44 protein-coding genes and 1 pseudogene are annotated in these 49,826 nt (G+C 63.4%); 34 read left to right on the top strand and 11 right to left on the bottom strand.

What is annotated here, in order from left to right; translation table 11 throughout:
* Window positions 1-1,704 (bottom strand): annotated as a pseudogene (locus HY019_RS00225) (hypothetical protein); the annotation flags it as partial.
* A 593-nt stretch (window positions 1,705-2,297) separates the two neighbouring features.
* On the opposite strand from HY019_RS00225, the gene gspG reads away from it, so the two are divergent.
* From gspG to HY019_RS00170, 11 genes are all read left to right on the top strand, one after another.
* A complete protein-coding gene (gene gspG / locus HY019_RS00220) occupies window positions 2,298-2,744 on the top strand; it encodes a type II secretion system major pseudopilin GspG (RefSeq protein ID WP_290687392.1) in 447 nt (148 codons plus the stop codon).
* Between the two features lie 9 nt (window positions 2,745-2,753).
* On the top strand, window positions 2,754-3,962 hold the full coding sequence (locus tag HY019_RS00215; RefSeq protein ID WP_290687391.1) for a type II secretion system F family protein: 1,209 nt from the start codon (window positions 2,754-2,756) through the stop codon (window positions 3,960-3,962).
* A gap of 167 nt (window positions 3,963-4,129) precedes the next feature.
* On the top strand, window positions 4,130-5,533 hold the full coding sequence (locus tag HY019_RS00210; RefSeq protein ID WP_290687395.1) for a GspE/PulE family protein: 1,404 nt from the start codon (window positions 4,130-4,132) through the stop codon (window positions 5,531-5,533).
* Complete coding sequence (locus HY019_RS00205) at window positions 5,520-6,365, top strand: hypothetical protein (protein ID WP_290687390.1); 846 nt, start codon at window positions 5,520-5,522, stop codon at window positions 6,363-6,365. Before HY019_RS00210 ends, HY019_RS00205 begins: the two co-directional genes overlap by 14 nt.
* A 5-nt stretch (window positions 6,366-6,370) precedes the next feature.
* Window positions 6,371-6,898 carry a hypothetical protein gene (locus tag HY019_RS00200; protein ID WP_290687389.1) on the top strand — a complete coding sequence of 176 codons (528 nt, stop codon included), beginning with the start codon at window positions 6,371-6,373 and terminating at the stop codon, window positions 6,896-6,898.
* Between the two features lie 53 nt (window positions 6,899-6,951).
* Entirely contained in the window at window positions 6,952-7,506 is a 555-nt protein-coding gene (locus HY019_RS00195; protein WP_290687388.1) for a hypothetical protein, read from the top strand.
* Entirely contained in the window at window positions 7,503-8,072 is a 570-nt protein-coding gene (locus HY019_RS00190; protein WP_290687387.1) for a hypothetical protein, read from the top strand. The genes HY019_RS00195 and HY019_RS00190 overlap by 4 nt, the downstream gene beginning before the upstream one ends.
* Window positions 8,073-8,133: 61 nt before the next feature.
* Window positions 8,134-10,134 (top strand): secretin and TonB N-terminal domain-containing protein, encoded by a 2,001-nt coding sequence (locus tag HY019_RS00185; protein ID WP_290687386.1) that lies wholly within the window; start codon window positions 8,134-8,136, stop codon window positions 10,132-10,134.
* 10 nt (window positions 10,135-10,144) lie between these two features.
* On the top strand, window positions 10,145-10,660 hold the full coding sequence (locus HY019_RS00180) for a type II secretion system protein (protein WP_290687385.1): 516 nt from the start codon (window positions 10,145-10,147) through the stop codon (window positions 10,658-10,660).
* Window positions 10,654-11,058: a prepilin-type N-terminal cleavage/methylation domain-containing protein gene (locus HY019_RS00175; protein ID WP_290687384.1), complete on the top strand. Its 405-nt coding sequence runs from the start codon at window positions 10,654-10,656 to the stop codon at window positions 11,056-11,058. Before HY019_RS00180 ends, HY019_RS00175 begins: the two co-directional genes overlap by 7 nt.
* Window positions 10,997-11,509 (top strand): type II secretion system protein, encoded by a 513-nt coding sequence (locus HY019_RS00170; RefSeq protein ID WP_290687383.1) that lies wholly within the window; start codon window positions 10,997-10,999, stop codon window positions 11,507-11,509. The genes HY019_RS00175 and HY019_RS00170 overlap by 62 nt, the downstream gene beginning before the upstream one ends.
* An 11-nt stretch (window positions 11,510-11,520) precedes the next feature.
* Here the strand turns inward: HY019_RS00170 and HY019_RS00165 are convergent, their stop codons facing one another.
* Window positions 11,521-12,198, bottom strand: coding sequence for a TetR/AcrR family transcriptional regulator (locus tag HY019_RS00165; protein WP_290687382.1), 678 nt, complete (start codon window positions 12,196-12,198; stop codon window positions 11,521-11,523).
* Window positions 12,199-12,384: 186 nt separating this feature from the next.
* Between HY019_RS00165 and HY019_RS00160 the strand changes: the two genes are divergently transcribed.
* Window positions 12,385-13,944, top strand: coding sequence for a methyl-accepting chemotaxis protein (locus HY019_RS00160; RefSeq protein ID WP_363301988.1), 1,560 nt, complete (start codon window positions 12,385-12,387; stop codon window positions 13,942-13,944).
* A gap of 71 nt (window positions 13,945-14,015) precedes the next feature.
* Window positions 14,016-15,959, top strand: coding sequence for a bifunctional diguanylate cyclase/phosphodiesterase (locus tag HY019_RS00155; RefSeq protein WP_290687381.1), 1,944 nt, complete (start codon window positions 14,016-14,018; stop codon window positions 15,957-15,959).
* Between the two features lie 765 nt (window positions 15,960-16,724).
* Here HY019_RS00155 and HY019_RS00150 read toward each other — a convergent pair.
* Window positions 16,725-17,762 (bottom strand): sensor domain-containing diguanylate cyclase, encoded by a 1,038-nt coding sequence (locus HY019_RS00150; RefSeq protein WP_290687380.1) that lies wholly within the window; start codon window positions 17,760-17,762, stop codon window positions 16,725-16,727.
* Window positions 17,763-18,057: 295 nt separating this feature from the next.
* Here HY019_RS00150 and HY019_RS00145 point away from each other — a divergent pair, with 295 nt between their 5' ends.
* The 5 genes from HY019_RS00145 to HY019_RS00125 all read left to right on the top strand — a co-directional run bounded on the left by HY019_RS00145 (window position 18,058) and on the right by HY019_RS00125 (window position 21,966).
* A complete protein-coding gene (locus HY019_RS00145) occupies window positions 18,058-18,201 on the top strand; it encodes a hypothetical protein (RefSeq protein WP_290687379.1) in 144 nt (47 codons plus the stop codon).
* Between the two features lie 66 nt (window positions 18,202-18,267).
* Complete coding sequence (locus tag HY019_RS00140; RefSeq protein WP_290687378.1) at window positions 18,268-19,530, top strand: DEAD/DEAH box helicase; 1,263 nt, start codon at window positions 18,268-18,270, stop codon at window positions 19,528-19,530.
* A 120-nt stretch (window positions 19,531-19,650) separates the two neighbouring features.
* The gene (locus HY019_RS00135; protein WP_290687377.1) at window positions 19,651-20,574 is read left to right on the top strand and encodes a DUF4394 domain-containing protein; all 924 of its coding nucleotides are present in this window, start codon (window positions 19,651-19,653) and stop codon (window positions 20,572-20,574) included.
* A 49-nt stretch (window positions 20,575-20,623) separates the two neighbouring features.
* On the top strand, window positions 20,624-21,229 hold the full coding sequence (locus HY019_RS00130) for a sigma-70 family RNA polymerase sigma factor (RefSeq protein ID WP_363301985.1): 606 nt from the start codon (window positions 20,624-20,626) through the stop codon (window positions 21,227-21,229).
* Window positions 21,226-21,966 (top strand): anti-sigma factor, encoded by a 741-nt coding sequence (locus HY019_RS00125; protein WP_290687376.1) that lies wholly within the window; start codon window positions 21,226-21,228, stop codon window positions 21,964-21,966. Before HY019_RS00130 ends, HY019_RS00125 begins: the two co-directional genes overlap by 4 nt.
* 39 nt (window positions 21,967-22,005) lie before the next feature.
* On the opposite strand, the gene HY019_RS00120 is transcribed toward HY019_RS00125, so the two are convergent.
* The 4 genes from HY019_RS00120 to HY019_RS00105 form a co-directional block, all read right to left on the bottom strand.
* Window positions 22,006-22,425 carry a BLUF domain-containing protein gene (locus tag HY019_RS00120; protein ID WP_290687375.1) on the bottom strand — a complete coding sequence of 140 codons (420 nt, stop codon included), beginning with the start codon at window positions 22,423-22,425 and terminating at the stop codon, window positions 22,006-22,008.
* A 3-nt stretch (window positions 22,426-22,428) separates the two neighbouring features.
* Window positions 22,429-23,193, bottom strand: coding sequence for a methyltransferase domain-containing protein (locus tag HY019_RS00115; protein ID WP_290687374.1), 765 nt, complete (start codon window positions 23,191-23,193; stop codon window positions 22,429-22,431).
* Window positions 23,194-23,410: 217 nt separating this feature from the next.
* Entirely contained in the window at window positions 23,411-24,499 is a 1,089-nt protein-coding gene (locus HY019_RS00110) for an acyltransferase (protein WP_290687373.1), read from the bottom strand.
* 9 nt (window positions 24,500-24,508) lie between these two features.
* Window positions 24,509-25,150 (bottom strand): TetR/AcrR family transcriptional regulator, encoded by a 642-nt coding sequence (locus tag HY019_RS00105; RefSeq protein WP_290687372.1) that lies wholly within the window; start codon window positions 25,148-25,150, stop codon window positions 24,509-24,511.
* 306 nt (window positions 25,151-25,456) lie between these two features.
* Between HY019_RS00105 and HY019_RS00100 the strand changes: the two genes are divergently transcribed.
* From HY019_RS00100 to HY019_RS00085, 4 genes are all read left to right on the top strand, one after another.
* Window positions 25,457-26,617, top strand: coding sequence for an acyl-CoA dehydrogenase family protein (locus HY019_RS00100; RefSeq protein WP_290687371.1), 1,161 nt, complete (start codon window positions 25,457-25,459; stop codon window positions 26,615-26,617).
* A gap of 163 nt (window positions 26,618-26,780) precedes the next feature.
* Window positions 26,781-27,986, top strand: coding sequence for an acetyl-CoA C-acetyltransferase (locus HY019_RS00095; RefSeq protein WP_290687370.1), 1,206 nt, complete (start codon window positions 26,781-26,783; stop codon window positions 27,984-27,986).
* 17 nt (window positions 27,987-28,003) lie between these two features.
* Window positions 28,004-30,151: a 3-hydroxyacyl-CoA dehydrogenase NAD-binding domain-containing protein gene (locus HY019_RS00090; protein ID WP_290687369.1), complete on the top strand. Its 2,148-nt coding sequence runs from the start codon at window positions 28,004-28,006 to the stop codon at window positions 30,149-30,151.
* Complete coding sequence (locus HY019_RS00085) at window positions 30,148-31,191, top strand: CaiB/BaiF CoA-transferase family protein (protein WP_290687368.1); 1,044 nt, start codon at window positions 30,148-30,150, stop codon at window positions 31,189-31,191. The genes HY019_RS00090 and HY019_RS00085 overlap by 4 nt, the downstream gene beginning before the upstream one ends.
* 867 nt (window positions 31,192-32,058) lie before the next feature.
* Here the strand turns inward: HY019_RS00085 and HY019_RS00080 are convergent.
* A complete protein-coding gene (locus HY019_RS00080; protein ID WP_290687367.1) occupies window positions 32,059-32,940 on the bottom strand; it encodes a ferritin-like domain-containing protein in 882 nt (293 codons plus the stop codon).
* A gap of 232 nt (window positions 32,941-33,172) precedes the next feature.
* Between HY019_RS00080 and HY019_RS00075 the strand changes: the two genes are divergently transcribed.
* The 11 genes from HY019_RS00075 to HY019_RS00025 all read left to right on the top strand — a co-directional run bounded on the left by HY019_RS00075 (window position 33,173) and on the right by HY019_RS00025 (window position 45,069).
* Window positions 33,173-33,817: a glutathione peroxidase gene (locus tag HY019_RS00075; protein ID WP_290687366.1), complete on the top strand. Its 645-nt coding sequence runs from the start codon at window positions 33,173-33,175 to the stop codon at window positions 33,815-33,817.
* 132 nt (window positions 33,818-33,949) lie between these two features.
* Window positions 33,950-35,359, top strand: a complete 1,410-nt coding sequence (locus HY019_RS00070) for an FAD-dependent oxidoreductase (RefSeq protein ID WP_290687364.1) — start codon at window positions 33,950-33,952, stop codon at window positions 35,357-35,359.
* Window positions 35,356-36,138 (top strand): DUF1365 domain-containing protein, encoded by a 783-nt coding sequence (locus tag HY019_RS00065; RefSeq protein WP_290687362.1) that lies wholly within the window; start codon window positions 35,356-35,358, stop codon window positions 36,136-36,138. Before HY019_RS00070 ends, HY019_RS00065 begins: the two co-directional genes overlap by 4 nt.
* 5 nt (window positions 36,139-36,143) lie before the next feature.
* A complete protein-coding gene (locus HY019_RS00060; protein WP_290687360.1) occupies window positions 36,144-37,394 on the top strand; it encodes a cyclopropane-fatty-acyl-phospholipid synthase family protein in 1,251 nt (416 codons plus the stop codon).
* A gap of 23 nt (window positions 37,395-37,417) precedes the next feature.
* Complete coding sequence (locus tag HY019_RS00055) at window positions 37,418-38,680, top strand: MFS transporter (protein ID WP_290687358.1); 1,263 nt, start codon at window positions 37,418-37,420, stop codon at window positions 38,678-38,680.
* A gap of 13 nt (window positions 38,681-38,693) precedes the next feature.
* On the top strand, window positions 38,694-39,239 hold the full coding sequence (locus HY019_RS00050; protein WP_290687356.1) for a DUF3833 domain-containing protein: 546 nt from the start codon (window positions 38,694-38,696) through the stop codon (window positions 39,237-39,239).
* Between the two features lie 21 nt (window positions 39,240-39,260).
* Window positions 39,261-40,040 carry an SDR family NAD(P)-dependent oxidoreductase gene (locus tag HY019_RS00045; protein ID WP_290687354.1) on the top strand — a complete coding sequence of 260 codons (780 nt, stop codon included), beginning with the start codon at window positions 39,261-39,263 and terminating at the stop codon, window positions 40,038-40,040.
* Between the two features lie 16 nt (window positions 40,041-40,056).
* The gene (locus tag HY019_RS00040) at window positions 40,057-40,518 is read left to right on the top strand and encodes a nuclear transport factor 2 family protein (protein WP_290687353.1); all 462 of its coding nucleotides are present in this window, start codon (window positions 40,057-40,059) and stop codon (window positions 40,516-40,518) included.
* Between the two features lie 428 nt (window positions 40,519-40,946).
* A complete protein-coding gene (locus HY019_RS00035) occupies window positions 40,947-41,228 on the top strand; it encodes a DUF3567 domain-containing protein (RefSeq protein WP_290687351.1) in 282 nt (93 codons plus the stop codon).
* A gap of 137 nt (window positions 41,229-41,365) precedes the next feature.
* On the top strand, window positions 41,366-43,531 hold the full coding sequence (locus HY019_RS00030) for an EAL domain-containing protein (RefSeq protein ID WP_290687350.1): 2,166 nt from the start codon (window positions 41,366-41,368) through the stop codon (window positions 43,529-43,531).
* Window positions 43,528-45,069 carry a bifunctional diguanylate cyclase/phosphodiesterase gene (locus HY019_RS00025; RefSeq protein ID WP_290687348.1) on the top strand — a complete coding sequence of 514 codons (1,542 nt, stop codon included), beginning with the start codon at window positions 43,528-43,530 and terminating at the stop codon, window positions 45,067-45,069. The genes HY019_RS00030 and HY019_RS00025 overlap by 4 nt, the downstream gene beginning before the upstream one ends.
* On the opposite strand, the gene HY019_RS00020 is transcribed toward HY019_RS00025, so the two are convergent.
* On the bottom strand, window positions 45,042-46,778 hold the full coding sequence (locus HY019_RS00020) for a cation:proton antiporter (RefSeq protein ID WP_290687347.1): 1,737 nt from the start codon (window positions 46,776-46,778) through the stop codon (window positions 45,042-45,044). The two genes, HY019_RS00025 and HY019_RS00020, sit on opposite strands and share 28 nt — an antisense overlap.
* A gap of 4 nt (window positions 46,779-46,782) precedes the next feature.
* Complete coding sequence (locus HY019_RS00015) at window positions 46,783-47,646, bottom strand: ion transporter (RefSeq protein WP_290687346.1); 864 nt, start codon at window positions 47,644-47,646, stop codon at window positions 46,783-46,785.
* 54 nt (window positions 47,647-47,700) lie between these two features.
* Here HY019_RS00015 and HY019_RS00010 point away from each other — a divergent pair, with 54 nt between their 5' ends.
* Window positions 47,701-48,786 (top strand): homocysteine S-methyltransferase family protein, encoded by a 1,086-nt coding sequence (locus HY019_RS00010; protein WP_290687345.1) that lies wholly within the window; start codon window positions 47,701-47,703, stop codon window positions 48,784-48,786.
* A gap of 33 nt (window positions 48,787-48,819) precedes the next feature.
* Here the strand turns inward: HY019_RS00010 and HY019_RS00005 are convergent.
* Window positions 48,820-49,826 (bottom strand): methyl-accepting chemotaxis protein (locus HY019_RS00005; protein ID WP_290687344.1); only part of this gene is annotated, 1,007 nt, incomplete at its 5' end.

Here is a 49,826-nt window from a genome sequence, read left to right as displayed (position 1 = left end):
GAGGGCCCATTGGGGGTGCCACTGCGTGCTGATCTTGCGGCTTTGCGTGCCGTTGGTGAGCGGCAGGCTGACACCATTGGTCAGCACGCCTGAGCACGTGGCCGTGTTGGGCAGGCCTTCTACTCGGGTGATCTCCAGGTTGCCCACGCTGGTGGCGCTGGCCGTGCTGTATGCATAGCACGTGCGGTGCCCGTTGAAGTCATCTTTGCTGAGCACGTTGCCATTAGCCTTGTCATAAAGCGTGTTACTACTCGATGCAAGACACCCGGCCCCTTCGGGTTGAGACTCGGCGCTTGGGTAATTGGCTCCTAGAAAAGGAGTTAAGGTGATAGTGCGCTTCGTATTCAATGGGTCGGTCACTGTCACGAAGCCATCAGTTGAGCCCATTTGCAAGGCAAAGCTATACCTATCCAGCCCATTTGCACGTTCCGTCTGAATGGCCTTGCCGCTACTGTCATAGGTATACGTACCAACCCGAACTGTCTTGCCGGCGGTAGTGCCTTCGTTCGGCCAAATCTCGTTGATACCCGTAAGTGCGCCTACAAGATTAGCACCGCTCGTGTATGCAGGTTCGTTGAACAAATATTGACGAGCAAAGCCGTCAGGGTAGATTACCTTAGTCAGCCGATCGCACAGGCCGGAGGCGCAGCTTGAGTCCGATGCGTCGTGTTCGTAAACATACTTTCTGCCTTCCGGATCGGTTAATGCCCCTAACCGACCGTGCTCGTTGTATTCAAAACTTAGCGTGCGACCAAATTGATCCGACTGTCCTGATGTCTCCCCAAAAATGAATGGATATGGTCCATCCACGATGGTTTCCACCCGTGCGAATTTTGTAGCTCGCCCATCAGGTAGAGTGATAGACGATAATCCACCGGATAGAGAGTATTCTTCCAGATGCATATTATTACGGTACACCCACCAGCGGGTGCCTGCACCATTTTGTACTACTCGATCCAAACCGTTTGCATCTGGAGTGAATGAGCTAGGCGAAGTTGATCGAAATGCCGAAATCTTGCCATTCGGCCCCACAAGTACCGCTCGCCCGCTCCAGTTGGCTGTATCAAAGATCGGTCCGCGCGTGGGTGAAACAAAACTGCCTAGGTCGCTTCTGTAACGACGTTCAAAGCGAATGAGACCATCCGCAGAGATGTAGTCCAATTCATTTTGTACTTTTAAGCCTGAATCAGGGTAGACAGGGTTGCCGTTTGGGCAGCTCCCATTTTGCGGGGGTTCGGAAATATTAATATAGTTGTAGCATGTGGCAGAAAAGATCCCGCTGCCATAGAACCGATTGGATAAGGACCAGTCGCCACAATATGCATTATAAGTGGTTTGAAATCCCACGCCGACTGTTGTTGTGGTGCTGCTTGGGCTTTTGCACACCTCAGTCATGTCGTAAACAAAAGTTGAAGGCTGCCCATTCAGATATGTGCCATTTCCACGAAAATTGGAGTTGTATCTGACGCAGTTGGCATTCGGCGTCTTTGCTTGCTCGTTCATGTAGTAATCGTTCCAAGCTGAAAATAGTGTGCCTGGTTTCGAGACGCACCTGTTCGTTCCGTCATAATTCTTGCACCACGTGATGACTGGGTCACGTGTGACCATGAATTGAGCGGCATACGCTTCTCCGGTGGTCAGCCAAATTAGCATCGCGCCCCAAAAACGCTTGTGTATACTTGTTGAAAAAAGCAAGTCGGTCATGTTTTGCTCGAATTTTAAAAGAGTTAATGTTTGCTCAGGCCGAAATAGCGTTTAATAGAGAAAACGGATTTTTGGTTTGCCTATTCCTCTTGAATACAAATGCTTTGTTCGCTTTTGAGCTCCATTTGATTGGAGGCAAGGGACTCCGGTCAACAAGTAACAACGGCACTCGGTTTGAGTTCGGGCAAAGTTGCCGGAGCATGGCAAGTTGACAAAATTGCATGGTCGGCAGAGGCGGCCTAGCATATGAAGATCCCCGAATAACATAATTAAAATGTTGCCGCGACAGGCTTTTGAGCCTGTGCTTACTTAATGGACCTTAGCGCAGATGTCTCAATGCCTAGCGTTCTCTCGTCCCCCTCATTCATGGGGTGCATCGATGCATGAGAGCGTTGCCGTCGTCGTGCCAAACTAGCTGTCACATCGCGATTTGCGTCGTGCGACGCGCGCTCGTTGAAGTGCAGGCCCGTCTGGGTGGCAAGTGAGCGCAATGATCAAGCTTCTGGGGCTTATCGCGTTCGCGCTGATTGGTGGTAAAGACGCCTCCAACCGTCAACAACAAACGAAGTCAAGTTAAAGGGACTTTCAGACTCATGGAATCACGGGGGAGTAACCAAAGAAGCGTTGGTAGCGGCTTCACATTGCTAGAACTCTTGGTGGTCATGGTGATCATCGGCCTGCTTGCGAGCTATGTTGGCCCGCGTTTCTTCGAACAGGTCGGCAAGAGCGAAACCAAAACCGCGCGCGCGCAGATTGATGCCTTTGGTAAGGCGCTGGACACGTACCGCCTGGACGTCGGGCACTATCCCTCCACGGAACAAGGCCTGCAAGCCTTGATCGATAAGCCGGCTAGCGAGCCCAAGTGGGGCGGCCCCTATCTTCAAAAGAGCGTTCCCCCTGACCCCTGGGGGCAGCCATATCAGTACAAGTCACCCGGTGACAACAACCGCGACTACGACATCGTCTCATTGGGCAAAGATGGCCAACGGGGAGGCGAGGGCGATGCCGCTGACGTCCACTCGTGGGACACCGGGCGCTGAGGCGCGGCCATGCGAGTTCGCCTGGATGTGGTGCAGGGGCGTGGCGCCCCACAAACCTTGACGGTCGAGGCCGCCAACGTGAACGAAGCTAAATTGCATGTGACGCAGCAGGGCTACAGCGTGCTTTCAGCGGAGCCACTGCGCAGTGGCTCCGCATTTGGTTGGGCACCTCGGGTTCCCAGCGCAGGGCTCCGGCGCCTCGGCAACCGCGAACTGACCATCTTTGTAGAGCAACTGCATGCTTTGCTCCAGGCGGGTTTGAGCGTGATTGAAGCGCTGGAAACCCTGCACAAGGGCTCACGCGGCCAATGGGGGGGCGTCTTGGCCGCGATCGCGACGCAATTGCGCCAAGGCCAAACCTTGTCCAATGCCGTTGAGCACCAGAGGCTGTTCCCTCCCTTGTTGATCGCCATGGTGCGCTCAGCAGAAGTGACATCAGATCTACCTCAAGCGTTGGCACGTTTCCTGGCGCATCAGCACCGCACCGAGCAGGTACGCCACCAACTGAGCTCGGTGGCGCTATACCCATTGCTGCTGATGTCGGTTGGGGGTTGCGTGATCCTGTTTCTGTTGCTCTACGTGATGCCCCGCTTTGCAAGAGTCTTCGAAAGCATGAACAACCTGCCATGGTCGGCTCAGCTCATGGTGAGCTGGTCACACCTGCTCAAGTCCCATGGTCTGGAGATGGTGATCGGCGTGGCGCTTTTGGCCGCCATGTTGATCAGCATGCTGGCTGTGCCGGCCTACCGTGCCCGCATGTTGAGCCGTGTGATGGGTATGCAGCCCCTGGCCCGTTATCTGCGCACCTACTTTCTGGCGCGTTGGTACCGCACCAGTGGCATGTTGGTTGAAGGGGGGATACCGCTGCCGGAGTCATTGAGCCTGGCCAATCAGGTCCTTCCAGGTGCGCTTCAACCTGGCGGGCAGGCTGTGGTTCACGCCATGCGCCAAGGGCTGGCGCCTTCTCTGGCCTATATCCAGGCACAGATGGCCACACCGGTGGCCGAGCAGTTGCTCAGGGCCGGCGAGCGCTCGGGTGACGTGGGCCTGATGCTTCGGCGTGCGGCAGAGTTCCATGAAACGGAAGTCGCAAAAACCTTGGAAAAGGCCATGCGCATCATCGAGCCCTTGGTCATGACCTTCATCGGCGTGGGTGTTGGGGTCGTCGTGATCATGATGTACCTTCCCATTTTTGAGCTGGCGTCGGCCATCCAGTGAACATGAGCAGTGAGCCATTAGCAACGCTGGGAGCCAGCCTGGGCATGCCCTCCGTTCACATGGGGGACTTGGTTCGGGGTGTGCCCCGCTTTGATCTCTTGTCGTTTGTAGACAGCTCACGCATGCGCTGTGCCCTTGTGCAAGTGGGCGAGACGGCGTTGCAGTTGGTGCTGACCGACCCTTTCGATACTGACAGGCTGGCGTGGGCGCACACGGTCGTAGGGCCACACCTTGCTGTGTTGGCCAGCGAGGAAACGCTGGATGCGTGGTTATCGCACTGCGAAGCGCACCTCAGTGCCTTGGGTACCATGGCCTTGAACCAGGGGCATACCTCGGCCCAAGGGGGAGCACACACCGAAGAGCTCAGCTTGCTGCAAATTGGCGCCGATGAAAGCCCTGCGGTTCGCTTCGTCAACTCCACGTTGTTTGACGCGCTGCGAACCGGGGCATCTGACATCCACTTGGAATGTGACCCCAGTGGCCTGAGCGTCAAGTTCCGGATTGACGGTGTGCTGAACTTGCAGCGTCATATCGATAGCATTGACGTGGCCACGCAGTCCATCAGCCGCATCAAAGTGATGGCGCAGTTGGACATCGCAGAGCGGCGCATCCCGCAAGATGGCCGTCTGCAGATCAGTTTTGAGGGGCGCAACATTGACGTGCGCGTCTCCATCATGCCCAGCATTCACGGCGAAGATGCGGTGCTGCGTGTGCTGGATCGGCAGCATCTCGCCAAGAGCCTGGAGGGCTTGACGCTGTCCAAGTTGGGCTTTAACGGTGAGGCCATCGAGGCTGTGCAGTATTGGAGCCGTAAGTCGCACGGCATGATGCTGGTCACGGGCCCAACGGGTTCCGGAAAGACCACCACCTTGTACGCGGCGATTGCCGAGACGCACAACCCGCGCGACAAGATCATCACGATTGAAGACCCGGTGGAATACCAATTACCAGGGGTGCTGCAAATTCCGGTCAATGAGCGCAAGGGCTTGACCTTTGCGCGAGGCTTGCGTTCGATCTTGCGGCATGATCCGGACAAAATCCTGGTCGGGGAAATTCGAGACGCGGAGACTGCTCAAATTGCCATCCAATCCGCCTTGACTGGGCACCTGGTGTTCACCACGGTTCATGCCAACAACGTGTTTGACGTGGTTGGGCGCTTTACCCAATTCGATATTGACGCCTATACCTTTGCTTCCGCCATCAATGGCATCGTGGCCCAGCGCCTGCTGCGCAAGGTGTGCCCACATTGCGCCGGCCCAGCCACGTCGCCGGTTGACTTGCCGACTCAACAGGATCAGGTGCAATTGGCCACGCCCGTCGGGGCGCAGCATTGGCTTAAGGCCCAGGGGTGCGAGCATTGTCGAGGTTCTGGCTATTCTGGGCGCTTTGCCTTGGGGGAGGTCCTGGAGATGACGCCCAGCATCAAGAGCCTGATTGCGGCCCGGGCACCATTGGTTCAACTGCAAGCCGAGGCCCAAGTTACCGGCTGGGTGGCCCTGCGAACTTTGGCCCTGCGGGCTGCGGCACAAGGGTTTACCACCATTGAGGAGGTCAACCGTGTGGCGTCCTGAACAAGGGGGCAAGCCCTGGCGCGACTGGTTACCGCCAGCGCGCACTTCTCGCTATGTATTGCGGCTTGGGCAGGCTCAATTCCAGCTGTGGCAAGTGGCAGGGCGGCGCCTGATATTGCAAGCCAGCCGATCTGTTGAGCACATTGGTTATAACCAATTTCAAGCCATCGCTAATGAGGTGATCACGCTTGCTCAAGCTCTGCCAGCAGGCAGCGGTGTGCAATTGCTGATTGATTCCAAATGGATGCCGCTGAGTCTGCTCACCACGGGGCGTGCACCCCTCTCAAATGCCCAAGTTCAAGCGCTGGCTTTGCATCGATTTGGCCAAACCTATGGCGAAAACGCACGAGGCTGGCAAGTTCAAACCAATTACGTCAAGGGTGATGCGCACGCTTTGGCCTTTGCTTGTTCGGCTCAATTGCTGAGCAGCTTACGCCAAGCGCTTGGCCTGGATATGCCAAGCCCGTCAAGGCGGACGCGGTTGACGGGTATGCAGCCAACGTTTGGCTGGGCTTGGGATCAGGTGCAAGGTCGTGAGGCGAGGAGTGGCGATGATTGGCTGATGTTTGCCGAGCAAGATCGCAGCATCATGGCCAGGATCGCGAAAGGGCGAGTTCTGGCCTTGCAACCAGCGGGGCCTATCTTGCGAACCCCTGCTCAACTGGCATCTGCACTTCCATCACAAGCGAGGCGCTGCGGCCTCATCGAAGAGGGGCCTTATCAGGCCTTGGGCGTGTCACTTGAGCCCTATCCCAACAGATTGCTGGACACGACGGTTGCCGAAGTCCGCTGGCATGTCATCGGCACGAACGAGAGCGAGACGCCCTTGTGAGAGTCATGCACATTGACTTTGTCCGAGCCGCACCGTTACCTCGTGTGGGCTGGGTGCTCTTGATCGCAGGTTTTGCATTGACAGGTGTGGCGGCTGATCAGGCCATGCGTTTTCGTCAACAGCAAGATGCTTGGAACCAAGCGCAAGATAAAGCGGCCCAACAAGTGGCGGAAAATGAACGCCAACGGCTGGCTGCCCTGCCGCTGCCTATGCCTTCTTACGAGGACGATAAACGCTGGAGACGTGCCGCCACTGAACTCGCCTTGCCCTGGCTGGGTACGTTGCGAGCCATAGAGCACGCAACTAAGCCGCCAGTGTTTCTGGTTGGCTTCAAGGCTGAACCCGTGAGTGGCCGGTTGCAACTGGAGGCCGAATCACCAGACCTGGATGCGGCTTTGGCTTATGTTGCAACGCTTCAAGCTGAGTCCCAACTGGCCAACACCCAATTGGTTAGTCATCAACAGGTATCGGATTCGCAGGGGCAAATGCAGTTGCGCATCTCTTTGCAAACGCAATGGGTGAGCGAGCGATGAGCGCGAACAGTATGCTGGTTCAAAACGAGCCTGTGCGGTTGTCTGGGGCACAAATGGCCCACATTGCCGTCGCCCGACTTTACGCCCGTGTTGGTTGGCCTGGATGTATAGGCTGCCTGATGCTGCTTGTCTCGGCGTTTGCTTTGATCTGGTTGCGTCAAGAAGGCCTTCACGTACTAAAGCAGCATAGACAGGCAATGCAAAGTGCAACGGTAGCATCGTCTCCATCGGTGAGTGAGCCTGCTCCAGCCAGTTTGCGCACATTGCCTCCTACTTTGCCTCGCGGTATTGATTCAGTTGCGCTCTTAAAGCGCATCAAGTCCACGGTCCAAGCGGGCGGTCTCACCTGGCCTCAAGCCGACTATCGATTGACGCCGCTGAGCGATGAGCGCCTGGCCACACTGGAGATTCGAACCACACTCAAGGGCCCTTACCCGAAGTTGCGTCAACTGATCAGCACCTTGCTGGACAAGGAGCCTGCGCTGGCGTTGCAGGAGTTGAGCCTGACTCGGCCGAATGGGGATACCCTTGATGTGGAGGCCAAAGTTCGCTGGGTGGTCTTTTTGGCCGACGGTTGGGCGCAGGCCGAGGCAGGGGGCTCGCGATGAAGCAAGGCCGATTGTCGCTGTGGTTGAGCCTGTTGATTTTGGTGTTGGCCGTGCGATGGTTGGATCCGTTGGGGCACGCCACTGCTGTGCTGGTTGTGTCCGAACCAGTTGAGCGATCGGCCAAGATGGCGATCGCCGCGGGCCCATCGACCACGCAAGCCAAGAACAACACGTGGCCGGTTCGCGCAGTCACAACAGAAAACCAGGTTGGCAACGCATTCTTGACCCGTACGGAGGTCGCCCTGCAAGTTGCCAAGCGCCAGCCTGCACCACCTCCGCCACCGCCTTATGTCCCTCCGCCCCCGCCCCCACCTCCGCCACCAGTTGAGCCGCCGCCCCCGCTCCAGGTGATTGGCACCTGGGGGGGAGACCAAGATCTGGCCGTGTTTTTTGCCGGGCCTCAAGGCACGTTGCTGGCGCGATCAGGGGATGTCTTGCTGGCCCGGTATCGTGTACAAAACATCACCAAACAGCAGGTGACGCTGCTGCAAGACAGCAATCAACGCCTGTGGAACCTCGCCGTCCCTGCAGCTCCAGCCAATCTGCAAACATGGTCAGGCCGATGACCTCGCATATGGACCTTGCTCGCATCATGCAAACCTATTTTGTTTTCTCTACCAGGCAGCCATGAGCGCACTCACCTCAATGAGACATGCCGGCAGGCACTTCAGCTCGCAGGCCAAGTTTGTGTTGGCGGGCACCCTTGTGTTGTTGCTGGTTGGCTGTGCGAGCTATAGAACTTTTCGCGAAGGGCAATCGGACATCGCGGAAGGGCGTTTGGCCGACGGCGTGATCAAGCTCAAGCAGGCAACCGAGTTGGCGCCAGACAATGACGAGTACCGCCGCACCTATCTGAGGCAGCGCGAGTCGGCCTTCAATCGATTGAGCCGCCAGGCTGAACTGGATGTTGCCAGTGGCAATTTCGATCACGCCCGCGATATCTACAGCGACATGCTGCGCATGCAGCCTGATGACGCTCGCGCCCAAACGGGTTTGAATGCGGTCGAGGCGGCCAGACGTCAGGGTCGCATGTTGGATGAAGCCTCTGCCATGGCCGAGCGTGACGACGTCGATGCTGCACTCGCTAGAACCCAACAGGTCTTATCTGAGAACCCGCTGAACCGCAGGGCTTCGGCCATGCTCAAGCGCTTGATGCGCAACCAGGCCGATGCAACGGGTAAAGAGTTGGGCATCTACCCTAAGCTCAAGACAACTTATCGGACCCCCGTGTCTTTGAGCTTCACCGGCGCAAGCTTGCGTCAGGTATTCGAGGCCTTGAAGCTGGCTTCGGGGCTGAACTATCTCTTTGACAAGGACGTTCAAGCCGATGCTCGTGTGACCATGTCGTTTACAGACAAGCCCGTCGAAGATGTTTTGCGCCTCATCTTGGCTACCAACCAGTTGAGCTATCGCATTCTGGATGGCGATACGTTGTTGATCTATCCAAATACGTCGGCCAAGTCTGCTGACTACCGTGAGTTGGTGATCCGGTCCTTTTATTTGAGCAACGCCGATGTTGCCAAGACAGCGGCCCTGATCAAAGGTATTGCCAAGGCCAAGGACGTCTATGTGGATGAGCGTCTCAATTTGATTGTTGTGCGAGATTCTGCCGAGGTTGTGCGCCTTGCAGAAAAACTCGTGGCTTCAGCTGACATGGTCGAGTCAGAAGTGATGCTGGAGTTGGAGGTCATGGAGGTCAACGTCAATCGCCTGCAGCAAATCGGAATTCAGTGGCCTAGCGCAGTGTCTGCCACTGTCAAAGGCCGGTCGGGCTCAGCCGGACAGGTGGGGCTCAACGAGTTCCCTTTGAACAAAGGCATGGTGACCCTCAATCTGGGTGACCCCTTGATCTCGGCGCAACTGCGTGCGCAAAACGGAGACTCGAATGTGTTGGCAAATCCGCGGGTTCGGGTGCGCAACAGGCAAACAGCCAAGATCATGATTGGCGACAAAGTGCCTGTCATCACGGTGACCAATACAGCCAACGTAGGTACGGCAGAATCTGTGAGCTATCTGGATGTTGGGTTGAAGCTTGATATTGAGCCCACGATTTCACTCGATGACGACGTATCCATGAAGCTGAGCCTGGAAGTTTCCAACATCATCGATACGATCACCCGTGCTTCGGGGACGCAGACTTACCGGCTCGGTACGCGCAACACGTCCACGGTGCTTCGCGTGCGCGACGGGGAAACCAGCGTTTTAGCCGGGCTGATTCAAAAGGCAGACAGCCGATCCAACACAGGTATCCCGGTACTTAACGAGTTGCCGCTGATCAGCAAGCTGTTTGGTAATTCTCAGGACTCCAATTCGAAAACTGAGATCATCTTGCTGATTACGCCGCACATCATCCGCAACCTGGACCTGCCCGGCGTTGGTTTGCAGGAGTACACGTCCGGCACGGAGAACGCAGTGGGTGCTGCACCCATTCAATTGGGCTCGGTCAGAACCAAAGTCGAGAACAAGGTTGCGCCTGTCACGCCGAACGCGCAGGCCGTAACGCCGCCTCCAGCGCCTGACCAGGCCCGCACCGACATGATTGACAACGCGCCACCCGGCCCCCGATCTAGGCGCAACGCTCTGCCCGGGGATATGTCGCCGCAACAGCCGTCCGTGCGACAACAGTAAGCCGTCTCGCATGACCCAGGCAATGTCATTTACGACCACGGCAGCCCCTAGAAGGCTTCACGCGGGTGGCTTCAGTTTGATCGAGTTGCTGGTGGTGGTTTCGATCATCTCCGTCCTGGCGATGATCGGTTTGCCTTTGTCCGAGTTGGCGCATAAGCGAACGCAAGAAGAAGAGTTGCGACAGTCTTTGAGGGAGCTTCGCTCGGCGTTGGATGCATACAAGAAGGCTGTGGACATGGGGCACATTGCCCGCGCCGTGGGGGCCAGTGGCTACCCGCCCAATTTGGACGCATTGGTCGATGGTGTGCCTGATGTTCAATCCCCTAGAAGCGACAAGCTGTTTTTCCTTAGACGTTTGCCCCGTGATCCGTTTGCACCCAGTGACATAGCGAGCGCGGCGGACACATGGGGCCTGCGCAGCTATGACAGTAGTGCGCAGGCCCCAAAGGAAGGCAAGGATGTGTACGATGTTTATTCCAAATCCAGTGAGGTTGGCATGAATGGCGTGCCCTACAGGCAATGGTGAACGCAGCTTGTTCCGGTCGGCCCTCATTGCGGCCACGCGGATTCACCTTGATTGAACTGTTGGTGGTGCTGGCCATCATGGCCACGCTCATGTCCATCGTGGCACCTAGATACTTTGATTCGGTTGACCGAGCAAGAGAGACCGCCCTCAAGGCCGACTTGCGATTGCTGAGGGAGGTGATTGATAAGTTCAAGGCGGACACGGGGCACTACCCCAGCCTGCTAAACGACTTGGTGGCCGCTCGCTACATTCAGGCTGTACCTATTGACCCCATCACGGAGCGGGCGGATACATGGTTGGTAACCCCACCGCCATCTGGGGCGACGGATGGGGTCTATGACATTCACAGTGGGGCTCAAGGGGCTGGACGTGATGGCACACCATTCAAGCAGTGGTAGATGGCCCACCTGTTTACAAGCGGGCTTCACCTACTTGGGCTTACTCATTGCGATAGCCATCTTGGGTATTGGCTTGTCCGTCGTGTCTGAAGTCTGGACGAGAGCGGCCGATCATCAAAAACGCATCCAACTAGAGTGGGTTGGGCAGCAGTACATTCAAGCAATTCAAAGCTACTACTACGCCAATACAGGGGCTGTTCATCTTTACCCCAAAACGTTGGAAGACTTGCTGGAGGACAAGAGATTCATCTTCATTAAGCGGCACATCAGAACGCTCTACCCCGATCCATTTACGGGAACGGTGCAGTGGAAGCTTTTATCTGCCCCTCAGGGCGGAATACAGGGTGTGGCCATTGAGGGGGAAAGTGGTGGCAGGGCCTTTACCAGGCAGTTCATTTTTTTGCCACAGGCTGACCTCAGTCCATCGCAGTCAAGTGCGCCGCGCTATTGAGCCGCCCCGGTTCATCCCCGATCCAGCAAGCAGTTCTCCGCCGCCGTGGCGATCTGCTCGATGGCCTGCACCCGCAGCGCGGCCAGGTCCACCCAGGGGTAGCGAATGTTGATCAGGCGCGCATGCAGATAGCCCGTGCTCAAGGCCATGCGCAAGTCGCTGGCCAGGCGTGTGCGTTCAGGGGCGCCGCCTATTTCCAGCGCCACATCCCGCGTCAGGGCGTGGGCGGTCTGAAGCACCTCGCGGTAGATGGGCGCCTCGTTCCACCTGGATTCAACCGATTCAAGGTAGGTCTGTTCGGTCATGAAGATCAGGCGGTAGTAGTCGGGCCGCGTCTCGTAATAGCCCAGGAAGGCGTCGATGGCGGCACGCAGGCGCTGGCGAGCCGAGAGGCCCGGGCGGGCAATGGCCGCATTGATGACGCCATGCAACTCGGTGATGGCGAACTCCCACAGCCCGCGCAACAGCCCCGCCTTGTTGGGGAAGTAGCGATACAGCGCCATGGCAGACACGCCCACCTCGGTGGCCACGGCCCGCATGGTCACGCCGGCCAGGCCGTGCGCCTGGAACAAGCGCATGGCCGCGTCCAGCGCCGACTGCCTCAGGGCTTGCTGATCTTGCACATTGCCGCGTCGAACCCGGGTGGGAGGGGCGGCGCTGGTGCGCTGATTTATGCGTTTGGCGGCCATATACCTTCATCATAAATCTTACGCGTACGCTTAGGTGTATGTTTACAAGTAAACTAAGCGTGAAAATGCCCGCAATGTTGGCGTTCACCCGCGTCCGGGAATCCCGATACTGGGTGCGTCACGGACATCGCGGCTCCCGAGTCGACGGTCTGGTTCGTGTGTTGTGGTTTCACGAAAGGGCTCGATATGAAGATGGCGTTCCTGAGGCAGTTCTCCGTGCGGGGCAAACTTGCCATGGCTTTTTCCGTGGTGCTGGTGCTGATGGCCTCCCTGGCGCTCAGCGCGGCCATGGGGAGTGCCAGCATCCATGCCAAGACCCGGACCTTGATCGACATCCGCCTGGCCGGCGTGCGCGACAGCCTCTTGATGGCCGAGTCCGCCACCCGCATGCGCACCCGCGATTACCGCGTGGCCATCACCATGCCCGACGAGTTGCCAGCCGCCATCGCCCGCTTGCAAAAGAGCAAGGACGAGTTCGAGAAATACCGCAAGAGCTACGCGGACTCGATCGCCGACGACAAGGAGCGCGCCCTGTACGAGCAGGCCATGAAGGACTGGGCCGACTACGTGAAGGTGTCCGACGAGGGCGTGGCCATTGCGCAGACGGGCAGCATGGCCAAGACCCAGGCCTGGGTCAGCACGCAAGGGCTCAAGACCTTTGACCGCGTGGCGGCTTCGCTCAAGGCCCTGGCCAGCTACAACGACGAAATGGCCAAGGCCGATGGGGCCGATGTGGGCGCGCTGTACCGCCGCGGCACGTGGACTTCGGGCCTCTTGCTGGCGGGTGCCATGGGCCTGGCCGGCTTGCTGTGCTGGACGATCACGCGGGCCATCGTGTCGCCGCTGCAGCATGCGGTGGAGGTGGCCAGCCAGGTTGCGCGCGGCAACCTGACCGTGCAGATCAGCAGCGAGGGTCAGGACGAGGTCTCGCGCCTGCAGCAGGCCCTGGGCGAGATGGTGGCGCAGTTGCGCCAGGTGGTCAGCGAGGTGCGCACGGGTGTGGAGTCCGTCAGCACGGCCTCGTCGCAGATCGCCATGGGCAACGCCGACCTCAGCCAGCGCACCGAAGAGCAGGCCTCGAACCTGCAGCAGACGGCGGCCTCCATGGAACAGCTCACCTCCATCGTGGCGCAGAACGCCTCGGCGGCCACCAAGGCCAACGACCTGGTGGCCCGCACCGCCGCGGTGGCGCGCCAGGGCGGCAAGGCCGTGGGTGATGTGGTGCTCACCATGAACGACATCACCAGCAGCTCGCGCAAGATCTACGACATCATCGGTGTGATCGACAGCATCGCCTTCCAGACCAACATCCTGGCCTTGAACGCCGCGGTGGAAGCGGCCCGTGCAGGCGAGCAGGGGCGTGGATTCGCGGTCGTGGCCGGGGAGGTGCGCACGCTGGCGCAACGCAGCGGCCAGGCGGCCAAGGAAATCAAGCAACTGATCGGCTGCAGCGTGGACAAGGTCGAGCAGGGCTCCAGCCTGGTCACGCAAGCAGGCAAGACCATGGACGACATCGTGGCCGAGGTCAAACGCGTCGAGGAGTTGATGGCGCAGATCAGCATGGCCAGCCACGAGCAGTCCACCGGCATCTCGCAGGTGGGGCAGGCGGTGGCGCAGCTTGACCAGGTCACGCAGCAAAACGCCGCGCTGGTCGAGGAGGCGGCGGCGGCGGCCGACAGCATGAAACACCAGGCGGCCAGGCTGGCCCAGGCTGTCAGCGTGTTCCAGGTGGAGGCGTTGGTGTGACAAACATCACGCGCACGGCTTAGGGAACGGGCCCCCTTAATCTCTGCCAGGGACCTGCCGATAAGGTTCGTATGGCATCCGTTCCCAACACTACTCAGGCATCGGTCAAGGGCGAGGTACAAGCTGGCGGCGCATGGCTGACGCCGGCTCGCGTCGTGCTGGCGGCCGTGCTGTTGTTGTGCGCGCTGCAGTTGTTCTTTCGGGTAAGCGACGCCCGCGCGCATGGCGAGGTGGAAGGCGCTGCCGCCCTGGCCATGATCGAGCAGCAACCTGCGGCATCCATCACGCCCACGGGCCAGGTTCCCGCTGCCTTGCAGGCCTCGCTGGCCACGGTTTTCACGCCGCGCAATGGGGTCTTGTCGCTGGCGCTGTGCCAGGGGGCGCAGTGCAGCAGTGTCTTTGCGCGCCCGGGGGCCTTGCCTTGCGAGTCCGGGCTGTCGTGGCCGGCCTTGTGCGTGGCGGTGCCTTCGCACGTGAACATTGGCGACACCCTCAAGGTCGGGTATGACCTGCAACCCTATTTGTGGTCGGCCCTGCTGGATCTGGGCGTGACCATCGTGCTGGGCGCTGGCGTGCTGCTGGTGTGGCGTGGCAAACAGGCGGCACCCCAGGCGGTCGCGGGCAAGGCGGGGTCTCCTGCCGCGGCCCCGGCTGCTGGCTCGGACCGTGACCCGCTCACCGGCTTGCTCAACCGCGTGGCCTTCGAGGCCGCTGTCAAGCGCCACAACGAGACCAGCACGCCATCGGCCACGGGCGAGACCGATGGTTGCCTGATGTATTTCGACCTGGACCGCTTCAAGGCCATCAACGACACGCACGGCCACATCGCCGGCGACCTCGTGCTCAAGGCCGTGGCCGGCCGCCTGCGCTACACCCTGGGCAATGGCGCCGTGATCGGCCGCCTGGGGGGTGACGAATTTGCCGCCTTGTTGATCGACGTGTCCACGCAGACCACCATCCAGCAGATGGGGCGCGTGCTGATCGAGCAGGTGTCCAAGCCGATCCAGATGGGTGGGCTGACCGATTCGGTCGGCCTGAGCATCGGGGCGTTCATGCTCAAGCGTGGCGAGCTGGCCGTGGGCGACATCCTGCACCGTGCCGACCTGGCCATGTACGAGGCCAAGCGGGGCGGGCGTGGCCGGATGATGTTCTTCGAAGAGGCCATGGACGCGGCCTCGCGCAGCCGAGCCCAGGTTCAGATCGACCTGAGCAAGGCCATTCAGGACCGCGAGATGTTCATGGTCTACCAACCGCAGGTGGACGCGTTCGACAGCATCCGGGGCGTGGAGTCGCTGGTGCGTTGGCGCCATCCCACGCGCGGCTTGGTCTCGCCTGATGAGTTCATTTCGATTGCTGAGCAGACCGGCCTGATCGTGCCGCTGGGCAAGATGATCATCGAGCTGGTGTGCGCCGACCTCGTAGCCTTGCGGGCCCAGCGTCTGGCCCTGCCTTATGTGAGTGTGAACCTGTCGCTGCGCCAGTTGGCCGACCCGGCTTTTGTGGACGAGGTGCAGGAGGCGCTCAAGCGCCATGGGCTGAACCCCACGGACCTGGAGTTCGAGATCACCGAAAGCACGGCCATGGTGGGGCAGGCGGCCAAAGAGACCGCCACGCTCAAGCGCCTGGCCGAGATGGGCTTCCGCCTGGCGATCGACGACTTCGGTACGGGCTATTCATCGCTGGGGCGCTTGCTGGATCTGAAGGTGGACAAGCTCAAGATCGACCGCGTGTTCGTGGCGGCCATCACCAAGCCCAACTTTGATCCGGCCTTGCTGGAGCTGATGATCTCCCTGGCCAAGCGCATGGGCATCAAGAGCGTGGCCGAAGGCGTGGAGAACGTGGACCAGGTGGTCTGGCTGCGCCAGGCGGGCTGCCAGATGATGCAGGGCGACCTGTACTCCAGGCCCATGAACCATTCACAGCTGATCAGCTGGCTGCGCCTGCAGGAAGGCGACAACGACTTCGATGAAGGTGTGTGGTCGCCGACCATGACGATGGAAGAGAGTGAAGTCTGAGGGTTGTTTGGGTTGCGTGGTTTGTTCGCTTTGGCTTGAGAGCGCGGGGCGCGGCTGAGGTGGCATGCGGCGGGGCTTCATGTTGACGGTCCTGCCGCAGGCAGGACTGCCCTCGGTGCTCGTGACGAGGTGGGGCCCTCCAACTCACGGCGCGGCTGTGCCGCTTCGTTCAAACAAATCGGGCCAGTCAGATGGACGACGCACGCTGCGCGTGCCCACCTCGCCCCTGCGCGTCTCGGCGTCACCAAGGCGCCCCGCCGCACACCACCTCAGCCTTTGATCGCCCCGCTTGTGTGTCGCCACGGTTGCTGGCGCCGTGCAGCGAACGGTGCGCAAACAGGCAGACATTGCCGCAAGGGCGTGGGAATCGATAGCGACGATCGGGACAACAACTGCAACTGCAGCAGCTTTATTGCATCGAAACCTGAATCTCCCCCTGCGCCAGGACATGGACCTGTGCATGCCACGAGCGAGGCGGAAAAGGGTTGAGCCGGCATCTGGCCGGGCGCCTTGTTGGTGCTGAGAAGCGCAGGGGCGAGGTGGGCGCGCGCAGCGCGCTTCGTGATCTGACTCGCGGGGGTTGTTCGAGCGAAGCAGACAAGGTCTGCGCAGCGAGTTCCCCCGCGCCACCTTGACACGAGCATCGCAAGGCAGCCCCGCTGCGCGGGGCCACCAACATGAAGCCTGGACGGATGCCGGCTCGGCCCCCGCCTCGCGCTCCCCCGCCAAAGCGCCCCGTGAATGAAGCGCCTGCGGAGTCAGCAATCAGCGAATGCCCACAAACATCTTCCAGCGCTTCTCGTTCTGCTTCTTGGCCTGATACAGCGCTTGATCGGCCTGTGCCAGCAACTTGCGCACCGACTCGACCTCATCCGAATAAGCCGCCATGCCCACCGAGATGCCCACGCCAATCTCATCGCCCGTGGACAAGGTGATCGGCGCCGACACCGCTCGCACGATGCGCTTGGCCAGCACCTGCGCCGAATCCTTGGCGCCATGGCGCATCACCACGCCAAACTCATCGCCACCAAAACGCGCCAGCACATCACCCACACGCACCTGCTGCGCCAGACGCCGCGACACCTCGCACAGCACCTCATCGCCCGCCGCGTGCCCAAAACCATCGTTGACTTCCTTGAAGCCATCCAGGTCCATGCACAGCACCGTGAACGGCTCGCCATTGCGCATGGCATGGGCCATCTCGGCCTCCAGCGCCCGGTCGAACTGGGCGCGGTTGCTCAAACCCGTCAGGTGGTCCGTCATGGCCATGTGGGCCAGTTGCAGCGCGCGCTTGCGGCTGTCCAACGCGGTCATGACCAGCGTGGACAGATCCTGCAAGGCCAGTTGCTGGTCAACGCCGAACTCGCGAGGCTGGGTGTCCAGCACCGCCATGGTGCCCAGCACCAGGCCGCGTGCGTCCACGATGGGCGCACCCGCGTAAAAGCGCAGGTTCGGCGCTTGGCGCACCAGCACATGCTCCACAAAGCGCGGGTCCTGCTTCAGATCGGGCATCACCAACACCGCTTCGGGGTGAACGATGGTGTGCGAACAAAAGGCAACCTGGCGATCCAGCTGGGGCACATCCAGGCCAATGCGGGATTTGAACCAGAGCCGGTCCGTGTCCATCAAGGCCACGACCGCCATGGGCATGTTGAACGTGTGAGCCGCGATGCGGGTCAGGGCATCGAACTCCACCTCGGGCGGTGTGTCGAGGATTTCGTAAGCGCGCACGGACTGCAGGCGCTGTTCCTCGTTGATGGGCATGGGGATGGGTACTGGGCAGGATTTTTCGCTGTTTGACATGACTTCACCAAGAGCGTTTGCATCGTTATCGGCGGGCTTGGCGCAAAAAAAAGCCCATGCTCAGGAGGGATGCTGCGGTGCATTGCACGGCCCCCTGGCCAACCGAGGGAGACCCCCATGCCAGGACATACCGCCCCCCGTGATCAAGGGGCCCATCAAACGTGATCTGCCTCACGTCCAGCGGCTTTGGCCCTCCACGCACCGGGATTGCCCTGCACACGCCACTTGCACCCGGCGGCAACATGAATGCACCTGATGTTCAGGTCAGTTCGTTCCGCTTCCAAGGAGTCCGCACATGAACCCATCTCAATGCACCCAACCCGACCAACTCTTTGGCGCCTGCATGCATGCTGGCGGCTGGCCCAAGCTGGGCTGGGCCGCGCAAGATACCGTGGAAGAAGAGCTGACCTGCTACGACGAGCACAACATCTGGTTCTGACAGCCCAATAAGCCCAATATCGCGCCGGTGTGAGGCCTGCAGGCCCAGTCCCCTTACACTGCGCCGATGTCATTTGCTGCTTTGGGCCTGACGGCCAGCCTGGTTCGCGTTGCCGCCGATCGGGGTTTCGATACGCCCACGCCCATTCAGGAAGCGGCCATCCCCGCCATCCTGCAGGGCCACGATGTGCTGGGCCTGGCCCAGACCGGCTCGGGCAAGACCGCGGCTTTCGCCCTGCCCGTGTTGCACCACCTGCTCAGCGAGCGCCAGGGGCCCAGCCACCGCTTGCGCGTGCTGGTGCTGGTGCCCACGCGTGAGTTGGCCGTGCAGGTTGGCGAAGTGGTGCGTGACCTGGCGCACGATCTGCCCGGCGGCATCAAGACCGTGGTGGCCTTTGGTGGCGTGTCCATCAACCCGCAGATGATGAGCCTGCGTGGTGGCGCCGACATCGTCGTGGCCACGCCAGGCCGTTTGCTGGACCTCATCGACCACAACGCGCTGAGCCTGTCCAGCGTGGGCGCCCTCGTGCTGGACGAGGCCGATCGCCTGCTGGACATGGGCTTTGCCGACGAGCTCTCTCAGATCCTGGAGATGCTGCCCGCGCAGCGCCAGAACCTGTTCTTCTCGGCCACCTTCCCCGAGGACGTGCAGGAGCTGGCGCATGCGCTGCTGCACGACCCCGTGCTCATCGAGATGCCCGATGCGCCCGAGCACGCGCCCGACATCACGCAGCGCGCCATCGAGGTCGATGCCGACAAGCGGGCGCAATTGCTCAAGACCCTGATCAAGCAAGAGCAGTGGACGCGCGTGCTGGTGTTTGCCGCCACCAAATACGGCACCGAGCTGGTGGCGCACAAGCTGCACCGCGCCGGCATCCACTCGGCGGCGTTCCATGGCGACCTCAGCCAGGGCGCACGCAAGCAGGTGCTCGATGCCTTCAAGGCCAGCGAGCTGCAGGTGGTCGTGGCCACCGACGTGGCCGCGCGTGGCATCCACATCGCCGATCTGCCCGTGGTGGTCAACTTCGACCTGCCCCGCGCCCCGGCCGACTACATCCACCGCATCGGCCGCACGGGCCGGGCAGGGGCCAGCGGCCTGGCGGTGAGCTTCGTCACACCACAGACCGAAAGCCATTTCCGCCTGATCGAAAATCGCCAGGGCCAGCGCGTGCCGCGTGAGCAGATCCCTGGTTTCGAGCCCACCGACACGGCGCCCGTGGACGAGCAGGGCGAACCCACCGGCCCCAAGGGGCTGGACCCCAACGGCGGCATCAAGGGCAAGCGCAAGAGCAAGAAGGACAAGCTGCGCGAAGCGGCGGCGCAAAAATAAGTTGAACTGACTGCATCTTTTCAAAAGGTTCGTGAGTAGTGCATGACGAGCCCGCCTTGAACCTGGCCTGCAAGCCAGAGGCGGTGCTGTCACGCTCAACCCACACCTTAAGGAGCAGCCATGTCGCTTCGCCATTCTCTTGCCCTGGCCGCCAGCTTGCTGGTACTGACCCCCGCCGCTCAAGCAGCCCAAGCTGACGAGCATCGCCTGTCGTGTGCCAGCGGCATGCCGGACACCGCCAGTTCACCCATCGCGCCCTTCAAGAAGCACGCCGATGCCGATGCGCTCAATGTGGTGGGCCTGACCACCGATGGCCGCCTGGTGTGCTTCAACGAACGCCGCCCTTCGCGCCTTCAGCTCATCGGCGCGGTGAGCGGCCTGCAGGTGGACACTCGCCTGGTCGGCATCGATTTTCGCGTGCAGGACGGCCAGCTCTATGGCGTGGGTGACGCCGGTGGTGTCTACATGCTGGACACCGGCCACGCCCAGGCCACGCTGGTCAACCGCCTGAGCATGGCCTTGTCGGGCAACACCTTCGGCGTGGACTTCAACCCCGTGGCCGACCGTCTGCGCATCGTCAGCGACACCGGCCAGAACCTGCGCCACAACGTCAATGCCGGTGGGGTGACCTTGCTGGACGGCGCCCTGAACTACACCGCCGGCACGAGCGCCCTGGGCGTGGCCGGCGCGGCCTACACCAACAACGACCTGAGCCCGGCCACGCCAGCCACAACGGGCACCACCTTGTTCGTGCTGGACGCCGCACTCGACCAGGTCGCCCTGCAATCGCCGCCCAACAACGGCTCGCTGGTGCCCACCGGCAAGCTCACCGTGGACGGCGCCACCCTCACAGGCTTTGACATCTACAGCGTCGTGCGTGGTGGCGTCACCGTGCGCAACCGCGCCCTGGCCACGCTCTCTGCTGCCGATGGCAGCGTGGGGCTCTACGACATCAACCTGCTGACGGGCAAGGCCACAGCGCGCGGCACCTTGCCAAGCGCCCTGACCGTGATGGACATCGCCGTGCCGCTGGCACAAGACTAAGCCCCTCCTTGCTACAGGCCCATGCAGTCCGGGCAAGATCCTGGGCTGCATGCAGATGTCTTCGTGTGCATGGGCCCTGTTCCTGCTCCTGTTCCTGTTCGCCGAGCTGATGCAAACCCACGCCGATTTCTTCGACTATGACGCCGCGCTGGAAGCCTGTGCCAGAGGCGAGCGTTTTGCGTTTCGCGCCTTGTACGAACGTGAATCCCGCTGGTTGCTGGGCGTGGCCATGCGCATCGTGCGAGACCGCGACCTCGCGCATGACGTGCTGCAGGACGCCTTTTTGCAGATCTGGCAGCGAGCCGACACCTACGAGCGCGCACTGGGCTCGGGGCGAGGCTGGATCTACACCGTGGTGCGGCACCGCGCGCTCGATGCGGTGCGCCGCGCAGGCCGCGAGCAACTCATGGGCGACGACATCGACCTGCTGGCCGAGCAGGCCCTGCCCACGCACGATGCACACGGCGGCCACGACGAGCAGGCACTGGACCGGTGCCTGAGCCTGCTGGATGAGCCCAAGCGGCAGTGCGTGATCGATGCCTATGTGGAGGGCTACACCCATGAGCAGATTGCCCAGCGCCTGGACAAGCCGATTGGCACGGTCAAGTCCTGGGTGAGGCGCGGCCTGCTGGCGTTGAAGGAGTGCTTGTCATGAACCTGGAAGATCCGCAAGAGCGTGTGGCCAATGCGGGCGAGTACGTCCTGGGCACCTTGACGCCCGATGACAAACAGGCCTTTGAAGCGCGCGCGGCCACCGACCGGGACCTCAAGGCCGAGGTCTATGCCTGGCAGGACCACCTGCTCTCGCTCAACGAGCGTGTCAGCCCCATGGCCGTGAAGGGGGACCTGTGGCCCCGGCTGCTGCTGCGTCTGGGTGCCTTGCCCGGCCTGCCCGCGGCGCAGGCGCAGGTCGCCACGCAGCCCGATGCCGCCAATGAGCCCCTGTGGCGGCGCCTGGGCTTCTGGCGCACCACCAGTGCCTTCGCGGTGGCCGCCTCGCTGGTGATGGCCACCATGCTGATCAGCACACGGCTGGCGGGGACAGGCCCGGCACCGGCCCGTTATCTGGCCGTGCTGCAAAGCCCGGACAAATCAACCGGCTGGGTGGTGGAGATGGCCGAAGGCGAATCCGTGCGCCTGGTGCCGGTGGGCAGCACACCGCCCGTGCCCGAGGGCAAGAGCCTGCAGTTCTGGACCAAACCTCAAGGCGCCAAGGGGCCCACCTCACTGGGTCTGGTCAAGGCGGGGCAGACCTATGTGTTGCCTGTCAGCCGCCTGCCCGGGCTGGGCGAGCAACAACTGTTCGAGCTGACGCTGGAGCCGGCCACCGGTTCAAGCACTGGCAAGCCGACCGGGCCGGTGCTGTTTGTGGGCCGAACCGTCAGGCTGTGAGTTCGCGCAATGGCGAAGGCGAGGGCGAGGGCAAAGCCCTCAGCGCGCCAGTTTCTGCCAGAAGCGCTGCAAGAGCTGCATGCCCGGCGGCGCCGTGGCACTGGCGTCCCGACTCAGGCGCTGCCATTGTGCGGACGACAGCTCGAGCTGCGCCGAATGCGACGCCGGGCTCACGCCCATGTACCAGTCGGGGAAGTAGCGTTCGGCCGAAGCCTCGTCCATCAACGTGATCAGATCGTGGTGCTGCCGGCTGGCGCGAATGCGCGCATAGATCAAGGCCACCGCGTCGGGCGGGCCTTCAAAACACTGCATGAAATTGCCCTCGCCATACAGCAGGATGCCGGTGATGCCGTGGCGCTGGTTGGCCTCGCGGGCGTCCAGCAGCAGGGCTTCCATTTCTGCCTCGCTCAGCTTGTGCGTGGCCGAACTCACGTACACGATGGTGCGCAATGTGGTCATGCCTTACTTCCAGTAGTCCATGAAGCCGGCCTTGTAGTGCAGGTAGGACCAGCCCATGGCCTTGTTCAAGGCCTGCACCTTGGGCTCGATCACGGCCGGGTCATCATGGAACAGCACCCAGAGCTTGGCGTGCTCGTTGTAGACCGAGCAGCGGTAGCCCCACTGGTCCATCAGCAGTTGCATGCTGCGGTTGGTGTGGAAGGCGCAGTGCACGGGCAGCAGGTACATCCAGTCCGGGTTCTGGGGCACGTTCTCGGGCACCAGGGTGTGGATGGCGAACGCGCCATGCGGGCTGACATAGGACTCGATTTCGTCCAGCGTGGCGCGGTCGCGCACATGTTCGAACACCGCCGTGTTGAGCACCAGGTTGTGGCCCCGGGGCCGCAAATCGGTTGGCGCGAGGGCGTTGACCTCGGGTGTGAAGTACTTGTCGTAGGTGCCCAGGCGCACGTCGAAGTAGTGCTGCAGCAGCTTGGATACGGCGCCCACCCCGCAACCCCAGTCCAGCCAGTCGTCAGGCTGGATCAGGCCCTGCTTGCGCATGAGCGACAGCATCAGCGCCTGGTTGAAATAGCGCTGGTTGCGGTTGTAGGGGTTGTCTTCGGTGTAGTGGGTCTGCGCGTGAAAATCGTTGTTGAGCCGGGCCCAACGTTCATCGCTCATCTCCAGATGGGTCCTGGAGGCGGCAAAGCCGCAGGCAGGGCACTTCCAGTAGTCGACCTGGCCCAGATCGAAGGCATTGAATGCCTTGCTGAAGAACCATGCCATCTCGGATCGGCAGATCATGCATTCCATCGCGGTTTGCCTTTCGGGCTGGTGCCGGGTGAAGTGGGTGGCGCGAGGCGGGGGGCCGTTCACGTTCATTATCTCCTTGCGTGAGGCCTGCCAGATCCAGCGTGCATCACTGCCGCTGCCATAACTCGCCCGGGTGGCAGCGCAGCTGTGATTGGGTGTGTGCCATGCGCCTTGATCAGCTTGGGCCGATTCACTTGCCGCCGTCGCGGCTGATAACCTGGTTCAGCCATCGCGTGATGGGTTGCTCGACATGCCGGTGAAACAACCAGGCCACGGCGCAGCTGGCCAGCACCATCAACAAGGTCGCGCCGAGGATGAGGGGCGTGGCGAGCGCCGTCTGGTGGGCGCCGGTGCGCATGAACGCCGCCGTGACCAGCTTGCTCAAGGGCGACAGCACGGGGATGTGGATCAGGTAGAGCGCGTAAGACGCGTTGCCCAGCCTGACCAGCAGGTGATCGGGCGACAAGGCCCAGCCGCCATCCTCCATGCGCACCAGGCCCCAGATGGTTGCTGTACTGGCGGCGCCATAAGCGAGCACCCGCCAGTGGTAGCGCGGCTCGCCAAACGTCTGCATGTCCCACACGGCCAGGGCCATGAAGGCCAGGGCGGCGCACAGGCACAAGGCCAGGGCATATCGCATGGGCCGTCGTGTGCAGGTGAGCATGGCCAGCGCGGCGCCCATGGCCAGCAGGATCACGAGGTCATTGGTGAAGAAATGCTGAAGAAAACCATCCCCGAAGGCATGCCACTGCCGGTTGAGCACATACAGGGCCACGGGCACGCACAGCAGCCAGCGCCGGACCAGGGCCAGCGCCATCACCACATAAAACGCCATCTCGTGTTGCAGGGTCCAGGCCACAAACACCACAGGGGCGCCCGTGTCCCCGGGGGCGGTCGGCGCTTGTGGCAGCAACAACAGCGACTTGATCAGCGTCAGCGCATCGTGGGGCAGGACCACACGTGAGTGGGGCATCAGGCTGGCTGCGGCGCATGTCAGGGCAAACACCAGCCAGTAGACCGGGTAGATGCGCGCGGCGCGCTTGAGCAGGTAGCCCTTGACGCGTGCAGGGTGATCAAAATCCTGCAGGTGAACGCGGGTGACGATGAAGCCGCTGAGCACGAAGAAGAAGGGCACCCCGGCATCGCCAAATGAGAACAGGCGCGCCACAAAGTCTGCAGCGTGGCCCAGGTAAAGCTCGTTGCGCAGGTTGTTGCTCGCATGCAGGCACACCACCATGAGGGCGGCCAGTGCGCGACATGCTTGAAGTGACAGGTACACCGTGTGACCTCAATCCGCTGACATCGCGCGCCACACGATGTGGAACAACTCGTCGAACTGGTCGATCAGCGGGCGCTTCTCGCCGCGCACGATGTGCATCAGCACCACGCGGCCGATGATACCCATGAACACGTCCAGCAGCACCTTGGACGACACCTGCTTGTTGAGCACGCCGCGCGCCTGCCCGTCCTTGAACACGCCCAGGAAGGCGGTCATCAGCTCGGGGCTTTCATAGATGCGGATGTTCTTGTGCTTGGACACGGGCACGGCCGTGAACAGCAACATCATCACGGCGGGGTGCTTGTCCATGTAGTCCAGTGTGACCCAGAAGGTCTTGCGCAGGCGCTCGCGTGCGTCGTCGATGCCTTGTAGGTGGTCCAGCATGCGCTCGGCCAGGCGGCCCAGCATCACGTCCAGCATGGCGTAGACCAGCACCTCCTTGCTGCCGAAGTACTTGTAAATGGTCTGCAGCGACACATTGGCCGCCTTGGCCACGTCCAGCAGGCTCACCTCATGGAAGTCCTGGTTGGAGAACAACTCCAGCACCGCCTTCTCGATGCGGCTGAGCGTGTCGGCGCGCATGGTGCTGAGCGCGGCACGGCGGTCATCGACGGTGCTGGGCTGGTGGCGGCGGGTGGTGGACGAGGGCATGGCAGGCGACGACGGGCAGAGACAGGGAAGCGGACATTCCGGTATGGAAATCCATATTACCAAATGCGGCCAAGATGGCGCCAATTGACCAAATCTGCTTGCCAACTGAGCGGTGTGACGCCAAGATTCGCTGGTTGACGCATGCGTCACCTCACAGAGGGTGCAAGGGCGACAAAAGCCCAAAACCTGTCGCCGAAGATGCCCTTTTTGCGGGTTTCTACTGACGGTAATTTAGATTACCGTCCTGAAAAGGCCATGAGGTGTGAAGCAATCGTCGTTTTGTTGGTACCGAGGAGACTTTGCCCCATGGCTATTCAGAATTTCGCCCCCGCATGGATGACCGAAGAACACCAGATGGTGTTCGACTCTGCCAAACGCTTCATGACCGAGCAGTGGCAGCCCAAGGATGAAGCCTGGCGCGCCCAGGGCATGATGGACCGTCAGGCCTGGGAAGACGCGGGCGCCAATGGCTTCCTGTGCGCCTCGATGCCGGAGCAATACGGTGGTGGCGGTGGTGACTTCGGCCACGAAGCCGCGCTGGTGCTGGCCCAGGGTGAAGCCGGCATCGGTGGCTTTGGCGGCTCGCTGCACTCGGGCATCGTCGCTCCCTACATCCTGCATTACGGCACGGAAGAGCAAAAGAAGCGCTGGCTGCCCAAGCTGGCCACGGGCGAGTACATCGGCGCCATCGCCATGACCGAACCCGGCACCGGCTCCGACCTGCAAGGCGTGCGCACGCTGGCCCTGAAGTCGGAAGACGGCCAGACCTACAAGATCAACGGCAGCAAGACCTTCATCACCAATGGCCAGCTGGCCAACCTGGTCATCGTGGTGTGCAAGACCGACAAGGACAAGGGTGCACAAGGCATCTCCCTGTTCGTGGTCGAAACCGACGAGGCCCCCGGCTTCCGCCGTGGTCGCAACCTCGACAAGATCGGCATGGAGGCGCAAGACACCTCCGAGCTGTTCTTTGACGACGTGGTGGTGAGCAAGCACAACCTGATCGGTGAGAACGAAGGCATGGGCTTCTTCCAGCTGATGCAGGAGCTGCCTCAGGAGCGCATGCTGGTGGCCCTGGCCGGTATCGCCGCCATGGAATACGCCATGAAGGTCACGCTCGAGTACACGAAAGAGCGCAAGGCTTTCGGCAAGCCCATCTTCTCGTTCCAGAACACCCGCTTCAAGCTGGCTGAATGCCAGGCCCTGCTGCTGGCTTCGCGTGCGCTGGTCGATGCGGCCATGGTCTCGCACCTCAAGGGCGAACTGGGCGTGGACCGCGCGGCACTGATCAAGTACTGGATCACCGACAACCAGTGCAAGCTGATTGACGAATGCCTGCAGCTCTTCGGTGGCTATGGCTACATGAAGGAATACCCGATCGCCCGCCTGTGGGCCGATTCGCGTGTGCAGCGCATCTATGGCGGCACCAACGAAATCATGAAAGAGCTCGCCTCCCGCTTTCTCTGAACGGGCGCATCTGCCTACTGCGCCGGCAGATCCTGCGTTGGCGATGCTCGCCGTACCGCAAGTACGGCTGCGCTTCTCAACGCAGGCTCCGCTCGGCTCGCTACGGCATCTGCACCCGTTCGATGCACTGTTTCACTGAACACATTTCTGAAGGAGCTTCTCCATGACCGAAGCGTACATTTTTGATACCGTGCGCACGCCGCGCGGCAAGGGCAAGAAAGACGGCAGCCTGCACCAGGCCACGCCCGTGTGGCTGCTGCGCACACTGCTGCAAGCACTGCAAAGCCGCAACAAGCTGGACACCTCGCTGGTCGACGACCTCGTGCTGGGTTGCGTGACCCCCGTGGGCGAGCAAGGTGCCGACATCGCACGCACCGCCATCCTGGACGCCGGCTGGGCCCAGTCCGTGTCGGGCGTGACGCTCTCGCGTTTCTGCGCTTCCGGTCTGGAAGCCATCAACCAGGCGGCACAGCGCATTGGCTCGGGCATGGAAGACATGATCGTGGCCGGTGGCGTGGAATCCATGAGCCGTTGGCCCATGGGCTCTGACGGCGGCGCCTGGGTCATGGACCCCCGCATCAACAGCGGCACCGCCTTCGTGCCCCAAGGCATCAGCGCCGACCTGATCGCCACGCTGGAAGGCTTCAGCCGCACTGATCTGGACGCGTTCGCGGCCGAGTCGCACCGCCGTGCGGCCGTGGCGCAAGCCGAAGGCCGCTTTGCCAAGTCCGTGGTGCCCGTGAAGGACATCAACGGCATGGTCATGCTGGACCGTGATGAAACCGTGCGCCCCGGCACCTCGGTCGAGACGCTGTCCAAGCTGATGCCCTCGTTCGAGATGATGGGCACCATGGGCTTTGACGCCACCGCACTGGACAAGTACACCACCATCGAGAAGATCCTCCACGCTCACCACGCCGGCAACTCGTCGGGCATCGTGGACGGCGCCGCGCTGGTGCTGCTGGGCAGCAAGGAAGCCGGCATCAAGGCGGGCCTCAAGCCCCGCGCCAAGGTGCGCATGTGCGCGGTGATTGGTTCGGAGCCCACCATCATGCTGACCGGCCCGACACCGGCCTGCCAGAAGGCGCTCAACAAGCTGGGCATGACCGCAGGCGACATCGACCTGTGGGAAATCAACGAGGCCTTCGCCACCGTGCCCATGAAGACCGCCAAGGACCTGGGCGTCTCGCTGGACCGCGTGAACGTCAATGGCGGTGCCATCGCCATGGGCCACCCCCTGGGTGCCACGGGCGCCATCATCCTGGGCACGGCCCTGGACGAACTGGAGCGCACCGGCAAGGCCACGGCCTTGGCCACCCTGTGCATTGGTGCCGGCATGGGCATCGCCACCATCATCGAACGCGTCTGATCAGGAGGCCATTCAAAATGACCAACCAAGCCTTCACCTTTGACGTCGATGCCAACGGCATCGGCCTCGTCACCATCGACATGCCCGGTCGGGCCATGAACGTGCTCAACCCCACGCTGGTCGAGCCGTTTGCCGAACTGGTCAACAAGCTGGAAACCGACGCCTCCCTCAAGGGCCTGGTCATCACCTCCGGCAAGTCCACCTTCATCGTGGGCGCCGACATCGACCAGCTCACGCAGATCACCAGCGCTGAAGAAGCCTTCAAGCTGTGCGAAGACCTCAAGGGCATGATGCGTCGCATGGAAAAGTGCGGCAAGCCCGTGGTTGCGGCGCTGAACGGCACGGCACTCGGCGGTGGCCTGGAGCTGGCCCTGGCCTGCCACGCCCGCATCGCCCTGGACGACCCCAAGGCCAAGTTCGGTCTGCCTGAAGTCAAGCTGGGCCTGCTGCCTGGCGGTGGCGGCACGCAACGTGTGCCCCGCCTGATCGGCATCCAGAAGGCCATGGACCTGATCACCCAAGGCAAGGAGCTGACCGCCGCCAAGGCCAAGGAAATGGGCCTGGTGACCGACCTGGCCACCACGCGCGACGAGCTGCTGGCCAAGGCCAAGGCCTGGTGCGCGGCCAACCCCAAGCCCTCGGCACCTTGGGACACCAAGGGCTTCCGCATCCCCGGTGGCGACAGCAAGAGCCCGGCCGTGGTGCAGGTGCTGGCCATTGCCCCGTCGATGGCGAATGCCAAGGCGCATGGCAACTACCCCGCGCTCACGCACATCATGTCCTGCCTGTTCGAAGGCTGCCTGCTGGACTTTGATGCTGCCTCGCAAGTGGAGTCGCGTTACTTCGCTGCCTGTGTCGTGTCGCAGACCAGCAAGAACATGATCAACACCTTGTGGCACCAGCTCAACGCCATCAAGAAGGGCCAGTCGCGCCCCAAGGGCTTTGCCGAGAGCAAGGTCAAGAAGGTGGGCGTGCTGGGCGCCGGCATGATGGGTGCGGGCATTGCCTACGTGTCGGCCAAGGTCGGCATCGACGTGGTGCTGCTGGACACCAGCCTGGACAACGCTGAAAAGGGCAAGGCCTACTCGCAAGGCATCCTGGACAAGGCCGTGGCCCGTGGCCGCAGCACGCCAGACAAGCGTGACGCCTTGCTGGCGCGCATCAAGCCCACCACGTCTTATGCCGACCTGGAAGGCTGCGACCTGGTGATCGAAGCCGTGTTCGAAGACCGTGGCATCAAGGCTGCCTGCACGCAGCAGTCTGAAGCCGTGATCCCCGCCACCGCGGTGTACGCCTCCAACACCTCGACGCTGCCCATCACCGGCCTGGCGCAGGCCAGCTCGCGCCCGGCCAACTTCCTGGGCCTGCACTTCTTCTCGCCCGTGGACAAGATGCCCCTGGTCGAGATCATCGTCGGCAAGGAAACCTCGGACGAGACCCTGGCCCGTGGCTTTGACTACGTGCTGCAGATCGGCAAGACCCCGATCGTGGTCAATGACAAGCGCGGCTTCTACACCTCGCGCGTGTTCACGACCTACATCATGGAAGGCATGGCCATGCTGGGCGAGGGCATCCACCCGCGTTCCATCGAGGTCGCCGGCCTGAAGGCAGGCATGCCCATGCCGCCGCTGGCCCTGCAAGATGAGGTCTCGCTGAGCCTGTCGCTGCACATCGCCGAGCAGACCCGCAAGGATCTGGAAGCCGAAGGCCTGAGCCTGCCCGTGCACCCTGGTTTCGCCGTGGTGCAGAAGATCGGTGGCGAGCACAAGCGCATTGGCAAGAAGGCCGCCCAAGGTTTCTACGACTACAGCGGCAAGGAAAAGAGCCTGTGGCCCGGCCTGACCGAGGTCTACCCGCCCAAGGCCGTGCAGCCCTCTCAGCAAGAGCTGGTGGACCGCATGCTCTACGCCCAGGCCAATGAAGCTGCGCGTTGCTACGAAGAAAACGTGGTGCGCTCGGTGGCCGATACCAACATCGGCTCGATCTTCGGCTGGGGCTTCGCACCCAACCAGGGCGGCGCACTGCAGTTCATCAATGCCGTGGGTGCCAAGCAGTTCGTGGCGCGTTCGCGTGAGCTGGCCAAGGCCTATGGCCCGCGCTTCGAGCCTGCGGCCATCGTGGTCAAGCAGGCGGCTGAAGGTGGCCGTTTCGAGGACAAGCTGTGAGCACTGAGGCTGGACCGCTGTCCGGCCTCCTGTCCGGCCTGCGCGTGATCGACCTCACGCGCAACCTGCCAGGGCCTTTCGGCACGCGCATGCTGGCCGACCTGGGTGCCGAAATCATCAAGGTGGAGCCGCCAGAAGGCGACCCTGCCCGCCCATTGGGCACCTTGTTCGAGGCGCTCAACCACGGCAAGGAATGCCGCAAGATCGATTTCAAGAACGCGGCTGAGCTCACTCAGTTGCGCGACTGGATCGCCACGGCGGACGTGATGGTCGACAGCTTCCGACCTGGTGTGCTCAAGGCCATGGGCCTGGACTGGGATGCGCTCAAGGCGCTCAACCCCAAGCTGGTGATGGTGTCCATCACGGGCTATGGGCAACAAGGGGTGTGGGCGCAGCGCGCTGGCCATGACCTGAACTTCATGGCGATCTCCGGCGTGCTGGACCAGGTGCGGGCGCCCACGGGTGAGCTGGCCTTGTCCAATGTGCAATGGGGTGACCTGGCGGCGGGTTCGTCCATGGCCTGCATCGCCATCCTGTCGGCGGTGTACGACGCGGGCAAACGGGGCAAGGGCCGTCACATCGATGTGAGCATGACCCATGGTCTGCATGCGCACCTGGTGATGCCCAAGTCCACCGGGGCCTTGCTGGCGCCGATGCTGGGCGGGCGCATGCCGGGTGCGGGTGAGGACATGCTCAATGGCGTGCTGCCTTGCTACAACCTGTATGCCACGGCGGATGGCCGCCACCTGGCGGTGGGTTCGCTGGAGTTCAAGTTCTGGAAGGCGGCCTGCGAGGTGTTCGAGCGGCCCGACTGGGTGAACCGCCATTGGCAGCGTGGCCAGATGCCAGGCTCGCCCGATTGCATCGAGCTGCGCAACGATGTGGCTGCGTTGGTGGCGTCCAAGCCCTTGGCGGATTGGGCCGCGCGCTTCGAGCAGGCCGATGCCTGTGTGACGCCGGTGCTGACCTTGGCCGAGGCGCAAGCCCATCCGCTGTTTGCGGGGCAGGCGCAGGTGCAGCCTTGGTCGCCGGTTGGCTGATGAACTGATTCATGTTTGAGGCTGACCGGGGGGTCAGACGGGTACGGGCCTGGTGAGCAGTTGGCGCCAGGCCCGTATTTTTTTGTGCGCTCGGCGTGTGGCGATTGACGTTGGCGTGTGGGGTGGTTTGTTGGGGTGCGCTTTGTCGGGGCAGCGCGGGGCGCGGCTGAGGTGGCGTGCGGCTGGGCTTCATGTTGACGGTCCTGCTTTGCAAGCAGGACTACCCTGTGCTGCTCGTGCCAAGGTGGCGCTGGCGAACTCCCTGCGCGCCCTGACGGCCGCTCCGGTCGAACAACGCCAGCGAGTTTGATGGTCGAAGCGCACTGCGTGCGCCCACCTTGTCACTGCGCATCTCGGCGTCACCAAGGCGCCCCGCCGCACGCCACCTCAGCCTTTGATCGCCCCACTTGCGTGTCGCCACGGTTGCTGGCGCCGCGAAGAGTGAAGCAACAAGACAGGAGCTGCTACGGCAAGGGCAAGAATTTTGTTGCGCGAAGCCTGGCCCGTTCCCTTCACCAGAACCTGCAGCCTGAGCAGGCCACCAGCGAGGCGGAGAAGGGCTGAGCCGGCATCTGGCCGGGCGCCTTGGTGACGCTGAGATGCGCAGTGGCGAGGTGGGCACGCGCAGCGTGCTTCGTTCATCTGACTGGCCCGACTTGTTTGAACGCAGCGGCGCAGCCGCGCAGTGAGTTGAAGGGCCCCACCTCGTCACGAGCATCGCAGGGCAGTCCCGCTTGCAAAGCGGGACCGTCAACATGAAGCCTGGACGGATGCTGGCTCAGCCCCCGCCTCGCGCTCCCCCTCCAAAACGATCAAACCCAAAACCACGTCTTCGCAGCCAGCCCCGCTAAAGCCGTCGTCAAAGCGTCAGGCCTGTTGAGTCGCATTGGGCGCTTCCACAAGCGCCTTGCCCTGGGCTTCCAGCGCCCGCGCCATCTCCTTGCGGAAACGGTTGAGCTCCTGCACGCTGGCAAAACTGCGGTCCATCAGCGAACTCAGGTTGTGCAAGATGCGCTCCACCACCTTGCCCTCCCACACCGCATCGAACTGGATTTGCTTGTCCAGCCACGTCTCCAGCCACTCCGGGTCCGGCAGGCGCGACTGGATGGTGTCACGCGGGAACAGCTTGGTGCTCACGTGCAGATTGGTCGGGTGCAGGGCCTGGGCCGTGCGCCGCGCACTGGCCATCAGCACGCCCACCTTGCTGAACGCTGCACGGGCCTCATCGCCAAAACGGTTCAGCGCCTTCTTCATGTAGCGCAAGTAGGCGCCGCCATGGCGGGCCTCGTCACGCGAGAGTGTCTCGTAAATCGCCTTGATCACCGGCTCGGTGTGCCACTCGGCCGCGCGGCGGTACCAATGGTGCAGTCGAACCTCGCCGCAAAAATGCAGCATCAGCGTCTCCAGCGCAGGCGCCGGGTCAAACTCGAAGCGCACCTCGTGCAACTCTTCTTCGGTGGGGACCAGATCCGGGCGGAAGCGGCGCAGGTACTCCATCAGCACCAGCGAGTGCTTCTGCTCTTCAAAGAACCACACGCTCATGAAGGCAGAAAAATCGCTGTCGTCGCGGTTGTCACGCAGGAACATCTCGGTGGCAGGCAGGGCAGCCCACTCGGTGATGGCATTCATCTTGATGGTCTGAGCCTGCTCATCACTGAGTTTGCCGGCATCGAAGCTGCTCCAGGGGATGTCGGTGTCCATGTTCCAACGGACGGCTTCGAGTTGCTTGAACAGTTCGGGGTAAAGCATGGCGTTCTCCAGATCAATGAACCGCGCACCTTGGACAACGTGCCCCAGCAAGGGGGATGCCACGCGACAGGTCGGCGACAGGCTAATGCACTTTCGTGACGTTTGAGCGAATGGATGCAGGCAAACCCGTGACAAGCCATGTTTTTGTGCGCGCCATGCATCGGCTTTGTCGCCACGGGCGTATAGGGCTCAGTGCACACTGCGCACATCGATCCATTTCAGGAGGAGTCTCATGGGCCCCGATTTGCTGATGTCCTTTCGTCGTTCGTCACTGGCCTTGCTGCTAGGTGGCCTGTCCTGGGGTGCCCAGTGTGCGCCGACCGTGCAGCCGGTACAAGTGCCGCCAACGGCGCCCGCAGGCGCGTCATCGCCAGCACCCGCCCCGGCCGCCTGCCCCGCCTTGCTCAACAAGACATTCCCCCGTCTGCAGGACGAAAAACCCCAGTCCCTGTGCCAGTACAGTGGCCAGGTGCTGCTGGTGGTCAACACCGCCAGCTACTGCGGCTTCACCAAGCAGTACAAAGGCCTGGAAGCGCTGTACGCCAAATACAAGGATAAGGGCCTGGTCGTGCTGGGCTTCCCCTCCAACGACTTTGGCAGCCAGGAACCCGGCACCGCCAAGGAGATCGCCGAGTTCTGCGCCAACACCTACGGCGTGAAGTTCCCCATGTTCGCCAAGAGCCATGTGGTCGGTGACGAGGCCAACCCGCTCCACGCCGAGTTGCGCAAGGCCACCGGCACCCGCCCGAAGTGGAACTTCTACAAGTACCTGATCGGGCGTGACGGGCAGGCCGTCCAGGCCTACAGCAGCATGACCTCGCCAGATGACCGCGATCTCATTGAGGACATCGAAAAGCAGCTTGCTGCAAAAAAGTGACTGATGAGTTACAGTATGAACTGTTCGGTATTTTTTGATTTGACCGGCACTTGATCGGCGTTTCACACTGACTTTGCCCGGGCTTGGCGGCCCGGGGCGTGAACACCGGTCTGCCCACGACAGGAGTCGCGCATGAAACGCATTGCCGTGATCGGAGCGGGTATTGCCGGCCTGGGGGCCGCCTATCGGCTGGCCACCTCGCCCGGTGAGCGCCATGTGACCCTGTTCGAGGCCGGTGGGCATTTCGGCGGTCATGCCAACACGGTGGACGTGACCCTGCCCGACGCACACGGCAAGCCCGTCACCCATGGGGTGGACACAGGCTTTCTGGTGTTCAACGAGCGCACCTACCCGCACCTCATCCGCCTGTTTGCCGAGCTGGACGTGCCCACGGCCAAGTCGGAGATGTCGTTCTCGGTGCAGGTGCCGGCTGATGCGCAAGGCCTGTCGGGCTTGCAACCAGGCTTGCAGTGGTGTGGCTCCAGCCTCAACAGTGTGTTTGCCCAGCGCCGCAACCTGCTGTCGCGTGCCTTCTGGCGCATGCTGGCCGACCTGGTGCGCTTCAATCGCCTGACGACGCGCCTGGCCCTCAAGGGCTCCGAAGCCCAGCTGCGCGAGCCCATCGGCGACTTCCTGCAACGCGAAGGCTTCAGCGCCGCTTTCCGCGAAGGCTACCTGCTGCCCATGGTGGCGTGTATCTGGTCCTGCCCTGTGCAGCAGATGATGCGTTTCCCCATGGCCACACTGATCCGCTTTTGCCACAACCATGGCCTGCTGCAAGTGGCCAACCGGCCTCAGTGGTACACCGTGGCCGGTGGGTCACGCGAGTATGTGCGCCGCCTGATGGCCGCCTTGCCGGATGCGCGGCTCAACACGCCGGTGCACAGCCTGATCCCCTTGGGTGATGAAGGCAGCGCCGGGGTGATGGTGCACAGCGCGGTCGGCGCCGAGCGGTTTGACGAGGTCGTGCTGGCCACGCATTCCGACCAGGCCCTGGGCCTGCTGGGTTCAGGTGCCACCGCGGCGGAGCGCGGCGTGCTGGGGGCCATCCACTACCACCGCAACCGCGCCGTGCTGCACACCGACGTGGCCATGCTGCCCGCGCAGCAACTGGCCTGGGCGGCCTGGAACTACGAACGTGCCGCCAGACCCGATCAGGAAGACCGCGCCGTGTGCCTGCACTACCTGATCAACCAGCTGCAGCCCGTGCCCTGGAAGCAGGCGGTGGTGGTGTCACTCAACCCCTTGCGTGAACCGGCGGCCGAGACGGTGCTGGCCGAGTTCGACTACGCCCACCCCATCTTCGACCAGGAGGCCATCGAGGCCCAACGGCAACTGCACACCATCCAGGGCCGCCGCCATATCTGGTTTGCAGGCGCCTGGGCCGGTTATGGCTTCCATGAGGACGGGCTCAAGTCCGGCCTGGCCGTGGCCTCTGGCCTGCTCGCGCGTGAGGGGATTTTGCTGCCTGTGGATGCCAGCGACCTCGCCGCCGACTACCTGCGCCTGCATGGCCAGCCCGGTGAGGAGATGGCGGCATGAGCGCACGCGCCCTGATCGGCTTTGGCGAGGTGCGCCACACGCGCCTCAAGCCCGCCCGTCATGCCTTTCGCTACGGCACCTACTTCTGGCTGTTGCCCATGCGCGCCCTGGCCCGTGAGCCGCAGGCCATCGTGCGGCGCAACCGGCGTGGCTGGCTGAGCTTTCACGACGCCGACCATGGCGCCGGTGGCCAGGATGCGCTGGCCTGGCTTGACGGCCTGCTGCGCAGCCAGGGCCTGTGGCAAGCCGATCTGCCGGATGGCGAAGTCTGGCTCCAGACCTACCCGCGCGTGATGGGTTATGCCTTCAAGCCCGTGAGCTTCTGGTACGTGCACCGGCCCGATGGCGGCCTGCATGCCATCGTGGTCGAGGTCAACAACACCTTTGGAGAGCGCCATTGCTACCTGCTCGGCGGCGCGCAACTGGGTTGGGGGCGCGAGATCGAATCCGACAAGGTCTTTCACGTCTCGCCGTTCTGCGAGACACAAGGGCGCTACCGCTTTCGCTTCATGCGCACTGCGCAGCGCCTGATTGCGCGCGTGGACCATGACGATGAAGGCGGCCCCTTGATCCAGACCGCCCTCAGCGGCGTATTGCAAGCATTGGACGCGACCAGCGCGCGCCGGGCCTTCTGGGGCTGGCCACTCATGACCTTTGGCGTGGTGGCCCGCATCCACTGGCAGGCGCTTCAGTTGTGGCTCAAGCGCGTGCCGTTTTTCAGCAAGCCCGAGCCGCCCGATCAATTCGCCACCGGCCCCCGTGCCCGTAGTACACCATGAACCGCATGACGATCTCATCATCATCTTCCACTGGCTTGCACCTGCCCCAGCAGGCACCGGCGGCCGCCCGCCTGGCCTTGCGCCTGTTGCAGCGGCTGCAGATCGGCTCGCTGGATGTGCAATACCCCGACGGCAGCACCGCGCGCTTTGGCCAGGCGCCCGATGCGGGTGGCCACGCGCCCCGTGCCACGCTGCACCTGCACAACTGGCGTGTGTGCGCGGCGGCGATGAAGTCGGGGGACATCGGCTTTTCCGAGGGCTACATCAACGGCGACTGGTCCACCTCGGACCTGACGGCCTTGCTCAAGCTCTTCATTGCCAACCGCCAGCAGATCGACGATGCGATCTATGGCAATTGGTGGGGGCGCTTGCTCTACCGTGTTCGCCACCTGCTCAACCACAACTCCAAGGCCAACAGCCGCAAGAACATCCAGGCCCACTATGACCTGGGCAATGCCTTCTACCGGCTCTGGCTGGACTCAACCATGAGCTACTCCAGCGCCTGGTTTGAAGGCGACCACAGCAAGCCCATGGTGGAGGCGCAACGGGCCAAGGTCAAGCGTGCGCTGAACGAAGCCGGCGTGACCGCGGAGGCACCGGGCCAGCGTGTGCTGGAGATCGGCTGCGGCTGGGGCGGCCTGGCCGAGATCGCCGCTGCCGAGCACGGCGCGCACGTCACGGGCGTGACCTTGTCCACCGAGCAACTGGCGTGGGCCACGGAGCGCATGGCCAAGGCGGGCCTGTCGGGCCAGGCCGATCTGCGCCTGCAGGATTACCGCGACATCCGCGAGGCACCCTTTGATGCCATCGTGTCCATCGAGATGTTCGAGGCTGTGGGCCGCGAGTACTGGGCAGGCTACTTCGAGACCCTCAGGCGCTGCCTCAAGCCGGGTGGCAAGGCCTGCCTGCAGACCATCACCATCCACGATGATCTGTTCGAGCGCTATGTGAAGTCCACCGACTTCATCCAGCAGTACATCTTCCCCGGTGGCCTGCTGCCCAGCGACAAGGCCTTCCGTGAAGAAGCGCAGCGTGCCGGCCTGGAAGTCGTCAAGGCCATGGCCTTCGGGCCTGATTACGCCGAGACCCTGCGCCGCTGGCGTGCCGATTTCCACCGCCACATCCAGCAGGTGCAAGGCCTGGGCTTTGATGAGCGCTTTCAGCGCATCTGGGAGTTCTACCTGGCCTACTGCGAAGCCGCCTTCGACATGGGCAACACCAACGTGGTTCAGTACACCTTGCGCAAGCCGGGCTGAGCCTTCTGCGAGCCTGCACCACCATGAGCCAAGCCGTCCTGCCCCACGCTGCGTGTGCGCGCTATGGCTTGCTGGGTTTGCCACTGGCCTTCGTGGCCATGCCCTTGTACGTGGTGTTGCCAGCGCACTATGGCCAGACCCTGGGCGTGCCCTTGGGCCTGCTGGGCGCCGTGCTGCTTGGGGCCAGGCTGGCCGATGCCCTGGTTGACCCTTTGATCGGGCGCTGGGCTGATCGCCTGTTGCACCAGCCCAGGCACGCGGCCGTGGCCATGTGGGCGATGGCGGTTGTGTTGTCGCTGGGTTTTGCTGCCCTGTTCTTCCCGCAGACCAGCGGGCAGGGTGCCTTGTTGTGGTGGTGTGCTGCCACCATGGTATTGACCTTTGCGGCCTACAGCCTGGGCAGTGTGCTCTACCTGGCCTGGGGTAGCCGGCTGGGCGGCAACGTGGCCCAACGCGCGCGCCTGGTGGCCTGGCGTGAAGGCTTCGGCCTGCTGGGCGTGGTGCTGGCCAATGTGCTGGCCGTTCAAGCCGGGCTGGGGTGGACGGCCCTGGTCTTGCTCTTGACTTTGTTGATCGGCGTGGGCAGCCTGGTGCAAGGGCCACGGCCCACCGCCGTTGACGCGGAGTTGGCACCACCGGCGCGCCTGAGCCTGCGCGAGCTGGGCTTGCCCTGGCAGGGCCCGGCCTTCCGCAAGCTGTTGAGCCTGTTCCTGCTCAACGGCGTGGCCAGTGCCATCCCGGCCACGCTGGTGCTGTTCTTCATCCAGGATCGCCTGCAGGCCCACACATGGACTGCCGCCTTCCTGGGCGTTTACTTCCTGATGGCCGCCTTGAGCGTGCCTTTCTGGGTTCGCCTCATTACCCGCCTGGGCCCCATGCGGGCCTGGTCACTGGGCATGGCCTTGAGCGTGCTGAGCTTTGCCGGCGTGCTGATGCTGGGTGCGGGCGATGCGCCGGCCTACCTGCTGATCTGCGTGTGCAGCGGCTGGGCCCTGGGGGCCGACCTCACCGCCCCCGGTACCTTGTTGACCGGCGTGGTGCAGCGGGCCGGGCATGCGGACCAGGCTGAAGGCATGTATGCGGGCTGGTGGCAATGGGCTACCAAACTCAACCTGGCCCTGGCCGCCGGCCTGGCCTTACCGGCCTTGCACTGGCTGGGCTATGCACCCGGCGCGCGTGATGCGCAGGCCTTGCTGTCGCTCACGCTGGTCTATGGCGCCTTGCCCTGTCTGTTCAAACTGCTGTCGCTGGCCTGGTGCTGGCGCTGGCGCAACCTGGCCGCATGAGGACGAACTGATCATGGCGCAACGACGCTTCCACCTTGCTGCTGCCGCCACGGCCTTGCTGGCGATCACGCTGGCCGGCTGTGCCGGCGCACCCATGCCCGCGGACTACGCCCGCGAGCAACCCACGCTGAACCTGCGTGAGTACTTCAATGGCCCGCTGACCGCACACGGCATCTTCACGGATCGGTCCGGGCGCGTGGTCAAGCGCTTCACCGTGCAGATGGTGGGCCGCTGGCAGGGCCAGAACGGTGTGCTCGAAGAAGACTTCACCTACAGCGATGGCAGCAAGCAGCGTCGCGTGTGGCGCCTCACCGACCTGGGCCAGGGGCGCTGGCGCGGCCAGGCCGACGACGTGGTGGGCGAAGCCCTGGGCGAAGTCGCCGGCAACGCCCTGAACTGGCACTACACGCTCAGCCTGCCCGTGGACGGCAAGACCTACGAGGTGCAGTTCAACGACTGGATGTACCTCATGGACAACCGCACCATGCTCAACAAGGCCGTGATGAGCAAGTTCGGCTTCACCCTGGGTGAGGTCACCCTGAGTTTCAGCAAGCCCTGACACCCTAGCCGAGCCTACCCCATGTCCCTCAACCCCCCCATCACCCACTGGGCCGGCCGCACGGTCTGGCTGATCGGTGCGTCCACCGGCATCGGCCGCGCGACGGCCTCGCGGCTGCATGCCCTGGGTGCCCAGGTCATCGTCTCGGCGCGCAACGAGGCGGCCCTGCGGGCCTTCGTGGTGCAACACCCGGGCAGCGAAGCCGTGGTGCTGGATGTGGTGGACGCCGCATCGGTCAAGCTGGCCGGCGAGCGCGTGCTGGCGCTGGCACGCCAAGGCCGGCTCGACATGGTGGTGTACTGCGCCGGGCACTACAAGCCCATGCGCGCGCAGGACTTCGATCTGACCGAGGCCATGCGCCACCAGCACATCAACTACGACGGGGCGCTCTACGTGCTGGACGCGGTGCTGCCGACCCTGCTGCAGCAAGGCGGCGGGCACCTCAGCCTGGTGGCCAGCGTGGCGGGTTTCCGGGGCTTGCCCAAGGCGCTGGCCTACGGGCCCACCAAAGCGGCGCTCAACAGCCTGGCCGAGACGCTCTACCTGGACCTGAGCCCGCAAGGCATCGGCGTGTCGGTCATCAACCCGGGCTTTGTGGCTACGCCCATGACGGCGCACAATGACTTCAGCATGCCGGCCTTGCTGACGCCCGAGCAGGCCGCTCACGAGATGATCTCGGGCTGGGAGGCGGGCGCGTTCGAGATCCATTTCCCGCGGCGCTTCACCCTGTGGCTCAAGCTGCTGCGCCACCTGCCGCATGCCCTGTACTTCCCTGCCGTGCGCCGGGTCACCGGCCAATGAGTTGAAGGAGCACCCCATGAGCGTCACCCCCATGCCTTCCAGCCGCACCGACGTGGCCCACCAGGCCATGCCGCTCATCGTGGCGTTTTTCGAGAACCTCAAGGAAGAAGACCTGTCCGAGCTGGCCCGCCTCTACGCCCGCGAAGCCCGTTTCAAGGACCCGTTCAACGAGGTGCAGGGCCTGCTGGCCATCGATGCCATCTTCCAGCACATGTTCCAGACGCTGGACTTGCCGCATTTCGTGGTCAAGGAGCGCATGGCGCAAGGGCAGCAGGCCTTCCTCACCTGGGATTTCCGCTTCCGCTTCAAGGGCCAGCCGAACTGGCAGACCATCCACGGCGCCACGCGCCTGCAGTTCGACGCCCAGGGCCTGGTGATCGAGCACCGCGACTATTGGGACGCGGCCGAGGAGCTGTACGAAAAGCTGCCCGTGCTCGGCACCCTGCTGCGCTGGCTCAAGCGGCGGGTGATGAGCTGAACAGGGTGAGGACGCGCCAGGCAAAAAAAACCCCGCCACGAAGGCGGGGCTGCGCAACCCTGTGATTTTGTGAAGGGGCCCGTCGCCAGCCGGCGCGAACCGCGTGTTTTCCCTCTCCCTGGAACCGTGTGACAGCACGATTCAAAAATGTAGATGGAACCGACACGATCCATATCCCTCCGTGGGGGGATAAACGGCAGGGCGCCTGCATGGGCCAAGCCAAGTCCCCAGGAGGGATGGGGGCTTGCGCACCTGGCGCCCACTTAAATAGGGGGGTGCTTGTGCACAAAGGCACGTGAGGGCACCTGATGGCCTGGCCAACCCTCAAGTTGGGGGATGACGGCACCGATGGACAAGTCATGATGGCCTTGAGGACCAAGGAATGGGCCTTATCTACAAGGCAAGCCTGAAGGACCACGGAGTAGTTCATGCACATGCTTTACAACTCGGACAGCTATGCGGTCGTCCAGATCGAGCTGCCGGCCACGGAAATCCTGCTGTCGGTTGACCCGTCAGCCAGCCTCAAGCGGGGCGGCTACGAAATCGTGGACAAGTTTGCCCGCAAGGAACTCTTCATCGAAGGGGCCCTGGCCGAATCCTTCAAGGAAGGCGTCGAAGCCCTGATCGAGACCTCGCCCAGCGTCGAGGAGTTCGATGCCTACCTGGAACGCTTTGCCGGCATGGCGCAGCAGCCGGTCGTGATGCATTGAACAATTTGTTTGATTTGCGCGCCTGAAACGGCTCAAGTGCACCCCCTCACGCGTCGAAAACCGATCACGTCAAGAAGTGATTGATCGGGTCTGGCGCGAGGTCCCCCTGCAAGGAGGGCCTTTATGGGGAAATGCGCATGTCACAACAATGGATGGAGCCGCATTACGACGCGGTGCTGCTGCTGGCAGCCTCCGCGATCGGCGTGTATGCCCTTTATTTGCAAAGCCTGGTGGTGCGCCGCGTGCGCGCCCATGACCGGGATACCGCCTTCACCTGGTTGCTGGGCGGCGCCCTGAGCGTTGGCACGGCCATCTGGGCCGAAGGCCTGCTGGGCCTGATTGCCTTGAAGCTGCCCTTGCAGTTGGGCTATGTCCGCGCCATCGTGCTGGCGGCCTGGTTGCCCGCCGTGGTGCTGGGCGCGGGCTCCATCCGCATGTATTGCCAGCCCAGGCTGGCCATGCACATGCGGGTGATGGGCGGGCTGATGGTCAGTGCGGCCGTCTGCCTGCTGAACTTCATCATGGTCTCGTCCGTGGTGCTCAAACCCTCTGTGCAATGGGACCCCCGCTATGTCGGGGCCGCCGTTGGCGTGTTGCTGCTGGCCAGTGCGGCCGGCTCGGTGCTCGTTCGCTGGGCGCTGGAGGGCTCCTTGCGGCATGCGCGAACGCTGGCCGTGGCCGCTCTGGTGGCCATCCTGTTCCGTGCCGGGCAGATGCTGTTGATTGCCGCTGTGAACGTGCCGGTGGGCGCGGTCAGCGTCAGCGGCGATCAGATGTCGGGCGACTACCTGCAACTCTTGCTGACGGCCCCCGTCTTCCTGCTGCTGGCCGTGGTGCACCTGGGCACCGTGCTGGACGACCGTGCCATGCGTGGCCAGGCCGCCTTGAAGGCCTCGCTGCAGCAAGCGCAGGCGGCGCTGGAGGAGGCCGCTCAGCAGGACCCGTCCACCGGCTTGTTCAACCGCCAGGGCTTCGAGAAACACCTGCGCGCTTTGCTGGAAGACCAGGGTAGCGAGGTGAAGTCGTTGTGCGTGTTCCGGCTCAGCCTGGATGGCTTCAAGTCCCACGTGGAAAGTTACGGCCATGACATGGGCGACGCCATCGTGCGGCATCTGGCCGGGCGCCTGCAAGGCCTGGTGCGCGAGGGTGACGTGCTGGCCAGGTCGGACACCGATGAGTACCTCCTGCTGTGCAAGGACCTGTCTGACGAGCACGTGATGGCCCAGCTGGCGCAGCGCCTGGGCGAGGCCATCCACGAGCCCTGCCTGATCCGTGACCAGGATGTGGTGCTCAGTGCTTCCATCGGCATCGCCAGCTTCCCCGCCAGCAACAATGTGGACCAGTTGCTGGGCCATTCGCTGGATGCCATGTTGACGGCCCGCAAGGCCGGTGGTGGTGCGCACTGCCTGTATGAGCGCGGCATGGACCGCACCGGCGCGGAGCAGATCGAGATGCAGCGCGATCTGCGCCACGCCATTGCCCGCAACGAGTTGACGCTGTACTTCCAGCCCAAGCTGCACGCGCAAGACAAGACCCTGGCCGGCGTGGAGGCCTTGCTGCGCTGGACGCATCCGCAACGCGGCATGGTCAGCCCGGTGGACTTCATCCCCGTGGCCGAGCGATTCGGCCTGATCGGCGAGCTGGGCTTGTGGGTGCTCAACGAGGCCTGCCGGCACATCCGCATCTGGCACGATGCGGGCCTCAACGTGCCCGTGGCCATCAACCTCTCGGCGCACCAGCTGCGGCAACCCGATCTGGAGCTGCGTGTGCGCGATGCGCTCAAGCGCCATAGGGTGCCCGCCCGCATGCTGATCATGGAGATCACCGAGTCCACTGCCATGGACGATATCGAGGCCTCGCTGCGCGTGTTCGACATGCTGGACACCATCGGGGTGCGCCTGTCCATCGACGACTTCGGCACCGGCTACTCCAGCCTGAGCTACCTGCGCCGCCTGCCGGCCCGCCAGCTCAAGATCGACCGCAGCTTCGTGAACGACCTGGCTGCGAGCCTGGATGCGCAGGCCATCGTGGAGGCCGTGGTGCGCCTGGCCCATGCCCTGGGCCTGGAGGTGGTGGCAGAAGGGGTCGAGACGCCTGAGCAGGCCTTGATCCTGACCCGCTTGCAATGCGATGAGTTGCAAGGCTTCCTGTATGCCGTCCCCATGCCTGAGGCGGCCTTGCTGGCCTGGTTGGTGCAGCATGGCGTCCAGGTGCAGAACGCGGCACCTGTGCCGGTGCACGCAGGTCACGAAGAAGAGGATTGGCGCGTCTGGGGGGAACAGGAGCTGGCCCGTTCATCATGAGCGCCGTGCAGACCTCCGTGTCACCCTGGTGGTGGATGCTGCTGGCGCTGCTGGGTGTGGCCGTGCTGATGTCGGTGCTGCGGGCCTGGCTGGCCTCCCGCGAGCGCGACCGCGAGGCCGACGAGCAGGGCACCACCCGTGCACCGCCACCGGTAGAGATCCCCACGCGCTTGACGCCCGATGTGCAGGACCCGGTCACCGGCCTGGCCACGCGGCTCTTGCTGGAAGACCAGCTGGCCGCTGCCGCCATGCGGGCCGAAGCCCGCAAGCGCCGCCTGGCCTTGCTCTACATCGACCTGGACGGCTTTCGGCCTTTCAACGAGGCCTTTGGCCATGCCTGTGGCGACACCTTGCTGCGCGAGGTCGGGCAGCGCCTGTCCAGCATGGGCCGCGCCACCGACACCGTGGCCCGCATGGGCGGCGACGAGTTCCTGATGCTGCTCGATGGTGACCCGGACAGCGCCTCGGCTGCCCTGGTGGCCGATCGGGTTTGGCACAAGCTGCAGCAGCCCTATCAGATCGATGGCAAGGACGTGCGCCTGTCATGCTCGATCGGCATCGTGCTCTACCCCGAGCACGGCCCGCGCGCCAAACTGATTGCCCGCGCCGACGCCGCGATGATGGCGGCCAAGCGGGCCGGCGGCAACATGCATTGCTTCTATGAAGCGCGCATGGACCACGATGCCGAACGCACTTTTGACCTGCACCGCGAGCTACGCAGCGCCATTGAAACGCATACCGGCCTGGCCTTGCACTACCAGCCCCAGATCGACGGGCGCACCGGCCAGATCACCGGCGTTGAAGCCCTGGTGCGCTGGCAGCACCCCGACCGCGGCATGCTGAGCCCGGCCGATTTCATCCCGATTGCCGAGCGCTTTGGCCTCATCGCCGCATTGGGCGAATGGGTGACCGATGAAGCCTGCCGCCAGGTGCGCGCGTGGCTGGATGAAGGCGTGCGCCTGCACGTGGCCATCAACCTCTCGGTGCACCAGTTGCGCCAGCCCGATCTGGTGGAGCTGATCCAGGCCGCCCTGAGCATCCATGAGGTGCCGCCCGAGCTCATCACTTTCGAGGTGACCGAGTCCGCCGCGATGGAGGATGCCAAAGCCTCGCTGCGCCTCTTCGAGCAGCTCACGCAGATCGGCGTGCAGCTGTCCATCGATGACTTTGGCACCGGCTACTCCAGCCTCAGTGAGCTGCGCAAGCTGCCGGTGCGCCAATTGAAGATCGACCGCAGTTTCGTGCAGAACATCGACAAGGAAGACGATGCCCGGGCCATCGCGCGGGCGGTCATCAAGCTGGCCCATGCCCTGGGCCTGCAGGTGGTGGCCGAGGGCGTGGAAACCGAGGCCCAGCAGGGCCTGCTGATGCGCTGGGGCTGCGACCAGATGCAAGGCTATCTGTTTGCCAGGCCCATGCCGGCGGCGAACCTGCGCCTGTGGGTGGCCGGCGACGAGGTGCCAGCCAGGCGGGCGAGCTTTCGTGCCTCGCTGTTCAACCAGGGCAGCGATCAGGACGAGCCTGAAGACGAGGGCTGAAGCGCGTTCAGCACCTGTCGGCTCATGCCCTGCGCCAGCTCGTGTTCCAGCACGAAGGCCTCAATGCCCAGGTCCTGACGCAGCAGGCGAGCCTCTTCTTCGCTGGCCGCATGCACCAGGATGCTCGCGGACGCATTGAGTTCGCGGGTCATGTCCACCAGTTGCCGGATCAGCAGGCTGTCGGGGGTGGTGATGACCAGGGCCGCCGCGCGGGCGATGTGGGCCTGGATCAGGGTGGCCGGGTCGCGCAGGTCGCCGGTCACGGCGGCCACATGGGTCTGGCGCAGCTTGTCGACCGTGTCGCGGTTTTCTTCGGCCACCACGAAGTGCACGTGCTCGGCCTGCAGGCGCTGGGCAATCTGCTTGCCGATGACGCCGTAGCCGACGATCACCACCTGGCCGGTCAGGCGGGCCGGGTCCACCGTGGTGGGCAGCTGGGCCAGCGGGTCATCACGCGCTTCCAGGCGGCGCGCCAGCGCCGAGCGTTCGCGGATCCAGTTCAGCGCGGGCTCCAGCGAGCCAAAGAGCGCGCTGTTGACCGCGATCGACACCAACGCCCCGGCCAGGATCAGGTCCTGCCCCTCCTTTTGCAGCAGGCCCAGGGACACGCCCAGCCCGGCCAGGATGAAGGAGAACTCGCCGATCTGAGCCAGGCTGGCGCCCACCGTGAGCGCCGTGTTGAGCGGGTAGCGAAACAGCAGCACCAGGGCCACGGCGGCCAGCGTCTTGCCCACCAGGATGATGGTCACGGTCAGCAACAGCTTGCCCGGGGCGTGCCACAGCACGGAGGGGTCAAACAGCATGCCCACCGACACGAAGAACAGCACGGCAAAGGCGTCGCGCAAGGGCAGGGACTCGTCAGCGGCGCGGTGGCTGAACTGCGAAGCCTGCATCATCATGCCGGCAAAGAAGGCACCCAGCGCAAAGGACACATCGAACAGCTTGGCCGCGCCAAAGGCCACGCCCACGGCGGTGGCGACCACGCACAAGGTGAACAGCTCGCGCGAGCCCGAGCTGGCCACCCACCACAAGACCTTGGGGAAGACCTTGCGCCCCACCAGCAGCATGGTGGCCACAAAGCCCATGACCTTGGCCAGCGTGAGCGCGATGGTCAGCCACAGGGCCGGGGATTGCGGTGCGGCCGCGGCTGCGCCCGTTGCCGAGCCCACCACCGTGCCCGTTTGCATCATGGCGGCAAAGGCGGGCAGCAGCACCAGCACCAGCACCATGACCAGGTCTTCCACCACCAGCCAGCCCACGGCGATGCGCCCATTGACCGAGTCGATCAGGCCGCGTGCCTCCAGCGCCCGCAGCAGCACCACGGTGCTGGCCACCGACAGGCACAGGCCGAACACCAGCGCGCCGCCCCAAGGCCAGCCCCAGGCGTGGGCCGTGAAGGCACCCAGGGCGACGGCCACCAGGATCTGCACGATGGCACCGGGGATGGCGATGCGCCGCACGGCCAGCAGGTCAGCCACCGAAAAGTGCAGGCCCACGCCGAACATCAGCAGCATCACGCCGATCTCGGCCAGCTGCGAGGCCAAGTGGACGTCGGCCACGAAACCAGGTGTGGTCGGCCCGATCACCACACCGGCCATCAGGTAGCCCACGAGCGGTGGCATGCGCAGGCGCGTGGCGATGAGGCCCATGACCAGCGCCAGGCCGAAGCCGGTGGCAATGGTCGAGATCAGGCTGACGTCATGGGGCATGGGCTCACAGGTCCTGGTCGTATTGGTAAGGGGGCAGGGCGGCACCGCAGTGCCAGCAGAACTGCGCTTCGGCCGTGTGGCCCTCGGTCAGGCAGCGCTGGCAGGTGCGGGTGGTGGGGCGCTTGGCGGGGCTCCCGCGCTGCGCGGCCATCTCGGCCGTCACGATGCCGGTGGGCACGGCCAGCACGCTCCAGCCCAGCAGCATCATCAGCGCCGAAATGAGCCGGCCAAAGTCGGTCTTGGGGGTGATGTCGCCAAAGCCCACCGTGGTCATGGTGGTCACCGCCCAGTACATCGATGTCGGGATGCTGGTGAAGCCGTTGGCCGAGCCCTCGACCACGTACATGACCGTGCCCATGATGAGCACCACCATCATCACGAAGGTCAGGAAGACCATGATCTTGCGGCGGCTGGCCCGCAGCGCCACGGCCAGGGCGGTGTACTCGGCCACATAGCTGCCCAGCTTGAGGATCCGGAAGATGCGCAGCAGGCGCAGGATGCGCACGTCCATGAGGGCGCTGGCCTCGGGCATCAGCAAGGCGAAGTAGGTGGGCAGGATGGACAGCAGGTCGATCAGCCCGAAAAAACTCAGGGCATAGGCCAGCGGGCGGCGCACGCACAGCAGGCGCAGCAGGTACTCCAGCGTGAACAGGCCGGTGAAGACCCATTCCAGCGCGTCGAAGGCCAGCCCCCAGCGCGCCTGGATGCTGGCCACGCTGTCCACGGTGACCACGCCCACGCTCAGCAGGATCAGGGCGATCAGGGTCTTGTCGAAGGCCCGCCCCTCGCGGGTGTCGGCCTCGAAAATGATGGTGTACAGGCGCAGGCGCCAGCCACTCAAGGGTTTGTCCAGGGGGTCCTTGTGCATAGGGTGGTTATACGTCAGGTCGGCATGGTCTCGGCAAGTCCTTAAAATGGCGGGATGAACACCGCCGCCAACCTCGCGCCCGTCGCCCGCCGCCCCTACACCCGCGCAGCCCAGCTGCCAGAGATCATGCGCCAGCGCATCGTGGTGCTGGACGGCGCCATGGGCACCATGATCCAGCGCTACAAGCTGGGCGAGGCCGACTACCGGGGCACGCGCTTTGCCGAGCACGGCAAGGACCTCAAGGGCAACAACGAGCTGCTGCAGCTGACCAAGCCCGAGGTGATCAGCGAGATCCACGAGAACTACCTCAAGGCCGGGGCCGACCTGATCGAGACCAATACCTTCGGCGCCACCACCGTGGCCCAGGACGACTACGACCTGCCCGAGCTGGCCTACGAGATGAACGTGGCCGCCGCCCGGCTGGCCCGCGCCGCCTGCGACAAGTACAGCACGCCGGACAAGCCCCGCTTCGTGGCCGGCGCCATCGGCCCGACCCCCAAGACGGCCAGCATCAGCCCGGACGTGAACGACCCCGGTGCCCGCAATGTTGATTTCGACACCCTGCGCACGGCCTACTACGAGCAGGCCAAGGCCTTGCTGGAGGGCGGCGCCGACGTCATCCTGATCGAAACCATCTTCGACACCCTCAACGCCAAGGCCGCCATCTTCGCGGTGGACCAGCTGTTTGAAGACACCGGCGAGCGCCTGCCCATCATCATCTCCGGCACGGTGACGGACGCCTCGGGCCGCATCCTCTCAGGCCAGACCGTGAGCGCCTTCTGGCACTCGGTGCGCCACGCCCACCCGCTGGCCATCGGCCTGAACTGCGCCCTGGGTGCCACGCTGATGCGGCCCTACATCGAGGAGCTGTCCAAGATCGCGGGCGACACCTTCGTGAGCTGCTACCCCAACGCCGGCCTGCCCAACCCGATGAGCGACACGGGCTTTGACGAAACGCCCGAGATCACCGGCGGCCTGGTCGAGGAGTTTGCCAAGGCCGGCTTCCTCAACATTGCCGGTGGCTGCTGCGGCACCACGCCCGATCACATCGCGGCGATTGCCAAGCGCGTGAGCGCCTACAAGCCGCGCTGCCTGCATGAAGGCAACACGGGCTTTTTGAGCGGCCTGCAGGCGGCCTGACCGTCTGAAGGCTTGGCGGCCGACGACCCGGCCTCAGGCAGCCTTGAAGAAGCCCAGCAGGCTTTCCAGCTGGGCGGACTGGTTGTGCATGGTGTCGGCCGTGCTGGCCAGCTCTTGCGAGGTGGCGTTGTTCTGCCCGGCGATCTCATGCAGCCGCACGATGACCGTGTTGAGCTGCGTCACGCCTTGCGACTGCTCGGCCGAGCTGGCCGCGATCTCCTGGACCAGGGTGGACGTTTGCTGGATGGCCGGCACGATGTCGCTCAGCAGCTTGCCGGCGTTTTCGGCCAGGCCCACGCTGGTGTCGGCCACCTGGCCAATTTCCAGGGCGGCTTCTTGCGCGCGTTCGGCCAGTTTGCGGACCTCATCGGCCACCACCCCGAAGCCCTTGCCATGCTCGCCCGCCCGGGCCGCTTCCAGCGCGGCGTTGAGCGCCAGCAGGTTGGTGCGGTAGGCGATGTCGTCGATGATGCCGATCGTGCTGGCGATGCGCTTCATCGCGTCCACCGTGTCCTTGACGGCTTCACCGCCCTGCGCTGCATCGGCCGATGACTGCGCCGCGACGGCGTCGGTCTCTTGCGCATTGGCGGCGTTGTGCTCGATGGCGGCACGGATCTGCTCGATCGAGCTGCTGGTGGTCGCCACGCCTTGTGTCTGCTCGGCGGTGGAGGCGCTCAGGTTCTGCGCGGTCCGGGCCACTTCCGATGCGGCCTGGGACAGCGAGGCCGACGCCTGGTGCACATCGGCCACGATGCTGGCCACGTTGCCCGTCATGGTGTGCACGGCGTGCATCAGGCGGCCAGTCTCGTTGCGCCAGTTGTCGATGCGCTGCAGGCGCACGTCACCGGCGGCCACCCGCTGGCAGACGCGCACAGCCTGCTCCAGCGGCCGGAAGAGGGCGGTGTGCATCAGGTGGCCCAGGTACAAGGCCGAGCCCAGCCCCACGCCCAGCAGGGCCTGGGGTGGCACGCCCGGCCATTGAGCATACAGGCCCAGCAAGCACAGCGCGAACAGGCCACACAGGCCGTACACACGGGTTT

It is taken from the genome of Aquabacterium sp., from assembly GCF_016195855.1.
Taxonomy (GTDB): domain Bacteria; phylum Pseudomonadota; class Gammaproteobacteria; order Burkholderiales; family Burkholderiaceae_C; genus Aquabacterium.
Note: the sequence above shows the minus strand (reverse complement) of the source record. Positions and strands in the feature narration are given on the sequence as shown.

Coding starts and splice junctions, on each gene's coding strand:
- HY019_RS00105 (WP_290687372.1), bottom strand. CDS start 25,150: ATGCCCTCGTCCACCACCCGCCGCCACCAGCCCAGCACCGTCGATGAC.
- HY019_RS00115 (WP_290687374.1), bottom strand. CDS start 23,193: ATGGCATGGTTCTTCAGCAAGGCATTCAATGCCTTCGATCTGGGCCAG.
- HY019_RS00215 (WP_290687391.1), top strand. CDS start 2,754: ATGCGAGTTCGCCTGGATGTGGTGCAGGGGCGTGGCGCCCCACAAACC.
- HY019_RS00045 (WP_290687354.1), top strand. CDS start 39,261: ATGTCCCTCAACCCCCCCATCACCCACTGGGCCGGCCGCACGGTCTGG.
- HY019_RS00025 (WP_290687348.1), top strand. CDS start 43,528: ATGAGCGCCGTGCAGACCTCCGTGTCACCCTGGTGGTGGATGCTGCTG.
- HY019_RS00050 (WP_290687356.1), top strand. CDS start 38,694: ATGGCGCAACGACGCTTCCACCTTGCTGCTGCCGCCACGGCCTTGCTG.
- HY019_RS00125 (WP_290687376.1), top strand. CDS start 21,226: ATGAACCTGGAAGATCCGCAAGAGCGTGTGGCCAATGCGGGCGAGTAC.
- HY019_RS00180 (WP_290687385.1), top strand. CDS start 10,145: ATGACCCAGGCAATGTCATTTACGACCACGGCAGCCCCTAGAAGGCTT.
- HY019_RS00175 (WP_290687384.1), top strand. CDS start 10,654: ATGGTGAACGCAGCTTGTTCCGGTCGGCCCTCATTGCGGCCACGCGGA.
- HY019_RS00090 (WP_290687369.1), top strand. CDS start 28,004: ATGACCAACCAAGCCTTCACCTTTGACGTCGATGCCAACGGCATCGGC.
- HY019_RS00065 (WP_290687362.1), top strand. CDS start 35,356: ATGAGCGCACGCGCCCTGATCGGCTTTGGCGAGGTGCGCCACACGCGC.
- HY019_RS00055 (WP_290687358.1), top strand. CDS start 37,418: ATGAGCCAAGCCGTCCTGCCCCACGCTGCGTGTGCGCGCTATGGCTTG.
- gspG (WP_290687392.1), top strand. CDS start 2,298: ATGGAATCACGGGGGAGTAACCAAAGAAGCGTTGGTAGCGGCTTCACA.
- HY019_RS00130 (WP_363301985.1), top strand. CDS start 20,624: ATGCAGATGTCTTCGTGTGCATGGGCCCTGTTCCTGCTCCTGTTCCTG.
- HY019_RS00145 (WP_290687379.1), top strand. CDS start 18,058: ATGAACCCATCTCAATGCACCCAACCCGACCAACTCTTTGGCGCCTGC.
- HY019_RS00020 (WP_290687347.1), bottom strand. CDS start 46,778: ATGCCCCATGACGTCAGCCTGATCTCGACCATTGCCACCGGCTTCGGC.
- HY019_RS00010 (WP_290687345.1), top strand. CDS start 47,701: ATGAACACCGCCGCCAACCTCGCGCCCGTCGCCCGCCGCCCCTACACC.
- HY019_RS00195 (WP_290687388.1), top strand. CDS start 6,952: ATGGCCCACATTGCCGTCGCCCGACTTTACGCCCGTGTTGGTTGGCCT.
- HY019_RS00140 (WP_290687378.1), top strand. CDS start 18,268: ATGTCATTTGCTGCTTTGGGCCTGACGGCCAGCCTGGTTCGCGTTGCC.
- HY019_RS00095 (WP_290687370.1), top strand. CDS start 26,781: ATGACCGAAGCGTACATTTTTGATACCGTGCGCACGCCGCGCGGCAAG.
- HY019_RS00120 (WP_290687375.1), bottom strand. CDS start 22,425: ATGACCACATTGCGCACCATCGTGTACGTGAGTTCGGCCACGCACAAG.
- HY019_RS00015 (WP_290687346.1), bottom strand. CDS start 47,646: ATGCACAAGGACCCCCTGGACAAACCCTTGAGTGGCTGGCGCCTGCGC.
- HY019_RS00165 (WP_290687382.1), bottom strand. CDS start 12,198: ATGGCCGCCAAACGCATAAATCAGCGCACCAGCGCCGCCCCTCCCACC.
- HY019_RS00185 (WP_290687386.1), top strand. CDS start 8,134: ATGAGCGCACTCACCTCAATGAGACATGCCGGCAGGCACTTCAGCTCG.
- HY019_RS00035 (WP_290687351.1), top strand. CDS start 40,947: ATGCACATGCTTTACAACTCGGACAGCTATGCGGTCGTCCAGATCGAG.
- HY019_RS00155 (WP_290687381.1), top strand. CDS start 14,016: ATGGCATCCGTTCCCAACACTACTCAGGCATCGGTCAAGGGCGAGGTA.
- HY019_RS00150 (WP_290687380.1), bottom strand. CDS start 17,762: ATGTCAAACAGCGAAAAATCCTGCCCAGTACCCATCCCCATGCCCATC.
- HY019_RS00070 (WP_290687364.1), top strand. CDS start 33,950: ATGAAACGCATTGCCGTGATCGGAGCGGGTATTGCCGGCCTGGGGGCC.
- HY019_RS00135 (WP_290687377.1), top strand. CDS start 19,651: ATGTCGCTTCGCCATTCTCTTGCCCTGGCCGCCAGCTTGCTGGTACTG.
- HY019_RS00170 (WP_290687383.1), top strand. CDS start 10,997: ATGACATTCACAGTGGGGCTCAAGGGGCTGGACGTGATGGCACACCAT.
- HY019_RS00060 (WP_290687360.1), top strand. CDS start 36,144: ATGACGATCTCATCATCATCTTCCACTGGCTTGCACCTGCCCCAGCAG.
- HY019_RS00080 (WP_290687367.1), bottom strand. CDS start 32,940: ATGCTTTACCCCGAACTGTTCAAGCAACTCGAAGCCGTCCGTTGGAAC.
- HY019_RS00200 (WP_290687389.1), top strand. CDS start 6,371: ATGCACATTGACTTTGTCCGAGCCGCACCGTTACCTCGTGTGGGCTGG.
- HY019_RS00190 (WP_290687387.1), top strand. CDS start 7,503: ATGAAGCAAGGCCGATTGTCGCTGTGGTTGAGCCTGTTGATTTTGGTG.
- HY019_RS00040 (WP_290687353.1), top strand. CDS start 40,057: ATGAGCGTCACCCCCATGCCTTCCAGCCGCACCGACGTGGCCCACCAG.
- HY019_RS00075 (WP_290687366.1), top strand. CDS start 33,173: ATGGGCCCCGATTTGCTGATGTCCTTTCGTCGTTCGTCACTGGCCTTG.
- HY019_RS00160 (WP_363301988.1), top strand. CDS start 12,385: ATGAAGATGGCGTTCCTGAGGCAGTTCTCCGTGCGGGGCAAACTTGCC.
- HY019_RS00030 (WP_290687350.1), top strand. CDS start 41,366: ATGTCACAACAATGGATGGAGCCGCATTACGACGCGGTGCTGCTGCTG.
- HY019_RS00100 (WP_290687371.1), top strand. CDS start 25,457: ATGGCTATTCAGAATTTCGCCCCCGCATGGATGACCGAAGAACACCAG.